Source organism: Sphingopyxis sp. BE235 (genome assembly GCF_031457175.1).
Classification (GTDB): domain Bacteria; phylum Pseudomonadota; class Alphaproteobacteria; order Sphingomonadales; family Sphingomonadaceae; genus Sphingopyxis.
The window spans coordinates 331,449-389,119 of record NZ_JAVDWC010000003.1 but is presented as its reverse complement, the minus strand read 5'-3'; the positions used below and the strand labels follow the sequence as shown (position 1 = coordinate 389,119).

The 57,671-nt window shown below is 66.6% G+C and carries 51 protein-coding genes (2 of these 51 cut by a window edge); 23 read left to right on the top strand and 28 right to left on the bottom strand.

Annotated elements, in window-relative coordinates; all coding sequences use genetic code 11:
• The 4 genes from J2X38_RS15500 to J2X38_RS15485 all read right to left on the bottom strand — a co-directional run.
• Positions 1–110, bottom strand: the 5' end (the start) of a protein-coding gene (locus tag J2X38_RS15500; protein ID WP_058537262.1) for a sugar MFS transporter. 1,120 nt of this gene lie to the left of the window's left edge; only the first 110 of its 1,230 coding nucleotides appear in the window; its start codon is at positions 108–110; its stop codon lies off the left edge, out of view.
• Between the two features lie 71 nt (positions 111–181).
• Entirely contained in the window at positions 182–2,545 is a 2,364-nt protein-coding gene (locus tag J2X38_RS15495; RefSeq protein WP_310255297.1) for a TonB-dependent receptor domain-containing protein, read from the bottom strand.
• Positions 2,539–5,514 (bottom strand): beta-phosphoglucomutase, encoded by a 2,976-nt coding sequence (pgmB, locus tag J2X38_RS15490; RefSeq protein ID WP_310255296.1) that lies wholly within the window; start codon positions 5,512–5,514, stop codon positions 2,539–2,541. The genes J2X38_RS15495 and pgmB overlap by 7 nt, the downstream gene beginning before the upstream one ends.
• A gap of 121 nt (positions 5,515–5,635) precedes the next feature.
• The gene (locus J2X38_RS15485) at positions 5,636–6,634 is read right to left on the bottom strand and encodes a substrate-binding domain-containing protein (RefSeq protein ID WP_405053462.1); all 999 of its coding nucleotides are present in this window, start codon (positions 6,632–6,634) and stop codon (positions 5,636–5,638) included.
• A gap of 181 nt (positions 6,635–6,815) precedes the next feature.
• On the opposite strand from J2X38_RS15485, the gene J2X38_RS15480 reads away from it, so the two are divergent.
• From J2X38_RS15480 to J2X38_RS15470, 3 genes are all read left to right on the top strand, one after another.
• On the top strand, positions 6,816–7,994 hold the full coding sequence (locus J2X38_RS15480; RefSeq protein ID WP_310255294.1) for a DNA glycosylase AlkZ-like family protein: 1,179 nt from the start codon (positions 6,816–6,818) through the stop codon (positions 7,992–7,994).
• A 93-nt stretch (positions 7,995–8,087) separates the two neighbouring features.
• On the top strand, positions 8,088–8,999 hold the full coding sequence (locus tag J2X38_RS15475; protein WP_310255293.1) for a LysR family transcriptional regulator: 912 nt from the start codon (positions 8,088–8,090) through the stop codon (positions 8,997–8,999).
• Between the two features lie 95 nt (positions 9,000–9,094).
• Complete coding sequence (locus J2X38_RS15470; RefSeq protein WP_056369035.1) at positions 9,095–10,339, top strand: acyl-CoA dehydrogenase family protein; 1,245 nt, start codon at positions 9,095–9,097, stop codon at positions 10,337–10,339.
• 57 nt (positions 10,340–10,396) lie between these two features.
• Here J2X38_RS15470 and J2X38_RS15465 read toward each other — a convergent pair whose 3' ends face one another.
• The gene (locus J2X38_RS15465) at positions 10,397–10,801 is read right to left on the bottom strand and encodes a helix-turn-helix domain-containing protein (protein WP_310255292.1); all 405 of its coding nucleotides are present in this window, start codon (positions 10,799–10,801) and stop codon (positions 10,397–10,399) included.
• Between the two features lie 68 nt (positions 10,802–10,869).
• Between J2X38_RS15465 and J2X38_RS15460 the strand changes: the two genes are divergently transcribed.
• Positions 10,870–12,630, top strand: a complete 1,761-nt coding sequence (locus tag J2X38_RS15460; RefSeq protein ID WP_310255291.1) for a chloride channel protein — start codon at positions 10,870–10,872, stop codon at positions 12,628–12,630.
• A gap of 42 nt (positions 12,631–12,672) precedes the next feature.
• Here J2X38_RS15460 and J2X38_RS15455 read toward each other — a convergent pair whose 3' ends face one another.
• From J2X38_RS15455 to J2X38_RS15435, 5 genes are all read right to left on the bottom strand, one after another.
• Entirely contained in the window at positions 12,673–14,031 is a 1,359-nt protein-coding gene (locus J2X38_RS15455) for a hypothetical protein (protein WP_310255290.1), read from the bottom strand.
• 12 nt (positions 14,032–14,043) lie between these two features.
• Positions 14,044–16,221 carry a polysaccharide biosynthesis tyrosine autokinase gene (locus J2X38_RS15450; RefSeq protein ID WP_310255289.1) on the bottom strand — a complete coding sequence of 726 codons (2,178 nt, stop codon included), beginning with the start codon at positions 16,219–16,221 and terminating at the stop codon, positions 14,044–14,046.
• 1 nt (position 16,222) lies between these two features.
• Positions 16,223–17,080, bottom strand: coding sequence for a UTP--glucose-1-phosphate uridylyltransferase GalU (gene galU, locus J2X38_RS15445; RefSeq protein WP_310255288.1), 858 nt, complete (start codon positions 17,078–17,080; stop codon positions 16,223–16,225).
• A 157-nt stretch (positions 17,081–17,237) separates the two neighbouring features.
• Positions 17,238–18,176, bottom strand: a complete 939-nt coding sequence (locus tag J2X38_RS15440; RefSeq protein ID WP_310255287.1) for a hypothetical protein — start codon at positions 18,174–18,176, stop codon at positions 17,238–17,240.
• 68 nt (positions 18,177–18,244) lie between these two features.
• Positions 18,245–19,516: an aldehyde dehydrogenase family protein gene (locus J2X38_RS15435; protein ID WP_310255286.1), complete on the bottom strand. Its 1,272-nt coding sequence runs from the start codon at positions 19,514–19,516 to the stop codon at positions 18,245–18,247.
• A 312-nt stretch (positions 19,517–19,828) separates the two neighbouring features.
• On the opposite strand from J2X38_RS15435, the gene J2X38_RS15430 reads away from it, so the two are divergent.
• Genes J2X38_RS15430 through J2X38_RS15420 form a run of 3 tightly spaced genes read left to right on the top strand, consistent with a single transcriptional unit; the run spans position 19,829 to position 23,419 of the window.
• Positions 19,829–21,181, top strand: a complete 1,353-nt coding sequence (locus J2X38_RS15430; protein WP_310255285.1) for a UDP-glucose/GDP-mannose dehydrogenase family protein — start codon at positions 19,829–19,831, stop codon at positions 21,179–21,181.
• Positions 21,178–22,191: an NAD-dependent epimerase/dehydratase family protein gene (locus J2X38_RS15425; protein WP_310255284.1), complete on the top strand. Its 1,014-nt coding sequence runs from the start codon at positions 21,178–21,180 to the stop codon at positions 22,189–22,191. Before J2X38_RS15430 ends, J2X38_RS15425 begins: the two co-directional genes overlap by 4 nt.
• Before the next feature lie 37 nt (positions 22,192–22,228).
• A complete protein-coding gene (locus J2X38_RS15420; RefSeq protein ID WP_310255283.1) occupies positions 22,229–23,419 on the top strand; it encodes a glycosyltransferase family 4 protein in 1,191 nt (396 codons plus the stop codon).
• Here the strand turns inward: J2X38_RS15420 and J2X38_RS15415 are convergent.
• Together J2X38_RS15415 and J2X38_RS15410 are read right to left on the bottom strand one after the other, a co-directional pair.
• The gene (locus tag J2X38_RS15415) at positions 23,416–23,688 is read right to left on the bottom strand and encodes a hypothetical protein (protein WP_310255282.1); all 273 of its coding nucleotides are present in this window, start codon (positions 23,686–23,688) and stop codon (positions 23,416–23,418) included. The two genes, J2X38_RS15420 and J2X38_RS15415, sit on opposite strands and share 4 nt — an antisense overlap.
• 15 nt (positions 23,689–23,703) lie before the next feature.
• The gene (locus tag J2X38_RS15410; protein ID WP_310255281.1) at positions 23,704–24,864 is read right to left on the bottom strand and encodes an acyltransferase; all 1,161 of its coding nucleotides are present in this window, start codon (positions 24,862–24,864) and stop codon (positions 23,704–23,706) included.
• A gap of 186 nt (positions 24,865–25,050) precedes the next feature.
• Here J2X38_RS15410 and J2X38_RS15405 point away from each other — a divergent pair, with 186 nt between their 5' ends.
• Genes J2X38_RS15405 through J2X38_RS15395 form a run of 3 tightly spaced genes read left to right on the top strand, consistent with a single transcriptional unit; the run spans position 25,051 to position 27,517 of the window.
• Positions 25,051–26,232 (top strand): glycosyltransferase, encoded by a 1,182-nt coding sequence (locus tag J2X38_RS15405; protein ID WP_310255280.1) that lies wholly within the window; start codon positions 25,051–25,053, stop codon positions 26,230–26,232.
• The gene (locus J2X38_RS15400) at positions 26,229–26,792 is read left to right on the top strand and encodes a polysaccharide biosynthesis/export family protein (RefSeq protein WP_058537279.1); all 564 of its coding nucleotides are present in this window, start codon (positions 26,229–26,231) and stop codon (positions 26,790–26,792) included. The genes J2X38_RS15405 and J2X38_RS15400 overlap by 4 nt, the downstream gene beginning before the upstream one ends.
• Entirely contained in the window at positions 26,792–27,517 is a 726-nt protein-coding gene (locus J2X38_RS15395; RefSeq protein WP_310255279.1) for a serine acetyltransferase, read from the top strand. The genes J2X38_RS15400 and J2X38_RS15395 overlap by 1 nt, the downstream gene beginning before the upstream one ends.
• Positions 27,518–27,524: 7 nt before the next feature.
• On the opposite strand, the gene J2X38_RS15390 is transcribed toward J2X38_RS15395, so the two are convergent.
• Genes J2X38_RS15390 through J2X38_RS15375 form a run of 4 tightly spaced genes read right to left on the bottom strand, consistent with a single transcriptional unit; the run spans position 27,525 to position 31,568 of the window.
• On the bottom strand, positions 27,525–28,823 hold the full coding sequence (locus J2X38_RS15390; protein WP_310255278.1) for an outer membrane beta-barrel protein: 1,299 nt from the start codon (positions 28,821–28,823) through the stop codon (positions 27,525–27,527).
• Complete coding sequence (locus J2X38_RS15385) at positions 28,820–29,737, bottom strand: endonuclease/exonuclease/phosphatase family protein (RefSeq protein WP_310255277.1); 918 nt, start codon at positions 29,735–29,737, stop codon at positions 28,820–28,822. Before J2X38_RS15385 ends, J2X38_RS15390 begins: the two co-directional genes overlap by 4 nt.
• Entirely contained in the window at positions 29,734–30,699 is a 966-nt protein-coding gene (locus J2X38_RS15380) for a glycosyltransferase family A protein (protein WP_310255276.1), read from the bottom strand. Before J2X38_RS15380 ends, J2X38_RS15385 begins: the two co-directional genes overlap by 4 nt.
• Positions 30,699–31,568 (bottom strand): glycosyltransferase family 2 protein, encoded by an 870-nt coding sequence (locus J2X38_RS15375; RefSeq protein ID WP_058537283.1) that lies wholly within the window; start codon positions 31,566–31,568, stop codon positions 30,699–30,701. The genes J2X38_RS15380 and J2X38_RS15375 overlap by 1 nt, the downstream gene beginning before the upstream one ends.
• 223 nt (positions 31,569–31,791) lie before the next feature.
• On the opposite strand from J2X38_RS15375, the gene J2X38_RS15370 reads away from it, so the two are divergent.
• The 3 genes from J2X38_RS15370 to J2X38_RS15360 are packed head-to-tail and all read left to right on the top strand — an operon-like array spanning position 31,792 to position 35,019.
• On the top strand, positions 31,792–32,553 hold the full coding sequence (locus J2X38_RS15370; protein WP_310255275.1) for a glycosyltransferase family 25 protein: 762 nt from the start codon (positions 31,792–31,794) through the stop codon (positions 32,551–32,553).
• Positions 32,543–34,024 carry a lipopolysaccharide biosynthesis protein gene (locus tag J2X38_RS15365; RefSeq protein WP_310255274.1) on the top strand — a complete coding sequence of 494 codons (1,482 nt, stop codon included), beginning with the start codon at positions 32,543–32,545 and terminating at the stop codon, positions 34,022–34,024. The genes J2X38_RS15370 and J2X38_RS15365 overlap by 11 nt, the downstream gene beginning before the upstream one ends.
• Entirely contained in the window at positions 34,021–35,019 is a 999-nt protein-coding gene (locus J2X38_RS15360) for a polysaccharide pyruvyl transferase family protein (RefSeq protein WP_310255273.1), read from the top strand. The genes J2X38_RS15365 and J2X38_RS15360 overlap by 4 nt, the downstream gene beginning before the upstream one ends.
• Before the next feature lie 21 nt (positions 35,020–35,040).
• On the opposite strand, the gene J2X38_RS15355 is transcribed toward J2X38_RS15360, so the two are convergent.
• From J2X38_RS15355 to J2X38_RS15310, 10 genes are all read right to left on the bottom strand, one after another.
• Positions 35,041–36,429: an exopolysaccharide biosynthesis polyprenyl glycosylphosphotransferase gene (locus J2X38_RS15355; RefSeq protein ID WP_310255272.1), complete on the bottom strand. Its 1,389-nt coding sequence runs from the start codon at positions 36,427–36,429 to the stop codon at positions 35,041–35,043.
• A 184-nt stretch (positions 36,430–36,613) separates the two neighbouring features.
• On the bottom strand, positions 36,614–37,432 hold the full coding sequence (locus J2X38_RS15350; protein ID WP_310255271.1) for a TorF family putative porin: 819 nt from the start codon (positions 37,430–37,432) through the stop codon (positions 36,614–36,616).
• 116 nt (positions 37,433–37,548) lie between these two features.
• Positions 37,549–37,893, bottom strand: coding sequence for a hypothetical protein (locus tag J2X38_RS15345; RefSeq protein WP_310255270.1), 345 nt, complete (start codon positions 37,891–37,893; stop codon positions 37,549–37,551).
• Positions 37,894–38,003: 110 nt separating this feature from the next.
• Positions 38,004–38,183, bottom strand: a complete 180-nt coding sequence (locus J2X38_RS15340; protein WP_310255269.1) for a hypothetical protein — start codon at positions 38,181–38,183, stop codon at positions 38,004–38,006.
• 63 nt (positions 38,184–38,246) lie between these two features.
• Positions 38,247–38,972 carry a response regulator transcription factor gene (locus J2X38_RS15335; protein WP_310255268.1) on the bottom strand — a complete coding sequence of 242 codons (726 nt, stop codon included), beginning with the start codon at positions 38,970–38,972 and terminating at the stop codon, positions 38,247–38,249.
• Positions 38,969–41,641, bottom strand: coding sequence for a sensor histidine kinase KdpD (locus tag J2X38_RS15330; protein WP_310255267.1), 2,673 nt, complete (start codon positions 41,639–41,641; stop codon positions 38,969–38,971). Before J2X38_RS15330 ends, J2X38_RS15335 begins: the two co-directional genes overlap by 4 nt.
• The gene (gene kdpC, locus J2X38_RS15325; RefSeq protein ID WP_310255266.1) at positions 41,638–42,228 is read right to left on the bottom strand and encodes a potassium-transporting ATPase subunit KdpC; all 591 of its coding nucleotides are present in this window, start codon (positions 42,226–42,228) and stop codon (positions 41,638–41,640) included. Before kdpC ends, J2X38_RS15330 begins: the two co-directional genes overlap by 4 nt.
• A gap of 10 nt (positions 42,229–42,238) precedes the next feature.
• Positions 42,239–44,275, bottom strand: coding sequence for a potassium-transporting ATPase subunit KdpB (kdpB, locus tag J2X38_RS15320; protein ID WP_310255265.1), 2,037 nt, complete (start codon positions 44,273–44,275; stop codon positions 42,239–42,241).
• A gap of 13 nt (positions 44,276–44,288) precedes the next feature.
• Positions 44,289–45,992 (bottom strand): potassium-transporting ATPase subunit KdpA, encoded by a 1,704-nt coding sequence (gene kdpA / locus J2X38_RS15315; protein ID WP_310255264.1) that lies wholly within the window; start codon positions 45,990–45,992, stop codon positions 44,289–44,291.
• A 13-nt stretch (positions 45,993–46,005) separates the two neighbouring features.
• Positions 46,006–46,095, bottom strand: a complete 90-nt coding sequence (locus J2X38_RS15310; protein WP_056347272.1) for a potassium-transporting ATPase subunit F — start codon at positions 46,093–46,095, stop codon at positions 46,006–46,008.
• A 387-nt stretch (positions 46,096–46,482) separates the two neighbouring features.
• Here J2X38_RS15310 and J2X38_RS15305 point away from each other — a divergent pair, with 387 nt between their 5' ends.
• From J2X38_RS15305 to lysA, 4 genes are read left to right on the top strand one after another with little or no spacing between them, the layout of a single operon-like run.
• Positions 46,483–46,749 carry a hypothetical protein gene (locus J2X38_RS15305; RefSeq protein WP_310255263.1) on the top strand — a complete coding sequence of 89 codons (267 nt, stop codon included), beginning with the start codon at positions 46,483–46,485 and terminating at the stop codon, positions 46,747–46,749.
• 11 nt (positions 46,750–46,760) lie between these two features.
• Complete coding sequence (locus tag J2X38_RS15300; protein WP_310255262.1) at positions 46,761–47,276, top strand: SAM-dependent methyltransferase; 516 nt, start codon at positions 46,761–46,763, stop codon at positions 47,274–47,276.
• On the top strand, positions 47,273–47,527 hold the full coding sequence (locus J2X38_RS15295; RefSeq protein ID WP_310255261.1) for a hypothetical protein: 255 nt from the start codon (positions 47,273–47,275) through the stop codon (positions 47,525–47,527). Before J2X38_RS15300 ends, J2X38_RS15295 begins: the two co-directional genes overlap by 4 nt.
• A 26-nt stretch (positions 47,528–47,553) precedes the next feature.
• Complete coding sequence (gene lysA, locus J2X38_RS15290) at positions 47,554–48,837, top strand: diaminopimelate decarboxylase (RefSeq protein WP_310255260.1); 1,284 nt, start codon at positions 47,554–47,556, stop codon at positions 48,835–48,837.
• Positions 48,838–48,840: 3 nt separating this feature from the next.
• Here lysA and J2X38_RS15285 read toward each other — a convergent pair whose 3' ends face one another.
• Positions 48,841–49,518: a UTRA domain-containing protein gene (locus J2X38_RS15285; RefSeq protein ID WP_310255259.1), complete on the bottom strand. Its 678-nt coding sequence runs from the start codon at positions 49,516–49,518 to the stop codon at positions 48,841–48,843.
• Positions 49,515–50,864 carry a formimidoylglutamate deiminase gene (locus J2X38_RS15280; RefSeq protein WP_310255258.1) on the bottom strand — a complete coding sequence of 450 codons (1,350 nt, stop codon included), beginning with the start codon at positions 50,862–50,864 and terminating at the stop codon, positions 49,515–49,517. Before J2X38_RS15280 ends, J2X38_RS15285 begins: the two co-directional genes overlap by 4 nt.
• A gap of 56 nt (positions 50,865–50,920) precedes the next feature.
• Between J2X38_RS15280 and hutI the strand changes: the two genes are divergently transcribed.
• From hutI to J2X38_RS15250, 6 genes are all read left to right on the top strand, one after another.
• Positions 50,921–52,105, top strand: coding sequence for an imidazolonepropionase (gene hutI / locus J2X38_RS15275; RefSeq protein WP_405053464.1), 1,185 nt, complete (start codon positions 50,921–50,923; stop codon positions 52,103–52,105).
• The gene (gene hutH, locus J2X38_RS15270; protein WP_310255256.1) at positions 52,102–53,622 is read left to right on the top strand and encodes a histidine ammonia-lyase; all 1,521 of its coding nucleotides are present in this window, start codon (positions 52,102–52,104) and stop codon (positions 53,620–53,622) included. Before hutI ends, hutH begins: the two co-directional genes overlap by 4 nt.
• Positions 53,622–54,425: an N-formylglutamate deformylase gene (gene hutG / locus J2X38_RS15265; RefSeq protein WP_310255255.1), complete on the top strand. Its 804-nt coding sequence runs from the start codon at positions 53,622–53,624 to the stop codon at positions 54,423–54,425. The genes hutH and hutG overlap by 1 nt, the downstream gene beginning before the upstream one ends.
• Positions 54,422–56,101, top strand: a complete 1,680-nt coding sequence (gene hutU / locus J2X38_RS15260) for a urocanate hydratase (protein ID WP_310255254.1) — start codon at positions 54,422–54,424, stop codon at positions 56,099–56,101. Before hutG ends, hutU begins: the two co-directional genes overlap by 4 nt.
• Before the next feature lie 75 nt (positions 56,102–56,176).
• The gene (locus J2X38_RS15255) at positions 56,177–57,340 is read left to right on the top strand and encodes an acyl-CoA dehydrogenase family protein (protein ID WP_310255253.1); all 1,164 of its coding nucleotides are present in this window, start codon (positions 56,177–56,179) and stop codon (positions 57,338–57,340) included.
• Between the two features lie 4 nt (positions 57,341–57,344).
• On the top strand, positions 57,345–57,671 hold the 5' portion of the coding sequence (locus tag J2X38_RS15250) for a MaoC family dehydratase N-terminal domain-containing protein (RefSeq protein WP_310255252.1). 510 nt of this gene lie beyond the right edge of the window; the window shows 327 of its 837 coding nt (coding positions 1–327); its start codon is at positions 57,345–57,347; its stop codon lies off the right edge, out of view.

The window sequence follows — 57,671 nt, the reverse complement described above, 5'->3', positions numbered from 1 at the left end:
ACATCGAAACTGGAAATCGACTGAAGGATCACGGTCCCGACGCTGTTGAGCAGCATCGCAAAGGCGACGTAAGTCAGGATCAGTGCTGCGATCAATCGAGTGCGCGCCATCAGCCGTCCTTAGCAGAAAAAAGGGGGGTGGCCGCGAAGAGGCCGCGGCCACCCAGGGAGGGATGATCCTTTTAGAATTTATAGGCGGCGCTGAAGCGGAACGACCGGCCGAGGATCGGGCGCGCGTTGACGACTTCGCCCCCCGCCTGCCCCAGCGTGCGCGGATCGCCTTCGGTCAGCCCGACCTTGTCGGTCAGATTGTCGGCGGTCACGGCGAACTGCAACGCCTCGTTGACGTCGACCGTCACCCCCGCATCGATCTTGAAATAATGCGGCAGCGACTGGGTGTTCGCGGTGTCGGAGAAGCGGTCGCCGACATAGCTGAAGGTCGAATAGAGCGAGACCTTGCTATTATCGCCGAATTCGATGTCGTACGACGGCGTCACGCGCCACTGCCACTTCGGCTGGCGTTGCACGCGATTGCCGCTGAGGTCGATCGTCCCGCCGCCCGCGAAGAAATCGCGGTATTTCGCATCGAGCCAGGTGCCCGAGAAGGCGATGGCGAAATTGTCGATCGGACGGATCTGCCCTTCGAGTTCGATCCCGGTGCTGCGCGCGCCGCCGATGTCGGCAACCGGCGCGCCATTCTGGATCACCGTCGTCACCAGCCCCTTGAACTTGGTATGGAACAGCGTGGCATAGAGCGACACGAGGTCGGTGCGGACCTTTACCCCGCCCTCGAAATTATCGACGCGCGGCGACACGAAAATCCCGTCGCGCAGATTGTCGAAGAAGGGGTTCGTGTTGCCGCGGTTGTAGCGGGCATAGACGCCGACCGACGACGAGACGTCATAGTTGAGTCCCGCGGTCCACGACCAGGCGCCCTTCTTGTACGCGATGTTGCGGAAGGTGCCGTTGAGCACCGCCGTGCCATTGTTATACAGCGTATTGGGGTTGTTATCGGTGTCGACCGAGCTGTTGTTCTCGATCGTGCCCGTCGCCTTGTAATTCTGGTAGCGCAGCCCGGCGTCGAAGCGCAGTTCGGGCGTGATCTGGAATTCGTCGACCGCATAAAAGGCATATTCGCGGCCGTCATAGGCGGCGTTGACGTTGAAGAACGACCCTTGGGTAAAGCCGTTGCTCGACGCTACCTGGCCGTTGGCGAGCGTCAGGTTGAGCAGACGGCCGTGATTTTCGGCGGTCAGCAGGTGGACGTTGCCGAGGTTCCACTGATCGTCCGACGAGAAGTCCGAATAATAGGCGCCAACGGTGAACTTGTTGTTGCCGCTTTCCCATTCGACCGCGAGGTCGTTGGTGAAATCCTCGATCTGCTTGCGCACGATCCACGTGCCTGCGCGGATCACCTGCTGCGTGCCGGCGACCGCCTGCCCGCCGTTGACATAGGTCAGGCTGCCCACCGTGCTGCCGAGCGAGGCGGCATAGGCGTTCGCCGTCGTCGCGGTGCTGGCGGGGACGAGGCCGGTCGTGTCGGCATCGCCCTTCAGATAGCTCGCGCGGTAGCGCAGCTGGAAACCCTCACCGATCTCGTAATCGAAATTGGTGCCGAGGTTGATCAGCTTTGCGCCGCGGCCGTCGGCAAGGTCCGCGCGCGTCCCGTCGGGAAGCGTGCTGAGCCGCGTTTCGGGACCCGCGAGCACGCCGGTGCCGGGATCGATATTGCCGAACTGGCGCACCTTGTTGCCGTCGCGGATCACCGGGATCGGCAGCAGCCATTGGCCGCGATCATTGAGGTAGCGCGCGAAGACGAGGATCGAACCCTTGTCGAGATCGTGGCGGATATTGCCGGTGATCTGGCCGCCCTTTTCGGCGGTGAAGCCCGGGCTGCGAATACCCTCGCCACTCGAATAATAGCCGCCGACCATGAAGCTGGTATTTTCGCCGAGCGGTCCCGACAGCAACATGTCGCCGCGCAGGTCGCCATAGTCGGTGATGCTCGCCTTCACGAGCCCCTCGAAATCGCGCCCGCCTTCCTTCTGGACGAAGTTGACGGTGAGGCCGGGCTGGCCGCTGCCGAACAGCGCGCCGGTGCCGCCGCGAACCGCCTCGACGCGCTCGATCGTCTCGTCGATGCGGATCAGCTGGGTGTTTTCGAGGAACGACAAGGTCGGGGGCGAGAAGAAGGGAACGCCCTGCACCATCAGCGTGACGAATTCGGCGTCGCCACCCGACGGATAGCCGCGCACGAAGATGTTGGCGCCATTCTGGCCGCCCGAGCTTTCGGCCGACACGCCGGGGATGACCTTGAACAGGTCGGCCGTGCTGTTCGGCGCGGCGCGATCGATCGCGTCCGAATTGATGCTGGTGATCGCGAACGCCGCATCCTGGCGGTTGACCCCGCCGCCGGCGGTGCCGGTGACGATGATCTCTTCATTGGCCGCAGCCGCGTCGTCGGGTTGAGGCGCTTCCTGGGCGAAAGCCGTGGCCGGCAGCGCGATCAGCGCAATCGACGATAGCAAATAGGTTCGTTTCAACATGGCATATCCTCCACTTTACCTGTTCTGATTGAAAGGCGTCCGCGCGCCGCCGCTTCCTGTTCTGCTGACAGGATCCGGCCGGGCGTCAGATCGCCTATGGCGGTGACGTTGATCTCGGCATCGGGCAGCGCCTCTTCCGACCCGATGCCAATGGCCACCATGCCCGCCGCATGGATGGCCGAAATTCCCGCTTGGGCGTCTTCGATCCCGACGCATTGGTTCGCGGCGAGGCCCATGCCGTCGGCGCAGGCCAGAAAGATGTCGGGCGCCGGCTTGCCGTGCGCGACCGCACCCGCGTCGGCGATAAAATCGAACTGGTCGGCAATGCCAAGCAGTCGCACGACGTCACCGGCGTTGCGGCTCGCCGACGCAAGGCCGATTTTCAGCCCGGCGCCGCGCAGCTCGGCGAACAGGCCGGTGACGCCCGCGAAGAGATTCGCGGGAGAATAATCGGCCAGCCGCGCACGATAGAGCGCATTCTTTTCCGCCAGCATCGCGTCGAACGCCCCGGCGTCGACCGCGGCGCCGGCCTGATCGAGGATCAGCCGCAGCGACCCCGCGCGGTCGACCCCTTTCAATCGCTCGTTCACCGTACGATCGAAAGCAAAGCCATATGTGTCGGCGAGCGCCTGCCACGCCTGATAATGATCCTCGGCGGTGTCGGTCAGCACGCCATCGAGGTCGAAGATCGCACCTTTCACCGTCGGCCGCGCCAGCGTCGAGGGGGCCGCGCCGACGCGCAGCGGGCGCCCATGATCGAGAATGTCGAGCGGCCCCCCCGACAACAGACGATAGGTGCAGCCCACAGCGTCGACCGCAAGCTCGATCACGCTGCCGCGCCATTGCAGGCGGAAGCGGTATCCTTTCCAGGCCGACGGAAGCGTTGGAGCGAAGGCCGGCACCGGTCCGTCGAGCCGCAATCCGCCCCACCCCTGCGCCAAGACCAGCCAGCTTCCCGCCAGCGCGGCCATATGGAGGCCGTGCGAGGTGTTGCCGTGGCGATCCTCGAGATCGACGAACGCGCATTCGCGCATGAAATCGAGCGCCGCCGCCTCTTCGCCGAGCCGTGCCGCGCTGATCGCGAAAGACACCGACGAGAGCGTCGAATCATGCGTCGTGACGCGGCCATAATAGTCGAGGTTGCGCCGCTGCCGCGACACCGGCATCGACACGAGGTCCATCGCCATCGCCTGGACGACATTGCCCTGCTTCGCCACCTGATGCCGGAACAGGATCATCGGATGATATCGCATCAGCAGCGGTCCGTCGTGACCGCGCGTTTTCAGCCCGGGCAATTCGGGGCGCCCCAGAAAGGCGTCGTCCTGCGGATTGATCCCGAGCATCGCGTCGACCGGCAGCCACATCGCGTCCGCCGCCTTGCGCCACGTCGCGATCTCGTCGTCGTCGAGACCGATCGCGCCCGCCAGCGCCGCGAGATCGTTCCGCGCACGCAGCCAGTCCGCCGTTTCGGCGGCATAGCCGAGGTGCCGGCGCGCGATCGCGTTGGTGTAGAAATCATTGTCGACGAGCGCCGAATATTCGTCGGGCCCGGTCACGCCATGGATGCAGAAGGCGCCGCCGCGCCGCGCATCGAACGCGCCGATCTCGATCCACATGCGCGCGGTTTCGAACAGCATTTCGGCCGCGCGCGCGCGAAATTCCTCATCGCCCGTCGCCGCGACATAGAGCGCGAGCGCATAGGCGATGTCGCCATTGATATGATATTGCGCCGATCCCGTCGGATAGTGCGACGAACATTCGTCACCCGCAATCGTCCGCCACGGATAGAGCGCGCCGCGCGCATGGCCGAGCGCCTTTGCATGCGCCCGCGCGCGGTCGAGCTTGCCGATGCGATAGGCGAGCAAGGTCCGCGCCTTGCCCGGCGCCTGCAGCGCGAGCACCGGCAGCATGAAGGTTTCGGCGTCCCAAAAATAATGGCCCTCATAGCCCTCGCCGGTCAGCCCCTTGGCGCCGATGCTATGGCCCGGATCGCGGCTCGCCGACTGATGGAGCTGGAACAGGTCGAACCGCAGCGCCGCGGTCATCGCCTCGTCGCCGTCGATCGCCAACGCAGCGCCGTCCCACAGCACGCGAACAGCATCGCGCTGCGCTTTGGCGATCGTGTCGAAATCGGCCTTCGTGCTGTCCAACGCGGCCAGATCGACCGAGCGGCCGCGCGCCGAAGCGAGGGCAACCACCCGGTCGATGGTCAGGGTGCCGCCAGCGACCAGCGCGCCGCGCACTTCATGCCCGATATCGACCGCCGCAACGTCGGCGGCGGGACAAGCGACATGCTGGCGATAGGCGAGTTCGACGGCATCCTGCGCGAACCGCGTGACCGTGGGCGGGTCGCCCGGCAGCGAAGGCATAGTGCGCCAAGCCGGCCGCAGCCGCGCCGAAATGCGCGGGTCGTCGGCTTCGGCGCCGCCCGTTCCCGCGCTTTCGATACCGTAGGTCAGCGACAGTTCGAACGCGCCGCCGAAATCGAGCGGCCGGATGCGGATGCGCGAGGCGACGGCGGCGGCGCCGGCGAGCGGGACGATGCGATCGGCCGCGATTTCGAGGGTTCGGCCATTTTCAAGCCGCCAGCGCGACGCGCGGCGCAGCTGGCCCGAAGCGAAATCAAGTGCGCTTTCGGTGTCGACGAGTTCGGCCGTACCGAAATCGACCGGCGCGCCATCGATATGGAGGCGCAGCAGCACCGGGCTGGGGCATGCGATCCGCGTATCGGTCGCGGTCGCGTAACCGGGAAAGCTTTCATGATAGGCGATCGGCCGGCGGACATAGGCGTCCGGAAGATAGGCGCAGGGCATCGCCGCGCATTCGTCGATCACCCCTTCGACGCCGACCAGCCCGTTGGCGAGCGCGAAGAGCGCATGCGCCTGCGCACCGGTCGCCGACGCACCGCGCCGGACGAGCCGCATCGCTTCGGGGGAATGTTCGATAGTCGCCACGCCGTCCTCACCCATGGCGAAGACTCCTCGGCCCTCGCTCTCGATCGTCGGTTTCCCTCAAAATGGTATCGATGTCAAGATATCGATACCATTTTGAGGGAAACCGACGGCGTATCGCAATGGAAGCGCGGTTATCCTAGCTTTCGCGGATGATCAGCGCGACGGGCATCGCGCGCGACGCAACGGCCTTCCCGGCCACTTTGTCGAGAACCTTTTGCGCCAGCAATTCGCCCCCGACGCCCCAGTCCTGTCGGATGCTCGTGAGGCGCGGCGAAAAAAGAGCCGCCCCCGGCGAATCGTCGAATCCGACGACCGACACATCGCCGGGAACCGCATGGCCCCGCGCCTGCAACGCCTCGATCGCGCCCATCGCAATCGCGTCGCTGCTCGCAAAGATGCCGTCGAAATCGAGGCTTTGCCCGTCCAGCAGCGGCGCCACCGCCTCGCGGCCGGCCGTGAGCGTGAAGGCGCAGGGAATATTGCCGGCGATGATCGCGTCCGAACTCGCGAGCCCCGCTTCGAACCCTCTCAGCCGATCCTCGGCCTCGCCATGTTCGGCATCGCCGAGGAACAGAAGGCGGCGGCATCCGCGGCCCAGCAGATATTCGGCCGCAAGGCGCCCGCCCTCGCGATTGTCGCTGCCGACGACGATCCGTTCGAGCGGCCCATGTTCAGCGCCCCACACGACATAGGGCAGCCCGGTCGCCTCGATCACGGCCGCGGCATCGTCATGCACCCCCTGCCCCAGCAGGATCACGCCGTCGGCCGAGGGCGGCGCCTGGGAAAAGAGGTCGATGGTGGTGAGCACCATATTCTGCCCGGCCGCGGTCAATTCTTGCAGGATGCCGCCAAGCAGCAGCAACGGATAGGGCTCGCTCATCAGACGCTCGTGCGAGGGCGTCATTTCGATCACGACCGCGATCGTCCGCGTGCGCTGTTGCCGCAGGTTGCGCGCCGACACATTGAGCCGGTAACCCATGCGCTCGGCGGTCTCGCGGATCAGCGTGCGCGTGCTGTCCTTCACCGTCGAATGGTCCGACAGCGCACGCGAAACGGTGATTTTCGCGACGCCCAGCTCGCGAGCCACATCCGCCATCGTCGGCCGCGCGCCGTCGTTGGGCTTTCCTTTACTCACCCGCAGCATCGCATGGTGACGGATGGCGAGAATCGATGCGCTGAGCCATAGCGCACCCCTAACGCCCGACGGCCGGCTTTCACAAGCCGCTTCGCAGTCGGGGCATCTGAGTCGGGTCGCCATCCCGGCTGTGCATCCATGACAGTTGACGCTCCCCGCAGCTGGCGCCAAGCCTCCGCAAGTGACGATCACCTTCTCTCTCAAGGAAGCGCGCCGGATCGCGCTCGCCGCGCAGGGTTTCGGCGTCCGTCGCCCCGAACAGCCGACGGCCCTCCATTTGCGCAAATCGCTGGGCCGCCTGGGGCTCTTCCAGATCGATAGCGTCAACGTTCTGGCGCGCGCGCACTATCTTCCCGCCTTCTCGCGGCTCGGCGGCTATGATCGGACTTTGCTCGAGCGCGATGCCTGGGCCCCCACCCGCCAGCGGCGCCTGTTCGAATATTGGGCGCATGAGGCCTCGCTGCTTCCGCTCGACCTTCATCCGCTGCTGCGTTGGCGGATGGCGCGCGCCGAGCGGGGCGAGATCGGCTATCAGGCCTTGAAGCGTTTTGCGACCGAGCACCGCCCCGAAGCACAGGCCGTGCTCGACCGGATCACCGCCGAAGGGCCGCTGGCGGCCGCCGATTTCGAGAATGGGTCGAGCAAAAGTGGCTGGTGGGAATGGAGCCACACCAAGCACGCCCTCGAATTTCTGTTCTGGTCGGGCAGCATCACCACCGCGACGCGCCGCGGCAGCTTTGCGCGGGTCTATGACCTGTCCGAGCGCGTGTTGCCCAAGGCGGTTCTCGACCTGCCCACCCCCGATGCCGCAAGCGCGCAGCGCGCATTGATCGAACGGAGCGCCCGCGCGCTCGGCGTCGCGACCGCTTCGGATTTGCGCGACTATTATCGCCTGAAGCCCGACGAAGCCGATCATGCGATCGCTGCCGAGGCTGAGGAGGGCACCCTCATCCCCGCGCGGATCGAAGGCTGGAGCCAGAAGGTCTGGATGCACCGCGACGCCCGCGTGCCCCGCCGCATCAACGGTGCGGCGCTGCTCGCCCCGTTCGACCCCCTGATCTGGGAGCGCAGCCGCACCGAACGTCTGTTCGGGTTCCGCTACCGCATCGAAATCTATGTCCCGCAGGACAAGCGCACCCACGGCTATTACGTCCTGCCCTTCCTGATGGACGACGCGCTGGTGGCCCGCGTCGATCTCAAGGCCGACCGTCAGGCCGGCGTCCTGCTCGCGCACCGGATCACCCTCGAACCGGGCGCTCCCGCCGAAACCCTCGAGCGTCTCGGGCTCGAACTCGACCGGATGGCGGCATGGCTGGGCCTGGAAGGCGTCCGGATAGGCATCACGGTCGCATCATCCTGAGCGGGAGGGCGGCCGCACCCGCGGGTTCACTTCCGCATCATTAGCGATTAGGCCGATAATCCGTCACACGCCGATTTCGCAGAGGAGGACGTCTTGCGGCAGCTCGCCAGATTCGATCTCAACCTGCTGCGGATATTCGACGCAATTTTCGTCAAGGGCGGCGTGTCGGCGGCGGCGCGCCACTTGAACCTGTCGCAGCCGGCGATCAGCCATGCCCTGACACGCCTGCGAGCACAGTTCGACGACCCGCTGTTCGTGCGGCAGGGCAATGGGCTGGTGCCAACCCCGGCGGCGCGTGCGATCGCGGGACCGGTGCGCGAGGCGTTGCGCGGGCTCGACGCCGCGCTCGATGCCGCCGCGTCGTTCGACCCCGCCGAGGCGACGCGCGAGTTCCGCATCGGGGTGCGCCTGTCGGGCGAGATGCCGCGCTTCTCCTCGCTCGTCGCGCGCGTGCGGCGCGAAGCCCCGCATGTCGCACTCGCCAGCGTGACCTTCCGCCGCCGCGATCTCGTCATGATGCTCGCGAGCGGAGACCTCGACCTTGCGCTCGATGTCGCGCTGCCCGCCGACGACCGGCTCCAACGCCATTATCTTGGCACCGAGCCGATCGTCGTCGTGGCGCGCAAGGGGCATCCGCGCGTCGACGGCGCGATCGATCTCGATACCTATCTCGCGCTCGAACATATCATCGCGACCTCGCGGCCCTACGGCCCGGGGATCGAGGACATCGCGCTCGGCCGCATGGGCCTCGCCCGGCGCGTCGCGGTGCGCTGCCAGCACGCGATCACCGCGTGGCAGATCGTCGCCACATCCGACATGCTGTTTTCGCTGCCGCGCTCGCACGCCGAAGTGCTGGGCGCGATGTGGCCGATGCAGCTCGTCGACCTGCCGCTGCCGGTCGAGCAAGGCGGAAGTTATCTTTACTGGCATCAGGCGGCGCAGGCCGATCCGGGGCTTGGCTGGCTGCGCACGATCATCGCCGACGAGCTCGCGCAGCCCGCATAGTCATTCGCCTTGCGAATATCCCATATTCGATCCTATCATTTTCCTTGATGACATGGCGCGGCTAGACTGCGGGCGAAACCCAGCGGAGGATTGCCATGACCGAGATCGAACTCGAAGCCGAACTCAACGACCTCAGAATGTCGAAGGAAGCGCAGCCGCTGTTCGACGCGGTCAAGCGCCATATCGCCGAGAATGTCGATCCGATCACCGAGGAATTCTTCCGCCTCGGCGAAGGCCGCGCCGATCGCTGGAGCTGGGCGCCGGGCCAGCTCGAACTGCTCGAAGGCGCGAAGGACAAGGCGAAGGCCGCGGGCCTGTGGAACTTCTTCCTCCCGCACGGCGACACCGGCACCCCGCTCAGCAACCTCGACTATGCCTATATCGCCGCCGAACTCGGCAAGTCGCCGCTCGCATCGGAATCATTGAACTGCTCGGCACCCGACACGGGCAATATGGAAGTGCTCGAAATGGTCGGCACGCCCGAGCAGAAGGAGCGCTGGCTGAAACCGCTGCTCAACGGCGAAATCCGTTCGGCCTATGTGATGACCGAGCCCGGCGTCGCCTCGTCGGACGCCAGCAACCTCGAAACGCGCGCGCGCCTCGAAGGCGATGAGTGGGTGATCAACGGCGAGAAATATTTCATCAGCGGTGCCGGCGATCCGCGCTGCAAGATATTGATCTGCATGGTGAACACCAACCCCGAAGCGGCGCGGAAGGCGCAGCATTCGCAGATTCTCGTGCCGATGGACACGCCCGGCGTGCAGGTGCTCGGCCCGATGCACGTCTTCGGCGCCGACCATGCGCCGCAGGGGCATATGCACATGCGCTTCGACAATGTCCGCGTGCCCAAGGACAATATCCTGCTCGGCGAGGGGCGCGGGTTCGAGATTTCGCAGATGCGCCTCGGGCCGGGTCGTATCCATCACTGCATGCGCACGATCGGCAAGGCCGAACGCGCGCTCGATCTGATGGTCAAGCGCGGCAATTCACGCACCGCCTTTGGCCGCCAGATCTCGCAGCTCGGCAAGAATCTGGAAGTGATCGCGCGCGCGCGGATCGAGATCGAGGCGATGCGCCTGATCGTGCTCAAGGCGGCGAAGGCGATGGACCTGCTCGGCAATCGCGAGGCGCGCGTCTGGGTCAGCATGGCGAAGGCGATGGTGCCCGAACGCACCTGCCAGATCATCGATCAGGCGATCCAGATCCACGGCGCGACGGGCATCTCGCAATGGACCCCGCTCGCCGACCTTTATGCCGACGTGCGTCACCTGCGCTTCGCCGACGGTCCCGACGAGGTTCATTATATGGTGGTCGGCCGCGACGAACTCGGGCGGCACTGACGAACAGACATTCGCCGGACGCCTGCCGATATCATTAATCGGCGGGCGTTCTCATGCTCATGTCAGTCGCGTGAGATGCTCGACGAGCAAGGGCTGGAGCCGGCGAATCTCTTCCCGGTGCACGGTGGACAGCTCGGACAATATTCCGGTTGCGTGCGCCGTGAGCCTGAGCAGCGCGCGCCGCCGATCCGACTGCGCGGCCTCGCGCCGAACCAGCCCGAGCGTTTCGAGCCGATCGATCAGTCCTGACGCCGTATGCGGCTTCACGATCAGGCGCTGCGCCACATATCCCACCGTCGTATCATCGGGATCGGCCGCGCGGATCGCCAGCAATGCCTGATGCTGCTGCGGCGTCAGCCCCGCGTCCGCTGCTTTCGCTTCGCTGAAAACCTGGAAGCGTCGTAGCGCAAACCGGAATTCGGCGAGCGCCGCATAGTCGGTGTCGGTCAAGTCGGAAACCATGAAATCCTCGGGTTGAATTATATCGTGTTGCGATATAATTGGCCATCCCCAATCGAATGAGGCATTGCGTGAACCTTCACCCTGCACGAGCGATCGCCGGCCATCAACTGGCCGACCACAGCGTCGATCGCCGAATGATCCTTCTATCCTGCATGGCGCCGGTCGTCGGGACGGGCGGCGCGTTCGGCGCATGGCTTTTGCTGAAGTCGATTGCGATCGCCACGAACGCCTTCTGGTTCGGCCGCCTTTCGGCGCAGGAAACCGAAATATCGGATTCGACGGTCGGCTTGGCGATCGTGCTGATTCCCGTGATCGGCAGTCTGATCATCGGCGTGATGGCGCGCTTCGGATCCGAAAAGATCCGGGGGCACGGCATTCCCGAAGCGATCGAGACGATCCTGTTCGGCGACAGCCGGCTGTCGCCGAAGGTCGCGGTCCTCAAACCGGTATCGGCGGCGATCTCGATCGGAAGCGGCGGGCCGTTCGGGGCAGAGGGGCCGATCATCATGACGGGCGGCGCCATCGGGTCGCTGTTTGCGCAATGCTTCCGGCTGAGCGCGGCGGAACGCAAGACGCTGCTGGTGGCCGGGGCGGCCGCCGGGATGACCGCCATTTTTGGCACGCCGATGGCGGCGATCCTGCTGGCGGTCGAGATTCTGCTGTTTGAATGGAAGCCGAGAAGCTTTGTACCGGTCGTCGTCAGCGTGCTTGTCGCCGCGGCATGGAGGCCCGAGCTGATCGGCGACGGCCCGATGTTTCCGGCCAGCTGGCCGCTGCCCGCGACCGGCTGGACCGTCGCAGCCGCCGCCGGAGTCGGCGTGGTCGTGGGATTGCAGGCGGCGCTCCTGTCCAGCCTCCTCTACCGGATCGAGGATCTGTTTCATCGCCTTCCCGTCCACTGGATGTGGTGGCCGGCGATCGGCGCGGTCGTCGTTGGCGTCGGCGGACTGATCGATGCGCGGGTTCTGGGCGCGGGCTATTCCAACATCCAGTCGCTCGTCGATGGCGCGATGGTCATGCGTGCCGCGATCATATTGCTGGTCGTCAAGGCGGCCGTCTGGCTCGTCGCGCTGGGTTCCGGAACATCGGGCGGGGTCCTTGCCCCGCTTCTCATCCTCGGCGGCGCCACGGGCTATATCGCGGGCTTCTGGCTGCCGGGCCCGGCCGGATTCTGGGCGATGATCGGCATGGCGGGGATCATGAGCGGCGCGATGCGCGCGCCGATTACCGGCGCATTGTTCGCGGCCGAACTGACCGGACGGTTCGACGCGCTTCCCGCCGTGATCGCGGCGTCGGGATTGGCTTATGCGGTCAGCGTCCTCTGCATGCGGCGTTCGATCCTCACCGAAAAGATCGCCCGCCGCGGCCGGCATATATTGCAGGAATATACGGTCGATCCGCTCGATTCGCAGCAGGCGCGCGAGCTCATGACGCCCGAACCGGCAACCTTGCCCGCGGATATGACGGTCGAGGCGGCGCTGCGCTTCTTCACCGAAAAGGCGATCCACCGCAGTTATCCGGTCGTTGACGCCGATGGACGGATGGTCGGGCTGGCATCGCGGTCGGACGCGCTGCGATGGAAGATCGGCGCATTCGACGAAGAGGTCACGCTTGCCGAAACCCTTTCCGACGCGTCCCAGACCGTCGCCTACCCCGAAACCCCCTGCGGCGCGATCGCCGACCTTATCGTCGAAACGGGCGTCGCGCGCGTGCCGATCGTCGATCCCGAAACGCACAAGGTCGTCGGCATCCTCTCGCGGCAGGATCTGCTGAAGGCCCGAAGAGCGCAGCGAACCTCCGAAACCCGGCGGACGAGGTTCGGCCGATAAAGGTCGCCCGACGTCGCTGATGTAGCGGCGGTTACGCTGCCTTTATGGGCCGGCCGGCAGCCGCCGCCGCGCCTCGGCGGCGCGCAGCGGCCAGGGTCGCGGCGCCGCGCGGGCGGCATGGATGGTGTAGCCGCAGAGCAGCCCATAGAGCGCCAGCCCCTCGACCTGCCAGAACGGCATCGTCGCCATGTTGAGCAGGAAGAAGGCGAAATGCGCCGCGAGCAGCTTGAAGCGCTCGCCGTGCGCCGAAGCCGCCGCGGCGAACATCACCGTCCACAGCGCGATCATCGCCGCCACGCCGAACCAGCCGAGTTCGTAGAGCGTCGCGATCAGCGTGTTGTGCGGATAGACTTTGAACACGCCCTCCCAGCTCTCCGGCCCGAGGCCGAACAGATGCTGGAGCGGCGTGCCCGCGGCCCAGGCATAGATATAGCTGCTCCAGATCAGCGGCCGGCCGGACATCACCTGCCGTTCGAGCAGGTCGAAGTCGCGCGGTGGTTTGATCAGCCCGGCGGGGTCCGCGAGGAAGGCGGCGAGGTCCGCGAAACTCGCGCTGTACGACAAGGCCGCGACCGAGACGAGCAGCACGCCCGCAACCATCGCGGTCACCGCCATCGATGCGCGCTGGTCGCGCCGCACGCTCAGCGTCAGCCCGCTCAGGAAGGCGGCCAGCGCAAGCGGTGCGAACGCGAGGATCGTCGTGCGATAACCCGCGAGCAGGATGCCGATCAATGTCGCGAGCAGGAAGGCCACGCGCACCGCACGCGGCGCCGATTTGGCAAAGCAACCGACCAGGAACCCCGTCATCATCGCGACCGAGAAGGCCGCCTCGTGATTATAGCCGCCGATCCAAACCAGCCCGTCGCCATCCTCCGACCCCTTGGGCAGGTTGAGCGCCAGCGACAGCGCCTGAAAGACGAGCAAGGGCAGGAACGAAACCATCGCCCAGCTCAGGAACCGCGCGTCGGGATCGCTGCGCAGCGCCTGGAACACCGCGATCATGATCACGATCATATAAGCATATTTGACTGCGACGTTGATCCCGCCGGCCGCATCGCCATTGAGCGCGGCGCTGAACAGCGCGAGCACGACCAGCGCGTAGACGGGCAGCAGCCATTTGAGCGCCAGATTGGCCGGCCGCACCACAAAGAGCAGCCCGAACCCGGTCACCCCGATCGACAGCAGGGCATTGCCCGAAAGCCCGCCCGCGAGCGGCTGGAACATATAGAGATGATAGGCGCCGGCGGTGTAGCGCATCCACAGCGCCACGACGACGAACGCGCCCGCGACGCTGCCCGCCCGCCGCGCCGCAATGACGAGCGCAACGAGCAGCACCGCCGTCACCGGCAGCAGGATGCCGAGCCCGAACGCCGGGCCGTAAGGTAACGCCTGCGCGGTCACGGCGCCGCCTGATCAATCCGCATAATAAGGACGGTATGCCTTCAGGAAGGTGCCGCCATCTTCATAGCCGGCCCGCTCCTGCTCGCCCACGTCGACCAGCGTCAGCACCGCGCCCAGCATCTCGGCGTGGACATCGTACAGCCGCCGCAGCGCGACCGACGCCGCCTTGGTCGGCGTCTTGCGCCAGCGCACGAGGAACACCACACCGTCGGCCATGCTCGCGATCACGCGCGCCTCGTCGACCGGCAGCACCGGCGGCGTATCGAGGATCACGAGGTCGTAACGCCCGCGCACTTCCTCGATCAGCTCGGCGAGCCGCGGACTCTCGGTCAGCCCGACACCCTTGGAATCGAGCCGCTGCGGCAACAGGAAGGCGCCCGACATGCTGTCCTTGACGATCGCCTGCTCCAGCGTCGCCTGCCCCGCCAGCACTTCGTCCAGTCCCAGCGTCACATTGTCGGCGAACTGCCGGCTGGACGCGCGCCGCCGTGCGTCGGCGTCGATCAGCAGCACCTTGCCGCCCGCCGCCGCGACCGCACGGGCCAGCCCCATCGCGGTCGTGGTCTTGCCTTCGCCCGGCACCGCCGAGGTGATCGCGACGACGCGGATCGGGCCCGCCGCCTCGGCGAACTGGATCGAGGTGCGGAGCGTGCGGAAGGCTTCGGCATAGGTCGATTGCGGCCGCTTGAGCAGGAGTTCCGCCGGCGGCGCCGGCGGGCCCAGCTTGCGATAGCCGGGCAGCGTGTTCGCGTCGGGGATCGACGCCAGCGTCGACAGCCCCAGCGACTCCTCGATCGCATCGCTCGTCTCGATGCCGCGTTCGAGCAGCTGGAGCAGGACAACGAGCAGCACGCCGATACCCAGCCCGCCGACCACGGCCATCGCCGCATAGATCAGCATGTTGGGCGAACTCGGCGCGCCGGGAACGCGCGCGCGGCTGACGATATAGGCATCGCTGCGCTCCAGCCCCGATTGCGCGACCGTCTGGCGATAGCGATCGAGGAACGCCTGATAGAGCGTCCGCGCCGATTCGGCGTTACGCTCCAGCTCGTTCAGCCGCACCGACGCCGCATTGTCGCTGGCGAGCTTGCCCTCGGACTGCGCCACCGAACCCGCGAGCGATCCCGCGCGCTGGTTGGCGATGCTCGCCTGGATCGCAACGTTGGAGACGATGCGCTGCACCTCGGCCGCGATTTGCTGATCGGCGACGCGGAGCTGGCTCTGCGCGCGGACGAGATCGGGATGCCGTGGGCCATAGCGTTTTTCCAGCGCCCCAACCTCGCGCGCCACCTCGGCGCGCTGGGCGCGCAGCTGGCTGACCACCGGTGAATCGAGCGAATCGCCAAGCTCCTCGCCGGTCCGGCCGCCGCTCAGCTGCGCGCGCGCGGCCGAAAGGCGCGCCTGCGCCGCGGCATTCTCGGCCTTGGCTTGGGCAAGCTGGGTCGACAGCCCCGACAGCTCTTGCTGCGTCACGCTGCTCGCTTCGGAGACCGCGAAAAGATTGTGCGCGGCGCGATAATCAGCGACTGCGCGCTCGGCACCGACCACTTGCGCGCGAAGATCCTGAAGCCGTTGCTCAAGAAACCCGCGCGCCCGATGCGTCGCCTCGGTCTTCGATCCGACTTGCCCCGATACATAATCGTCGACCAGCGCATTGGCGATCTGCGCCGACTGCACCGGCGTGGCGCCCTCGAACGAGACGCTGATCGCATAGGAGAGCCCGTCGCGCTTCACCGTCAGCCCGTTCAGCAGCGTACCGATCGCGCGCTGGCGCCCGATCAGGTCGGGCTGCGCCGTCGGCTGGCCCTGTCCGGCCGCCTCGTTGAACGCCGGGTCGCGTTCGAGCTTCAGCCGATCGACCACCCGCCCGATGAGTTCGGGCGAGCGCAAGACCTGCACCTCGGTGTCGACCGCCGCCGAATCGGGATCGGTCGTCGGGATCACCGAATCGACCTTGATCACCTGCTCGGCCGTCCGCTCAAGCGCGACCTGCGCGGTGGCGAGGTAGCGCGGTTCGGCAGCGAGATAGGCGGCCGCGGCGATGACGATCGCTGCGGCCATCGCCGCACATAAGATCATCCATCGCCGGCGCAGCACGCCGCCGACCCGGCGCAGGTCGATCAGTGCGCCGCGATCGACCTCAGGGTCCGCTTCCCGGCCGCGCGGTATGTGCCGTGACACTGCGTCCATATTATGCGGCAGCCAGGAACGCGCGCACCGCGGGCGCGATGTCGGGACGGGCGAGCGCCAGCGCGAGCGTCGCGGTCACAAAGCCGCTCTTGTCGCCGCAATCATAGCGTTTTCCCTGGAAGGTGACGCCGTGGAAAGGCTGCTGGCCAATCATCCGCGCCAGCGCATCGGTGAGCTGGATCTCGCCGCCCGCTCCTTCCTCCTGATTGCTGAGGATGTTCATCACCTCGGGCTGGAGGATGTATCGGCCGATGACAGCAAGCCGGGACGGTGCGACGTCCGGAGCCGGCTTTTCGACCAGTCCCCTGACTTCGGTAATCGCGCCGGCGCTCGTGCCCGGCGTGACGATGCCATATTTATGCGTATCCTCCGCCGCGACTTCCTCGGTGCAGATCAGATTGCCGCCGAGGTCGGCATAGGCCTCGACCATCTGCTTAAGGCAGCCGGGTTCGCCGACCATCAGATCGTCGGGCAGCAGCACCGCGAAGGGCTCGTCGCCAACCAGGCGGCGGGCGCACCACACGGCATGGCCCAGCCCGAGGGGCTCCTGCTGCCGCACGATGTTGATGTCGCCCGGCGGAGGACGGGTGCCGTCGAGCGCGGCGAGCGACTTGCCGCGCCGGGCCATCGCTTCCTCAAGCTCGAAGGCATGATCGAAATGATCCTCGATCAGGCTCTTGCCGCGGCTGGTCACGAAAATGAACTGCTCGATGCCCGCCTCGCGGGCCTCATCGACCGCATATTGGATGAGCGGCCGATCGACGACCGGCAGCATTTCCTTGGGCATCGACTTGGTCGCCGGAAGGAACCGGGTTCCAAGGCCGCCGATGGGGAACACGGCCTTGCGTATTTTTCGCATCTTTTCACCCTTTTCTGGTCGCTGGGTTCCCCCCCAATTAACCAGCATTGGATCGGCGGGCACGATCGCCGCGTGCTGCCGAGGAGCGACCTGCGCCTTTACGCTGCATTGCAGCAAGAGCCCGGCGTCGAAACGTGTCCAAAGTGCGCCAAGCCATTCAGAGCTTGGGCGGTGTCCCGGCAAAGGACACTCCGCCCGGCACCGATCCGCCGCCACGCGAGCGGACCAGCGGTGTGCCCGGCGGCACCTGGATATCGTGCGAACCGATGATGATTTTCGCCGGCCCGTGATGCACGTCGAAGATCGGCCAGCCCCGGTCGCTCTTTACCGTCAGATGCTCGATATGGATGACCACCGGCTCACTTGCGCCTTTCGCCGCCATGATCGTGAAATGGTTGGTGTCGCCGATCCCGCCGATCTTGACCGGATCGAGGCTGGTGAGCCGCGTCGCGCGGATGCTCGACCACAGCCGGAAGTTGCGCGCGTTGCGGCCGCTGATGCAATCGTCGAGCAAAGTCTCGGTCGACTTCAGGTCGAATCCGCCGTCGCTATTGTCCCACGCGGCGCACTGGCGAAACAGCATCCGCGCATTGCCCCGCTCGGTCGAAAAACCGTCGCCGTTCCAATATTGCCTGGCCTTGCGCTGCCATTGAAAGCCGCGCATCGAGCAGCGCTCGATCCGAAAGTCGTGCGCGGTGCCGTCGAAGGCGATGCCGACCGGCAGGTCGGTCGCGCCTGTAGTCAGTATGCCGCTCGCGCTGACATCCTCGATCACCCCGTCATGGCTGTCATACCGGATGCGGGCGAAGCTGCGTTCGAGATTGGTCGCGTTGGCCCCGCGCACGCGGAGCCCGACGCTGCCCGCCCCCGCCAGTTCGGGTGCCGCCTTGTTCTCGATCACCCGGTAGCCGCCCTCCACCCGGATATTGGCGATCTGCACATTGCGAACCGGCTCGCGAATCACGAACAGGCCGTTGCCGACATCGCGCGCGCGCACGCCGCGATAAACGGCGCCCGACTCCACGAAATAGACCGGCTCGCCCCCTGCATTGATCTGAACCGGCTTGGCGGCGAAGCGAGAGGATGGATCGTCCATGCGGCCGCGCTAATCGGCGCGCAGCGATCAAGGCCAGCGCGATGCGGCGCGGCGTGGCGCGTCCGGGGTCAGTGCAGCGCGGGCGCAGCTCCCCCCAAATCGTCGCCACCGTCGCGCGCGGATGCCCGCGCGAAGCCGGCCAAAGGCTGACGACAGACGTGCCTCGTCCGGCTGAGCCGGCGGAAGCCGGCTTCGCCATGGTCGATGTTGAGCGTCATGCCCGCATCGGCCTTCGCCGCGGACGGAATGCGCCCGTCGATCGCGATCGCCGCAGACAGCGTATGTTCGAGCACGTGGCGGCGCTCGGCAGCATCGCGGCCGAAATAAGTGATGGCGAGCGGCGGCGGGCGCCGGTGGATCGTGGCGATCGCATCCTCGATCCGCGCATAATTGCGCAGCGGCAGGATCGGCCCCCGAAACTCTTCCTGCATCACCAGCATGTCCTCGCTGGCGTGTCGAATGATGTGGATCGGCACTAGCGTCCCGCGCGGCTCCGCCGTTATCACCTCGCCTCCGCGCGCGCGCGCGTCATTCAATAGCCGCGTCAGCCGTTGCTGTTCGGCGTCGGGCAGCGCCGCTTCGTTCGCTCCGGGCTGCATCGCCGCGCGCCACAGCCAGGAAGCGATCGCCTCTTCCTGCTCTTCGGGCACGAGAAGATAGTCGGGCGCGAGCGGTGCGCGTCCGCCCTTGAGGCGCTTGCGTGCGATCACATTGTCGGCGGCCTTGGCAAAATCGGCCGAGCGCCCCAGGATGACCGGCGACTTGTCCGAACGCGCAAGCATCGCCGCATCGCCTTCCTGCGGTTCGCTGGTCACCAGCAGGTCGAACGCCTGCTGTGCAAAGTCACCGTCGGACGCCACCGCCAGTTCGAGCGGATCGAAAAAGTCGGGTGCGAGTTCGCCGATCAGCCGGCCCAGCTGCACCGAGGCCGCGTCGAATTTCAGCGTCACCCGGTTGCCCGCGGCGAGTGCACCCGCGAGGATGCCCGCCGTCCGGAGCAGCGGCAGCGACGCCGGCGCTGCTATGCCGATCACCCCGACCGGCTGATATTCCACATAGTCGCTATCCCCGCGCAGCCGCGCGAGCAGTCCGCCCCTGCTTTCGGCGCGCATCCAGCGCCCCACCCCGCCGATCGACGCCCGCAGCGCCGCCAGCGCCGGCACCACTTCGATAAGCCTGGCGGAGTCCGAATCCTGATTCGGCTGGTCGGCGGCGAGCGCGTTGCAGAGCGCGTCGGCGTTTTTTTCGATCATCAGCACCGCGCGCCGCAGCCGGTCGCGGCGAATGGCCAACGACACCGGCAAGTCGGCGAAAAATGCCCCACGTTGCGCTTCCAGCATCTCACCCTTCCCCGCATTTTATCCTGTCCAGCTTCTACTCCGACGCCGAGCCGTGGCAAGTTCAAGTCGAAGCGTTTCGTCGCATTGCAGCCAATTCGCCTGGCCGTCGTTTAGGCAAAGCCCCGAATTATCCGCTTCTAATATATCGCATTTTTTCACCCTGTCCCGTTCTGGGTCGGGATTTTGGGAACGATCATTTCGCCTTTCAATTGCCTCCGCTCAAAGCTGGCAAGTTGACCGTTAACCGTTGCGACGCGATTGTTCGCATGTGCAGCAAAAGGCCGACTTCATATAAAAAGGGAGCAACGCGTAATGCGTATCGTAATGATCGGGTCCGGCTATGTCGGTCTCGTTTCGGGCGCGTGTTTTGCCGATTTCGGCCATCATGTGACCTGCGTCGACAAGGACGCGAACAAGATCGCCCGTCTTCAGGCCGGCGGCATCCCCATCTATGAGCCCGGTCTCGACGACCTGGTCGCGCGCAACGTCGCCGCGGGCAATCTCGCCTTCACCACCGAGCTGTCCGAGGCGGTCGGCGCGGCCGATGTCGTGTTCATCGCGGTCGGCACCCCCAGCCGCCGCGGCGACGGCCATGCCGACCTCTCCTATGTCCATGACGCGGCGCGCGAGATCGCCGGAGCACTCTCCGGCTTCACCGTGATCGTCACCAAATCGACCGTGCCCGTCGGCACCGGCGACGAGGTCGAGCGCATCGTCCGCGAGTGCAACCCCGCCGCCGAATTCGCCGTCGCCTCCAACCCCGAATTCCTGCGCGAAGGCGCCGCGATCGAGGATTTCAAGCGCCCCGACCGCGTCGTGATCGGCATTGAGGACGAACGCGCGCGGGCGCCGATGAAAGAGGTTTATCGCCCGCTTTCGCTCAACAAGGCGCCGATCGTCTTCACCAGCCGTCGCACCAGCGAGCTGATCAAATATGCCGCCAACGCCTTCCTCGCGATGAAGATCACTTACATCAACGAAATGGCGGACCTGTGCGAACAGGTCGGTGCCGACGTCCAGGAGGTCGCCAGCGGCATCGGGCTCGACAACCGGATCGGGGCCAAATTCCTGAACGCCGGCCCCGGCTATGGCGGCTCCTGCTTCCCCAAGGACACGCTCGCGCTGATGAAGACGGCGCAGGATCATGATGCGCCGCTGCGGCTGATCGAGGCGACCGTCGCGGTGAACGATCAGCGCAAGCGCGCGATGGGCCGCAAGGTCATCGCCGCGATGGACGGACAGGTGCGCGGCCGCACCGTCGCGGTGCTCGGCCTGACCTTCAAACCCAATACCGACGACATGCGCGACGCGCCGTCGATCGCGATCATCCAGACGCTGCAGGATGCCGGCGCCAAGGTCCGCGCCTATGACCCCGAGGGCATGGACGCAGCCAAGGCGGTGCTGAGCGACGTCGAATATGCATCCTCCGCCTATGCCGCCGCCGAAGGCGCGGCGGCGACGGTGATCGTCACCGAATGGGACGCGTTCCGCGCGCTCGACCTTAAGCGCCTCAAGGCCGCTATGGCCGACCCGGTGCTCGTGGACCTCCGCAACATCTATCCGCCCGCGCGGGCCGAGGAAGCGGGCCTGCGCTACGTCGGCATCGGTCGGCCGGGCCAGCCCGCCGACGATGCCGCAGCCGCGAACGAAAGGCACGCCGCGTGACCGACGAGAGCCCCATCCTGGTAACCGGCGCCGCGGGCTTCATCGGCCATGCGGTGTCCGAACGGCTCCTCGCGCGCGGCGAACGCGTGCTCGGGCTCGACAATTTCACCGACTATTACGACGTCGCGCTCAAGAAGGCGCGCATCGCGCGGCTGACGGACAATTTCAACTTCCGGCTGATCGACGGCGACATCGCGAGCCCCGGGCTAATCAGCGAACTGGTCGAGGCGAACGGCATCCGCCGGATCGTCCATCTCGCCGCGCAGGCGGGCGTGCGCTACAGCCTCGAAAACCCCTTCGCTTATGAGCACAGCAACCTCAAAGGGCATCTCGCGGTGCTCGAGGCGGCGCGCCACGCGGGCAATATCGAACATCTTGTCTATGCCTCGTCGAGTTCGGTCTATGGCGACCGCCCGCTCGGCGGCACCGGCTTTCGCGAGGACGAGCCCTGCACCGCGCCGGTCTCGCTCTATGCCGCGACCAAGCGCAGCTGCGAGCTGATGAGCGAAAGCTATGCCAAGCTCTATCACCTGCCGCTCAGTGGGCTGCGCTTCTTCACCGTCTATGGCCCCTGGGGCCGGCCCGATATGGCCTATTATGGTTTCGCGCAGAAGATCCTGCTCGGCCAGCCGATCGAGGTCTACGGCGAAGGCCGGATGGCGCGCGATTTCACCTATATCGACGACATCGTCGACGGCGTGGTCGGTGTGCTCGACCGGCCGCCGGCGGGCGGTGAAAACCGGCTGCTCAACATCGGCGACTGCAATCCCGTCGGGCTGATGGACATGATCGCGGTGCTCGAACGCGCGCTCGGCCGGCCAGCGATCAAGCTGATGCGGCCGATGCAGCCGGGCGACGTGACCGCGACCTACGCCGACATCTCGGCGATCAACGCGCTCACCGGATACAGCCCCAAGGTCCCGCTTGCGCGGGGGATCGAGCGGTTCGTCGACTGGTATCTGGGCGAAATAGAAAATGGTGGAAGAGGGCCGATGGCAGCGGTGGCCTGAGCCGGGAAATCCGGCCGGGCGCTAATGGAGTTTAACAATGCTGCAACGGACAAGTCTGTCTTCCAGCGCCCCCGCGGGCGCGCCCGTCATCTGCGTGACCGGCCTTCGCGGCTTCCCGCATGTGATGGGCGGGATCGAAAGCCATTGCGAGGAGCTTCTCCCGCGCATCAAGGCGATCTGGCCCGATCACCGTTCGGTCGTGCTCGGCCGCGCACCCTATCTGCCCGAGCCGGTGGGCGAGCATCGCGGCGTCGAGATTATCGGCATCCCCTGCCCGCGCTCGCAAAATCTCGAGGCGGTGGTGTCGACCCTGCTCGCGGTCCTTTCCGCCCGCAAGCGCGGTGCCGGGCTGATCCATATCCATGCGATCGGCCCCGGCTTGCTCGCGCCGCTGGCCCGGATGCTCGGTTTGAAGGTGGTCGTGACGCACCATGGCACCGATTATCACCGCGCGAAATGGGGCCTCTTCGCACGCACCGCGCTGCGCGCCGGCGAATGGCTGGCGCTGAGCTTCGCCAACCGCGTCATCGCCGTTTCGCCCTCGCTCGCCGCGCAGCTGCGGCAGAGCTTTCCGAAACGCGCGCACGCGATCTCCTATATTCCCAACGGCACATCGGACCTGCCCGGCGATGCCGACCCGGCGCTCGTGCTCGAACGGTTGGGCCTCAAGGACGGCGACTTCCTCCTCGCCGTCGCCCGCCTCGTTCCCGAAAAAGGCCTGCACGACCTGATCGACGCCTATGAGCGGTCGAATTGCACCGCCAAGCTGGTGATCGCCGGCTCGGCCGATCACGAGAGCGAATATGCCCGCGAACTGCTCGCACGCGCCAGCGATCGCGTTATCTTTGCCGGCGTCCAGTCACGCGCGACGCTGAAGTGCCTCTACGAGCATTGCACGCTGTTCGTGATGCCTTCCTATCACGAGGGTCTTCCGATCGCGGCGCTCGAGGCGGCGAGCTGCGGCGCGCCGATGCTGCTGAGTGACATCTCGGCCAATCTCGACATCGGGCTCGACGCGCCGAATTATTTCCCGGTTGGCGATGTCGCGGCGCTCACCGAGCGGCTGAACGCCGATTGTGCCGATTTTCAGGTCGACCGCGACGCCGTACGCGCGCGCTTCAGCTGGGACAAGGCGGCGGAGGACACGCTCGACGTCTATCGCGCGACGCTCGCGCCGGGCCGCACGGCGCCGCGCACTTCGACCTATACCGACGCGGTGGAAGCTTAGGCGCCGAGCCGGGCGACGACTTTCGCCCGGTCCGCCGCATCGATCGGCCCACTGACTTCGACACCCGCACCGGTCCGCGTCGCCCGCGCGATCCGCGGGTGCCACGCATTTTCCCGCAGCTCCCAGCTGCGGATCCGCCAGCGCCCTGGCCCGTCGGAATCGATCGCCAGCGTCGGCCGTCCCGTCTTTTCGGATCCCGCGTCCTTTGCGGTGCATGCACTGCCGGCCGCCGCGGCCGCGATCGAAGTCAGAAGCGTTCGTCGATCCATTTCCATATCCTGTTGCTAGGGCGCGGCGATCTTTTCGGGAACGGTCTGAAGCGCGCGCGGCGTGCTGCCCCCGGCCACGCGCTTGATCATCGCCTTGCCCAGCCGCTGTCCGGGCAGCTCGACCAGCTTGTAAGTCACAAAGGCAAGCGCGTAGGTCACCGGCACCACGACCGCTCCGGTCAGCGCGAACCGCCCGGCGGCGCCGAGCCCGATACCAAACTGTCCAATCACCGCCGCCGCGACCGGCTGCAGGATCAGCAGATGGATCAGATAGGTGCCATAGGAAAGCTCGCCCAGCCAATAAAAGGGCCGGCTGCCGAGCAGGCGCGAAACCCAGCCGATCACACCGAGCGAATGCCAATGAACCAGCGCGAAAAATCCGACCACGAGCAGTTCGCGCACCGCGAAATGGAGCAGATCCTGATCGCCCCCGATCGGGATCGCGGCAAGCAGCATCGCCGCGCCAAGCCGCGACCATAGCCGCGCGCGGCTCTCCCCCGGACCGGTCGCGATCAGCATGCCGGCGAGGAAAAGCTGGAGCTTCAATGGCAGGAACGACGGCATCGGATAGTCGAGCCCCGCCGCTCCGGCGAGCAAGGCGATGGCCACACCGCCGCCCGCCGCGACCAGCGCCGCGGGCACCCAGCCGATCCGCCGTCCGAGCAGGATGAGGAAGGGAAAGAGCAGGTAGAACTGCATTTCGAGCCCGAGGCTCCAGTCGGGCAGCGGCGTGCGAAAGGCATATTCGGGCAGCAATCCGAACAGGAAGGTCAAGTGCATCACGATATTGGTGAGGCTCGCATCGGTATAGCGCTCGGCCGGCTGGAGCGCCTGGCCGAGGAAGCTGTCGATCGCGACGCGGTCGGCATAGATCGACGGCCCCGCGATCAGCGCCGCCGCGAGCGTTACATAAAAGAGCGGTGCCAGCCGGAAAAAGCGGCGCGTCCAGAAAGCCGCCCAGGTGCCGGGCGCATCCCAGTCTTCGCTGCCCGCGCGCAGCCGGTACTGGTACATCATCAGGAAGCCCGAGAGCAGGATGAACAGGTCCACCCCCAGATCCGGCTTGCCGATCAGCGGCAAGCGGAAACCGGTCAGGATCATCATATGCCCGATGAGCACCCAGAGGGCCGCGACGCCGCGCAGGCCGTCCAGACACTCGACTCGCCGAATGTCCATTAAATACCTCCGCAAAATCGTCCGTCGATGTTCGCTCTGATAGACGCCTCGCGGCGTGAAACCCCTTTAAATCGGCCAGTTGCCCCTGCGGGACGATGAAGCGGGCGGACCTGTGTGCACTGCAACAAATGCCCGTGGTAAGCGTTCTCCAGAGGCGAATTCCGCCCGAGACTCCAACGAGGAACCATGCTGCATCGAAAGCGGATTTTATTCGCGATCAACTCGCTCGCGGGGGGCGGCGCCGAGCGCGTTCTGGCCACTCTGCTGGCCGGATCGGTGCCCTGGCGCGCTCGCTACGACATCCATCTCGCGCTGCTCGACGACGAGCCGCGCGCCTATGACGTACCCGAATGGGTCGAGGTTCATCAGCTGGGTGCCCGGCATAAATTGCTGCCGAGCCTGACCCAGCTGCGCGCGCTCGTCGGACGCGTGTCGCCCGATGCGACGCTCAGCTTCCTGACGCGCGCCAATATCGCCAACGCCTGGGCGATGGCGGGGCGGCGCCGGCCGTGGCTGATCAGCGAGCGGGTCAACACCAGCGCCCATCTGGGCGATGCGCGCGCCGCCAAGGCGATGGTCCGCATCGTCTATCCGCGCGCCGCGCATGTCATCGCGGTGTCCGACGGCGTCGTCGACGATCTTGCCGCTAATTTCCGCGTCGAGCGCGCGCGCATGTCGGCGATCGCCAACCCGGTCGACCATCGGCGCATCGCCGAGCTTGCCGCCGAGCCGCCTGCCTTCGTGCCTGCCGATCCCTATATCGTCTCGGCCGGGCGGCTCATGCCGAACAAGAATTTTCCGCTCCTTCTGCGCGCCTATGCGCAGGCTTCGCCGCGCGAACGCCTCGTCATCCTCGGCGAAGGGCCCGAGCGCGGCGCGCTTCAAGCACTCGCCGCCTCGCTTGGAATCGCCGACCGGGTCGACATGCCCGGCTTCGTCGCCAACCCCTTCGCAGTGGTTGCGCGCGCGCAAGCTTACGCGATGCCCTCCAACGCCGAGGGCTTCCCCAACGGGCTGGTCGAGGCGATGGCGTGTGGCATCCCCGTCGTCGCGACGAATTGCGCGTCGGGTCCATCCGAAATTCTGGCCGGCCGGTCGCGCGATGCGATCGGCGGCCGGATCGATGTCGATTCCGGTGCGTTGGTGCCGACCGATGACGTGGAAGCCTTTGCCGCGGCATTGGTCGACGTGCTCGCCGAGCCGCGCCGCAGCGCCTGCGGCGCGAAGGCGCGCGAGCGCTCGCTGGCTTATGGCGTCGAGCAGGCGGCCGCAAATTACTGGGCGCGGATCGAGGCGGCGCTGCGCGCGCTGTCCGCCGCGTCCGAAATCGAAGACATATCAGCCTATCGTCCGGGAGTAAGTTCATGAAATGGCACATGCAGATCGCACTGGCGGGGGCGCTGATCGCTCTTGGCGGATGCGCCGGGCAAACCCCGCTCGCGGGCAGCGGCGCCGCGCCGCCTCCCGCCACCGCTTTCGTCCTTTCGCCGGGCGACAAGATCAAGGTCGCGACCTATGGCGAAGAGAAACTCACCGGCGATTTCGAGGTTTCGCCCGCCGGCACGATCGCCTTCCCACTGATCGGCGAGGTCAAGGCGGCGGGGCTCCAGACCGAAGAACTATCCAAAGCGATCGAGGCAAAGCTCGGCGACGGCTATCTGCTCGAACCGCAGGTTTCGGTCCAGGTCGCCAATTTCCGCCCCGTCTACATCCTCGGCGAAGTGAACAAGCCCGGCGAATATCCCTATACGCAGGGCCTCACCATCCGCGGCGCGGTCGCGAAGGCCGACGGCTTCACCTATCGCGCCAACGAAAAGCGCGTCTTCCTGAAGCGCGCGGGCGAAGCCGGCGAGCAGGAATATCCGATGAGCGCCGATTTCGCGGTGCTTCCCGGCGATACGATCCGCTTCGGCGAACGCTATTTCTGATGGATATGGCGACCGCATCGCTGACGCCCGTTCCGGCGTTCGAAGAACCCGTGTCCGACGAGACGGGAAAGCCGCATCTTCGCGGCTGTCCGGTGAGCTTCGCTAAGCTCAAGGCACTGCTCGCCGCCGATCTTTATCGCTATGCGGGACGCGTCAGCTTCGGCGCCTTCGCGAAGCATTATGCCTTCACCCCGGGCTATAAATATACGGTGCTGATGCGCACGACGGGCTGGCTCAAACTCAAGCCCGCCAAGGCGTTCGGCCTCTATCCCTTTGCCAAATGGCTGCTGCTGCGCGCGCGCTATAAATATGGCTTCGCGATCCCCGAATATATGGAGATCGGGCCCGGCCTGTTCCTCAATCGCTTCGGCGGTTTCTATTTTCACGGCGACACGGTGCTCGGCAGCAACGTCAACATCACCCACGGCGTCGTGCTCGGCTATATGAACCGCGGCCACCGGCGCGGTGCGCCGGTGATCGGCGATCGCACCTTTCTGGGGTCGGGCGCCAAGGTAATCGGCGGCATTCATGTCGGCGCCGAGGCCGCGATCGGCGCCAACGCCGTGGTGACCAAGGACGTGCCCGAGCGCGGCGTCGTCGGCGGCATCCCCGCGAAGCTGCTCTCCGATCAGGGGTCCGACGGCTATATCAACCGCCTCGCGCCGCCCGAACTGCTCGCAGCGTGCGAGGGTGCGCTTTACGGATCTCGGACAAAGCCCGGCTGACCGGGCCTTACAGGCCCGAGAAGGTCAGCCCCACCGAAACGCGATTGTCCGTGAATTCGCGGCCCGCCGTCGCGCCCCAGCTCGACTGGGTGCGCCGCTGGACGTCGAAGCGCAGCGCCATCCGCTTGCTCACCAGATACGACGCGCTGCCGCGCCAGGTCCAGCGGTCGTCCTTGCGGTCGATATTGTTGAAGTCGCGCTTCTCGAGTTCGCCGCCCGCGCTGATGATCAGGTTGCGCAGCAGCTCGTAATCGGCGCGCAGCGTCATATTGGTCGCGAGATAGCCCGTCGCGCCATTGACGCCGGTTTCCTTGATGCCGCGGTCGACCGTGCCGGTGATCGTCACCAGCGGGGTGAGGAAATAGGCCAGCTCGCCGCGCACGAGGAGGCCCGAGACGTCCTCGAACTCGACCGGCCGGTAATCCTGCTGGAAATAGCCGAGCCGCAGCGCCCCGCGCGCCTTGCGGCCCAGTTCGAAACTCGCGCCGCCGGCAAGCTCGAAACCCTTGGAATCGCGCGCCGCCACCGGCCCGATGCGCTCGCGATAATCGCGCTTGTTGAGCGAGCCCGCGACGAACAGCGCGATACTCGGGCTCAGTGCATATTCGCCGACCGCCGTGCCGGTGTAAGTCGTGTGGTCGCGAAAATCCTGGTCGATCGGATCGCCGAGCGGCGTCACGCTGTTGCTGTAATTGCGGTTCTCGACATCGACCACGCCGCGCACGCGCAGCCGGTTGAAGACATGCGTATAGGTCGCGGTCGCTCCGCTCAGCGTGAAGCGGACCGGCCGCGACGCCTGCGTCGGACTATCGGGCGAGACGCGTTCCTGGCTGTAGCGCCCGTTGCGCAGCGTCAGGTTCAGCGTGTCCGACTTGCTGATCGTATAGAGCGCGCCCGCATTCACCGAATATTGCGTGGCGTTCTCGCTTGCCCGGTCGGCGTAGCGCAAGAGGTCGAGCTCGCCATCGAGTGACAGCTTGAGCGTCGGCGAGGGCCGCACCAGCGAGACGCGCGGGCGAATGCGCAGATAGGCGTCGCCGATCCGGTCGTCCTCCTGCGCATAGAGATTGTCGTCATAGCCCGCGCCGATCGCCATGCGCGGCATCAGTTCGAGGACGCCGAGCTGGATCGGCTCGGGCGTATAATCGGGCCGGCGGCGTTCGAGCACGCCGATATTGCGGTCGCGCCCGAAGCTGTTCTCGCTCGAAACCGATCCCAGCCCGTCGGTCGCATCCGATTGCTGGGCGAGCGCAGGCACCGCGAAACCGCAGCTGCCGAGCAGCGCAAAGGTGATCGCGCGCTTCATCGGCGGGCCAGCGTTACGAGCAGCGGCAGATGGTCTGATCCGGTGGCGGGAAACCGCCGCGCCGACACCAGTCCCCAGTCGGGTCCGGCATAAAGCTGGTCGATCGGCAGCACGGGAAAGGCGCGCGGCCAGCTAGGCAGCGCGCGCGTCATGCGGGTGAGCGGAGCGAAGGCGCGGTCCTGCTCACGCATCGCCGCGGCCCAGGGGGTCAGGTTCATGTCGCCTCCAACGATCAAGGACCCGCGTTCGATCCGTGCCAATGCACGCGCTACATCGCGCCTGCGCACCGTCTGATCGCGCGATGTCGGGCGGGGATAGTGGAGCGTCACCACGGTGAACGGATCGCCGCCGGGCTCCGCTACCCGCGCCCAGAGCATCGCGGGACCGAATTTGCGCCCCCCCGGATCCTTCAGGAAATAATCGCTGTCCACGATCGGCCAGCGCGAGAAGATCGCGAGGTCGCAGCCCGGCGGGCATTTGGTGGAAAAAGCGAAATGCTGATCCAGCGCCGCTAGCATCGGGCGGAAACTGCCATCCACCTCCTGCAGCATCACGACATCGGGCTTGGCGTCGATGATCGCCTGCGCGGTATCGGCGGGGTCGCGATTGCTCTGCCATACATTGTGGGTGAGCAGCCGGATCCGGGTCGTGCTCTTTTGCGCGGCCGGAATCGCGCGCGTCAGTTCGGGCATCACGCCAATCGCGACCGGCGTGAGGCCAACCAGGGCTGCGACGACAGCCCTGCGCAGGCGCGGCCGGGCGAGCAGCAATCCTACCAGCACCGCCACGCCAAATAGCGGCAGGAACGACGCCAGCACATCGAGCATCGGTAGCAACCCGCCAGCGAGCGACAGCCACGCGGCGAGGCTCGCCCCGCCGGCCAGCAGGGTGCCAAAGATGCGTACCAGCTTCACGCGCGGGCGCGCAGCCGGTTGCGCAGGGCATAGCTCGATTGCCGGACCGATGCGGGGATCAGCTTCGCCGCAAGCAGCAGCGCCGCGGTGCCCGCCCCCTCGGGCAGATACAGATCGCCGACCCGGATCGCCGTGCGGCCCGGATATTTCATCGCATAACGGGCGTAATGCGCGATTTCCTGATTCACGAGCCGCCGCAGCAACGCCGTCTCGCGCGCGCCTGCCCCGGCAAGCATCCCGCGCGCGGTCTCGACCAGGCATGGCACGTCGAGCGTCGTCGTCGACTTGCTCACTTTGTTGTCGCTGTCGCGGTGAAAGACCGCAGTGACGCGCGGATCATAACGCAGCGCCCCTTTGCCGAGCACCCGCAACCACAGGTCCTTGTCGCCGCCGCGCACCGCGCGCCCTTCGGGAAACAGCCCCGCCTCGAACAGCGTATCGCGCCGGATCGCGATCGCGCCGGTCCACATCGGACATTCGCGCACCGTCAGCCACGCCGCAAGAAAGCCCGCGAGGTCGAGGCTTTGCGGCTGCTCCAGCTCCGGCGCGATCCGCTGTGGCTGCGAGCGATCCTCGAACACATGGTCGAACCGCGTCGCCGCCGCACGCACGCTCGGATCAGCGCTTATGCCTTCGGCGAGCGCCGCGAGATGATCGGGCTGCCACAGGTCGTCGGCATCGAGAAAGGCGATCCAGTCGCCGCGCGCCGCACGGATCCCGATGTTGCGCCCGGCATAGCCGCCCGGCCCCGGCGTCGAGAGGTCGAGCAGCTGGATCCGCGCGTCGCCGATCGCGGCGACGATCTCGCGCCCGCTGTCGGTCGAACGATTGTCGACCACCAATATTTCGTGCGGCGGAAACGTTTGGGCAAATACGCTTTCGATCGCGGCGCGCACGTGCGCGGCCTTATTATAGAGCGGCATCACCACGGAAAATCGTGGAGCGTCATGGGGAGGAGTCATCAGTCGCGTGCTGCCTTTCGTCCCCCCGCCAGATTGAGATATTCGCTCACCGCCACCCCGGCGAGTTCCAATGTCAGCCACATCACGGCCAGCCGGCGCCGGAACGACAATTCGCGTGAGATCGCCGCGCGGCGCAGCCGCCGGATTGTATCGACCGCCGTAATCCCGAGCACATGGGCAAGGCGCGGGCGCCGCCGGGTGCGATCCCAGCGCCCACCGCTCAATCGCTGCCGCTTGCGCACCAGCTCGGCGCGGCTCGCGCGCACCGGATGGCGCACCACCATCGCCGGCACATAGACAAGCGGATGACCGCTTTCGCGAATGCGCAGCGCCATCTGGCGGTCGCCGCCCGATTTGAGCGCCGCGTCGAACCCGCCGAGCGCCTTCAGCAACGCCGTCTCGCTCGCCCAATTGGCGGTCGCGCAATTGCCGCGCGCGGCGTGCGCCTGCGGAAAGCTGAACAGCCGCTCGTAATCGCCGAACACCTCGCGCTCCTGCGCGATTTCGTCGAACAGCTCGATCTTGCCGGCGAGCACGCCGAACCCTGGATTCGCTGCCGCCGCGCGCAGCACTTGCTCGAGCCAGTCGGGCGCGGGTTCGCAATCGGCGTCGGTAAACGCGATGATCGGCGCGCGGACGCGCCCGATCGCGAGGTTGCGCGCCGCATAAGAGCCCGGGCGGCGCTCTTCGAGCAGCTCGACACCCAGATAGCTGCGCGCAATCTCGCGCGTTGCGTCACTCGATCCGTTGTCGACGACGATGACCTGATAGGCCGCGCGTGGGAGCGTCTGGCGCGCGAGCGCGGCGAGACAACGGCCCAGCACGGCTTCGCCGTTCCATACGGGTATGACGACTGCGACTTGAAACATAGATACGCCTGTCCAGTGCCCCCGCGACGGTCCAATCGGCTGCCGACGGCATGCCGGTCAACAATATGCTGCACCTGCGAAGACGAGTTGCCCCGTTGACCGGACGACCGGAGCGCCGGTGCCTTCGCTCTCAAATAATTGCCCGCTACCAAGGATCGCGTCGGCCCGTCGTTGGTTCTGAACCGCGCAGCCATGCGCAACCGCAAGCAAAAAGGCGATCCAAGTGGGTGATTCCCTACCCGAATCGGGCAAAACCACCGAAGTCCTGGTGGTGTCCCTCGAATCAGCCTCGGCGCGCCGCGCGGCCTTTGCCGCGCGCGCGGCAGGCACCTCGCTTGCGTGGCGTTTCTTCGATGCCTGCACCGGCCCGGCGCCGGGGATGACGATCGACGAGCCTGCGATCCGCAGCAACAAGGGCCGGCCAATGAGCAAGGGCGAGATCGGCTGCTACGCCAGCCATTTCTCGATCTGGCAGGACATGGTCGCGCGCGGCGTGCGGCAGGCGATCGTCCTCGAGGATGATACGGTGGTCGACTGGGCCTATCTCGAACCGCTCGCACGCACCGATCTTCACGCCGAGGGCATCGACTATCTGCGCCTCTACGCCAAACGGCCGACGTGGCAGCGCGTCGTGCGGCGCGACTTCCTCCAGCATTCGCGCGCGATCGTCGAGCTGGTCGGCCTCGCCTATGGCACGCAGGGCTATGCGATCACGCTCGAAGGGGCGCGGCGCCTCGCCAATCATTGCCGCATCGTCCGCCGCCCGATCGATGACGAAATGGATCGGTCGTGGGCGCACGGCCTGCCCAATCTCGCGCTCTATCCCGCGCCGATCCTCGAAGCCGCGATCGTGTCGGACATTGGAAATTCGCGCTTCGGCCCCAAGGCCGATCCGCTCTATCATTCGATAAGGCAAAAGGCCTGGCGCGCTCTCGAACGCGCACGCATGCGGATGCTGAAAGCGAGACGCCTGCTTGAGCGCTGACCTCCCCGCCCGCTTCGACGACGGGTTACGCGCGCGCAGTCGCAGCTCGATCGGCTGGACGATCACGCGTTTCCTGTCGGACCAGATCTTCTCGTTCGTCGTCTTCGTGATCCTCGCGCGCCTGCTGACGCGCGCGGATATCGGCGCCTTTGCAGTGATGGCGGTGACCGCCGAAGCCTTCCGCATCATCGCCACCGCCGGCCTTGTGCAGACGATCGCCCGCAAGCGCGAGATCACCCCGGCCTTTCTCGACACCATCTATCGCTCGCAGCAGGCCTTCTCCTTTCTCTCCGCCCTCTTGATCATGGCGCTCGCGCAGCCGATCGCGAACTGGATGGGCGCGCCCGATATCGCGCTGCCGCTCGCGGTTATGAGCCTCGCGCTGCCGATCTCCTCCTTCGGCGCCACGCATATGGCGCTGCGCCTGCGCGAGTTCGGGCATCGCACCACCGCGCTGCGCTCGGTGGTCGGCGGGCTGATCGGCGGCACCTGCGCGGTCGCCGCGGCCTTTGCCGGGCTCGGCCTCTGGAGCCTCGTCATCCAGCGCCTCGTGACCGAGATCGTCGGGGTCGTGCTCTCGCGCGCCTCCTATGACTGGAAACCGGGCTGGCAATTCGACTGGGTTATCCTGCGCGGCAACATCATGCTCAACGCCAGCCTGATTTATGTCCAGCTCGCTTTTCTCGCTACGGTGCGCGTGCAGGAGATGGCGATCGGCGCCGGGATCGGGCTCGCCGCGGTGGGCGTCTATCGCACCGCTTGGCGCACCGTCGAGCTGATCGGCCGCGGCGCGATCCAGCCCTTCACGCAGGTCGCGGTGCAGACGCTCGCGCGGGTCAAGGACGACCCCGCCGAACTGCGCAAAGCCTATCGCTGGATGATTGCGCGCGCGTCGGCGCTCTCCTTTCCCGCGCTCGTCGGTTTCGGCGCGCTCGCGCCGATCGCGATCCCCACCGTGTTCGGCGCCAAATGGGCCGAAGCCGGCCAGCTCGCGCAAATATTCGCCTTCATGGCGGTGCCCTTCACGCTCAACTTCTTCGCCTCGCCCTCGCTCAGCGTCCTCGGCGCGTCGCGCAGCCTGATTTCGCTCTCGACGACGCAGCTGGTCCTCGGCGTGATCCTGACGCTCGCGGCGCTCCCTTACGGGCTTTTCGCGGTCGCCGTCTCTTACGTCGGGCGCGCCTATCTCACCTTGCCATTGCAGATCTGGCTGCTCCGCCGCGCCTCGGGCATCCGTCCGGTCGACAGTTTGCGCGCGGTCGGCGCGCCGCTCATCGCCTCATCGGTGATGGGCGTCGCGCTCGCGATCGCGATGCGGCTGCTCGATACGCATCTGGCGGGCTGGCAATCGCTGCTGCTGCTCACCGCGATCGGCGCGCTCTTCTACGCAATTGCGCTGCTCGCCATCTCCGGCGCGTGGCGCGGCCGTTTCCTGTTCCTGTTCAAACGCTTCAGAAAGAGCCCGATATGACCAAGAAGACCGCCGACCAGCTCGTCGGCGAACTCGCCCAGCGTTTCACGCGCACGCTCGATGCCGTCATCCCCGCGGGCCCGCTCGCGCTGGTCGACTTCCCCGACCACTCCAATGTCGGCGATTCGGCGATCTGGCTCGGCGAAATGGCGTATCTGCGCAAGTCCGGCCGCCTTCCCGCCTATTATTCGGCGATCGCCGATTTCGACGACGCGGCGTGCCGCGCGGCGATCGGTGACGGGCCGATCCTGATCCACGGCGGCGGCAATATGGGGACGCTCTGGCCCAAACATGAAGCGTTCCGGCTTCACCTTCTCCGCACGCACCGCGGCCACCCGATCGTCCAGATGCCGCAGTCGCTCCACTATGCCGATCCCGCCGCCGCGGCCGAAATGGCCGAGGCGATCCGCGCGCACGGGCAATTCACCCTGCTCGTCCGCGATGCGCGCTCGCTCGCCTTTGCCGAGCAGCATTTCGATTGCGATATCCGGCTTTGCCCCGATGCCGCGCTGATGCTCGGCCGCCAGCGGCGCGACCCCGCCACCGCGCCGGTCTTCGCGCTGCTGCGCACCGACCATGAACGCGCCCCCGGCGATGCCGCGTTGCCCGCGGGCGTCGTTGCCGACGACTGGCTCGAAGAGGATGCCGGCCAGAAACGCCGCCTGCGCCTGTCGCTGGGACTCGGCCGCCTCCTCACCCGCGATCCAATGGTGCAGCGCGCCGCGCGGCAGCAGCGTCTGGCCGACTGGCGCTTCCAGCGCGGCCTTGCGATGCTGTCCACCGGCGAGCTGGTCGTCACCGACCGGCTGCACGCGCACATTCTCTCGCTGCTGCTCGACATCCCGCACGTGCTGCTCGACAACAGCTATGGCAAGGTCGCGGGCTTCGCCGATCAATGGACGGGCGATTATGCGGGGCTGATGCGCGCGACAAATCGCGCCGAAGCTTTCGACACCGCGCTGGCCTGCCGCGCCCCGCAAATCGTGGACGGCTGAGCGCCGTCCACGGGGCGCCGCTCAATAGGCGTTGCGGTGTACCAGCACCTGCGCGGTGCGCGCGAGGATCGAAACGTCGCGCAGCAGCGACCAGCCGTGCTGATATTCCAGATCGGATTCGAGCCGGTCCAGAATATCGCGCCGGGTATTGGTCGCGCCGCGAAAGCCGCGGATCTGGGCGAGCCCGGTAATTCCGGGCTTCAGCGCGTGACGGTGCCAATATTGCCGGTCGACCCGCCAGAACAGCTCGTTCCCGGCGGTCGAGCCCAGCGCATGCGGGCGCGGCCCGACGAGGCTCATCTCGCCCGACAGCACGTTGATCAGCTGTGGCAGCTCGTCGATGCTCGTCGCGCGGATGAAGCGTCCGACGCGCGTGATCCGGTCGTCGTCGCGGCTCGCCGAGCGCGCGCCGTTCGCGTCGGTCGTCTCGGCGCGCATGCTGCGGAATTTCAGGATGCGGAAGATGCGGTTGCCGCGCCCCATCCGCTCCTGACGGAAAAAGACCGGGCCCGGCGAATCGAGCTTGATCGCCAGCGCCACAATCAACAGCAGCGGCGACAGCAGGATCAGCGCCGGAATCGTCACCGCGAGGTCGAGCGCACGCTTCTTCACCCGGTTGGCGCGGTTGAGCGGCCCCCAGGACACAACCAGCGTCGTCACCCCGCCGCGCTGGCGCGTGGTGAGCGGCCCCAGCTCGGCAATCTCGGGCATCACGATCTCGCCGACGATGTTGACGCCTTTCAGCGCGCGGGCCCATTCGACCTTACGCCCGGGCGCGCAAACGATCGTCACCCGGTCGTAATCCTGCAGCACGGTGCCGAGGCGATCGAGCATATAGGGGTCGTCGAGATCGGTACGGAGCCCCGACTCGCGCGCGTCGATGATCTCGCGATCGAGGTAGGACGCGGGCAGGTTCGCATCATCGACAATGACCAGTTCGGCGGTCATATCGCCGAAAGCCCGGCGCACGATGCGGCAGATCAAAAGCCGCTGCGCCACCAATAGCGTCACCGCGGTCACCATGCCCATGCCGATCGCCAAACGCGGCACCTTGCCGGTGATCCGCAGCGAGAAAGCGACGAGCAGGAAGACGAACAGGGTCGTCGCGAACGACAGCAATGTCTGGCGAACGCTTTTGACCGGACGGGTCAGACAGCGCGGATTATAGGCCTGATTCTGAAAGGCGATCGCGAAATGGACGAACAGTGCGCCCAGCATCGCAGTCAACAATCCTTCCGAAATGATCCGGGGCTGCTCGATCATCAACGTCACGGCGAAGCCCACCGCGAGCGCCGCCGCGTCCAAGGCGATCAGTCCCAAACAGAGCCATATCTTGGCATCGCGCCGCGCCGCCTTCGCGAGCGGCGTTCGAATGGGTGCGCCTTGGAGCGCCAAGTCGATCTTGGTCATGGGATGGGGAGCTCCCTGGGGTTGGCTATATTGTTGCAATGCAACATGTCTTGGACGCCAGGGAATACAAGCGGGCCGCGCGGGCACGTGCCGGATACAGGATGATCCGTGTGGATACCAATAGGTACGCCGCAATGCGGACGAAACGGCCCGGGCGGCGCGAACCGCCCGGGCCGTGTCTTTATCAGAAGGCTGCGGTCAGGCTGGCCACCACCGCGGCGTCGGCAATCGAACCGGTCCCGTCACCGCCCTTGCTGAAATTGGGCTGCAGGCGCGCCGCTTCGGACTTGCTGATGTTCGTATCGATATAAGACACGCCCAGCGTCAGGTTGCGCCAGCTGGCGTCCATGCCGAGCGACCAGTCCCAGTAGCTCCCCGTCGGGGCGACGCTGGTGCCGTTGGGGCCGAGTCCGGGATTGCCGTCCGAATGGCCGATATGCGCCTTTGCGGTGAAGGGCGTGCCGGGAATCGCGACCGCGCCGTCGCCCCACAGATAGAGGTTATCGTCGCTCTGCCCGCGGCTGTTCGGCGCGTTCGAAACATTGGCGAGCGCATGTTGCTTGGGCGCATAGGCGGCCCCGGCGGTCAAAGTCGCCGGTCCGGCCGTTCCCGACAGCTTCACATAAGGCTCGGCGAAATCCGATTCATCGGCGCCGCCGGGATACATATACCAGACGAGCCCGACATCGAGCGCGGCCTTGTCGCTCAGCGGCAATTTATAACCGCCGATCAGGTCGAGTTCCATGTTCGCGCCGCCGAAAGTGCCCCAGCCGGCGAGGTTGGACGCCCAGACGCCCGCATAAAGGCCGCTTTGATGGGTCAGCGTCAGGCCGCCCTGAACGGCCATTTCCTCGTCGGACTGCGACACACCGCGGAAACGGTAATCGGACGCGATGGTCGCGGATCCCGTGATCGTGACGGATTTTGCTTCTTCATCTTGTGCGAAAGCGGCGGCCGGAGAAAGTCCCGCGAGAAGCGCGGCGGCTGAGATAATGGTCTTCATATTGTCCTCTTGAACTGGCCTCTTTCCGGAGTGGGGAGGCTGGCGAGGACGCCCAACTAGATCAGCGCGGCATTGGAAATCGAGAGTGGCGGGCGATCAATTGCATAGTGTTTTCGTTATGCGGCGGATCGACTGTGCATCGCCGGCTCGACGTCATTCCCCGGATCACGTTCGACGGAAAACGACGCATTGGAAGCGAGCGGAGGCACGCGTTTCCATCGCGCCGAAACCTCGACACTCTCCCAAAGGCCCGCGCCGAGAAACAGCAGGGCGCTTCCGGCGCTCGCGCAGAGGAAGGTCACCGCCGACAACAGGATCATCAGCGAATTCGCATCGCGCGGGCCGATCGTCTGGGCCATGTGATGGAGCCTCAGGGCAAGCAGCCAGCCGATACCGAGCAGAGCCGCGCCCGCGGCGCGCAGGCCGATATCGGCGGCGCGGTTTTCATGCCATTTCTTCATCGTGCAACCTCCAGCAGGGAGGCCGACCAATTACGCATCATCGCGTAGGAATTCGAGATCGGGGAATGGCGCGGCGCATTGAGATTGCGTATAATTTTGGCGAGCCGGGTTCAGCTCATCTTGTCGACAACAAAGGCGACCAGAGCCACTATGGCGCACATATAGATTGTGAGCGCCGAGGGCCCTTGCGCGCCCAGCCAGTCGATGACCCGGTCGTGCCGCGACGGCCGCGCGGCTCCCGGATGGTTCTTGAAATCGTCGCCTGTCATCGCGACTAGATAGGCGTTCACAACGTTTTAAATCGAGAGCAGGTCCATCCCAACTTCATATGATTGGCATAGAATCTGCGCGATTTAATGCTCCCGCCCGGCTTCCTCGCCGGGCGTATCGCTGACCGACCGCAGGCGATAGCCGATCCCGAGCTCGTTGCTGATGATCTGCGGCTGTTGCGGGTCGGTCTCCAGCTTCTGGCGCAGGGTGCGGACGAGGACGCGCAGATATTCGACATGATGGTCGACCTCGCGCGGCCAGACTTCGGCCATGATCTGGTTGTGCGTGATGACGCGTCCCGGGTGCCGCGCGAGCTGCGCCAGCACCGCATATTCCTTGGGCGTCAGATGGACCTCGCGGCCCGCCTTGGCGACGGTGCGGGCGATGAGGTCGATCGTCACATCGCCCGCGGTCACCGCCAGCATCCCGCCGTCGCGGGTCATGCGGTTGCGCAGCGCGACGCGCACGCGTGCCAGTAATTCGTCGGTGTCGAAGGGTTTAGTCAGATAGTCGTCGGCGCCCAGATCGAGCGCGGCAACCTTCTGGTCGGTCGCGTCGCGCGCCGAGACGACGATCAAGGTCGTGTCCGACTGTTGCTTGACGAGCGGCACGAGTTCCAGTCCGTCGCGATCGGGCAGCCCCAGATCGAGCAGCACGATATCGGGGCGCTCGTCGCGAAGCATTTCGAGCGCTTCGCGGGCGCTCTCGGCTTCGACGATCGCATATTCGGCGCGCGCCAGCGCGGCATGGATCAGGCGGCGGATGTGCAGCTCGTCGTCCACGACCAATACCTTGTGACGCACTTTCATGGTTGTTCCTTGTCGTCCAGATGCGTGATGATCAGCCGCTCGGGGATCCGAATGGTGAAGCAGGCGCCGTGCGGATCGTCATTGTTGCTCGCCTCGACCGACAGGCCCATCGCCTCGGCAAACCCCTTGACGATGGCGAGCCCGAGGCCGGTGCCGTGCTTCGCGCGATCGCTGCCTTCGAGACGGGTGAAAGTTTCGAAGACGCGCTTCTCGTTCCCGTGCGCGATCCCCGGCCCCTGATCGATGATCGACATCGATATGGCATCGGCTGCGCGCCGCGCGCGAATAGTGATCGGCGTGCCGGGGTCGGCATAGCGCCCGGCATTGTCGAGCAGATTGATCAGGCAGTGGTGGAGCAGCACCGGATCGACGCGCACCAGCGGGATATTGGGCGAAATATCGACCTTTACCTCATGCCCCAGCAGCGACGCCCGCGTATCGTGCGCCGCGCTGGCGGCGGCATCGAACAGGTCGGTCGCCTCGACCTTCATCGGCAGCGCCCCCGCCTCAACCCGCACCATGTCGAGCAGGTTCGACACAAAGCGGTTGAGCCGCAGCGCCTCGGTCTCGATCGTCTCGGCCAACAGCGCCGAGGGATTGCGCCGGATTTCCTGCGCGGCCGAGAGGATCGTCGTGAGCGGGGTCCGAAGGTCGTGGCTGACCGACGAGAGCAACGCCGAGCGCAGCCGGTCGCGTTCGTCGACCTGCCGCGTGCGAAGCGATTCTTCCTCCAGTTCCATGCGGTCGAGCGCGATCGACGCCTGATCGAGAAGGCTCATTAACAGCGGCACCTGATCCGAACGGACCGGCTCGCGCGCGTCGTCGCGCGTCATGCCGAGCACGCCGAGCACCCCGCGCGTCGTGCGCAAGGGATGGAACAGCCAGTCCGACGCGGTGAGAGTCGACGAGCCGCGCCCGGCCGGCTGTTCATTGTCCATCGCCCACTGCGCCGCCGCGCGCTCGATTTGCTCGAGCCGGTCTTCGGGCGGAACCGCGGCGCGCAGCATCGGGCCGTCGGCCGTCGGCAGCAGCAGCGCGGTGCGGACGTCGAGAAGCCGCCCCACCTCGGCGCAGATCGCGTGCATCAGCGTGTCCTGATCGGGCGCCGCGGTCAGCTGCCGCGAGAAGCTGGCGAGCGCCGCATTCTGGCGCGCGCTCGTCTGGGCCAGGTCGGCCTGCGCGCGCACCCGCGCGGCAAACTGGCTGGTCACCACGGCGACGCCGAGCAGCACGAGGATGCTGACGACATTTTCGGGATTGTTGACGGTCAGCGTGCCCGTCGGCGGCAGGAAGAAGAAATTATAGGCGAGGCTCGACGCAAGGCCCGCGAACAGCCCAGCGCGCAGCCCGAAGGTCGCCGCGGCGAACATCACCGGCACAAGATAGAGCAAGGCGATATTGCCAAGGTCGATCGCGACGAGGAGCAGGCGCGCGAGTATCGTTATCGCGGCGACCATCGCCAGCGACCAGATATAGTCGGCCGGGCGGCCCCAGCGTCCGGGGGCGACGATCCGGTTGCGCGGCCCGCCGGGCTTTGCGGCGGGCTCGCCGGGCAGCACATGGACCGCGACATCGTCGATCGTCCGCACGAGCTGGTCGACGACCGAGCCGTGGCGCAGCTCGAACCACCAGGGACGGCTCGACTTGCCGATGACGATCTGCGTCGCGCGCGCGTCGCCGGCAAAAGCGCGGAGCCCTTCGACGACACTCGCCGCGGGCACGGTCGCGGTCGAGGCGCCGAGCCGCGAGGCGAGCGCGAGCGTGTCAGCGAGCTGACGGCGGTCGTCGTCGGTCATGCTCTGGCTCCGCCGCGTCTCGATATAGACCGCGCTCCACGGCGCCCTGAGCGCGTCGGCGAGCCGCTTGCCCGCGCGGACAAGCTCGGCGGCGACGGGCAGCTCGCTGACCGCGACGACGATCCGTTCGCCGACCGCGAAGCTGCCCGCAAGCGCATGGCTGCGCAGATGCTCGAGCATCTGCGCGTCGACCGCCTGCGCCGCGCGGCGCAGCGCGAGTTCGCGCAGCGCGGTCAGGTTCGATTTCGAGAAGAAATGGGTAAGCGCGCGCGTCGCTTCCTGCGGGATATAGACCTTGCCGTCGCGCAGCCGCTCGATCAGCTCGTCGGGCGGAATGTCGACGACCTCGATCTCGGCATTTTCGAGGATCGAGTCGGGCACCGTTTCGCGGACGCGGACGCGGGTGAAGGAGGCGACGACGTCGTTGAGGCTCTCGACATGCTGGATATTGATTGTCGAATAGACGTCGATCCCCGCATCGAGCAGTTCCTCGACATCCTGATACCGCTTGGGGTGACGGCTGCCGGGCGCGTTGCTATGCGCAAGCTCGTCGACGAGCACGAGCGCGGGGCGGCGTTCGAGAATCGCGTCGATGTCCATTTCGCCCAGACTATGGCCCTGGTGGTCGACGTCGCGGCGCGGGATGATCTCGTGGCCGTGGACCAGCGCCTCGGTCTCGCGCCGGCCGTGCGTCTCGACCACTCCGATCACGACATCGACGCCCGCCTCGCGCCGTTGCCGTCCGTCGGTGAGCATCTCCCACGTCTTGCCGACACCGGGCGCCGCGCCGAGAAACACTTTCAGACGGCCGCGGCCTTCCTGCGCCGCCTGACGCAGGAAGGCTTCGGGAGATGGTCGATCATTTCCTGTCACGCGGCGGGTTTAGCCCCAAAAGCATCGAGCCGTCGATTGAGCTTGAACACATTGACGCGCGGCTCGCCAAGAAAGCCGAGCAGCGGCTGGTCGACGCTCTGTTCGACGAGCCCGCGAACCGCCGCCGCATCGAGCCCGCGCGCCTTTGCGACGCGGTCGACCTGATAGAGCGCGGCCTCCGGCGTGATATCGGGGTCGAGCCCCGAACCCGAGGCGGTCACCATGTCCGACGGCACGGCCTTGCCGGGTTCGGCGGTCTTCAATTTCCCGACATCGCCCTGCACCCGGTCGACGAGCGCCTGCGACGTCGGCCCGAGGTTCGAGCCCGACGAGGCGAGCCCGTCATAGCCGTCGCCCGCCGCCGAGGGGCGCGTGTTGAAATAGCGTTCCGACGCGAAGGCCTGGCCGACCACGGTCGAACCGATAACCCGGCCATTCTCCTCGACGAGGCTGCCGTTCGCCTGGTTCGGAAAGAGCGCCTGCCCGATGCCGGTGAGCGCCAGCGGGTAAGCGAGCCCGAGGAGCAGCGCGAAGAGCAGCGTCATGACGAGCGCCGGACGCAGCGAGGTGATGAAATCCTTGTTCATTGTCATATCCTCAGACGAGACCCAGGCCGCCGACCGCGAGGTCGATCAGCTTGATGCCGACAAAAGGTGCCACCAGGCCGCCAAGGCCATAGACGGCAAGATTGCGTGCGAGCAGCGGCCCCGCGCCCATCGGGCGATAGGTCACGCCCTTCAAGGCGAGCGGAACGAGCACCGGGATGATCAGCGCGTTGAAGATGATCGCCGACAGGATCGCGCTCTCGGGGCTGGTCAGCCCCATCACGTTGAGCACGCCCAATCCGGGATACAGCACGATGAACATCGCGGGGATGATCGCGAAATATTTGGCGACGTCGTTGGCGACCGAGAAGGTCGTGAGCGCGCCGCGCGTCATCAGCAGCTGCTTGCCGAGGCCGACGACCTCGATCAGCTTGGTCGGGTCGCTGTCGAGATCGACCATATTGCCCGCCTCGCGCGCCGCCTGCGTCCCGGTGTTCATCGCAACGCCGACGTCGGCCTGCGCGAGCGCCGGCGCGTCGTTGGTGCCGTCGCCGCACATCGCGACGAGACGTCCGCCCTGCTGTTCCTTGCGGATCAGCTCGAGCTTGTCCTCGGGCGTCGCCTGCGCGAGGAAATCGTCGACCCCCGCCTCGGCGGCGATCGCCGCCGCGGTGAGCGGATTGTCGCCGGTGATCATCACCGTGCGGATGCCCATCGCGCGCAGCTCGCCGAACCGTTCGCGGATACCCGCCTTGACGATATCCTTGAGGAAGATCGCGCCGAGGAGATGGCCATCCTTCGCCACTGCGAGCGGCGTGCCGCCGGCGCGCGCGATTTCGTCGGTGATGCGGCGCAGTTCGGTCGCGGCGGCGGTCGCCTCCGCACCCGGATTGGCCTTGAGCACCGAGTCCACCGCGCCCTTCTGGATCACGCTGCCCGCGAGCTTGATGCCCGAGATGCGGGTCTGCGCGGTGAAGGGAATGATCTCGGCCCCGGCAGGCAGATCGGTCATCGTCTGGCCGAACTTCTCGCGCGCCAGTGCGACGATCGAGCGGCCCTCGGGGGTTTCGTCGGCGAGGCTCGCCAGCAACGCGGCCTCCGAAAGCACCGTCATCGACTGGCCGCCGACCGGGCGGAACTCGGTCGCCTGACGGTCGCCGACGGTGATCGTGCCGGTCTTGTCGAGCAGCAGGACATCGACGTCGCCCGCCGCCTCGACCGCGCGCCCCGACTTGGCGAGCACGTTGAAGCGGACGAGGCGGTCCATGCCCGCGATACCGATGGCGGAGAGCAAAGCCGCGATCGTCGTCGGGATCAGCGTGATCAGCAGCGCCGCGAGGATCGCAACGGGAATGCTGCCGCCCGCATAGCTTGCAAAGCTGGGGATCGTGCCGACCGCGATCAGGAAGATGATCGTCAGCCCGACGAGCAGCAGGGTCAGCGCGATTTCGTTCGGCGTCTTCTGCCGCTCGGCGCCCTCGACAAGCGCGATCATCCGGTCGAGGAAGCCCTGTCCCGGACCCACCGTCACCTGGACGCGGATCTCGTCGGAGATGACGCGCGTGCCCGCAGTGACCGCCGAGCGGTCGCCGCCGGCCTCGCGGATCACGGGCGCGCTTTCGCCGGTGATCGCCGCTTCGTTGACCGACGCGACGCCGCCGACGACTTCGCCGTCGGACGGGATCAGGTCGCCCGTCTCGACGAGCACGATGTCGCCGACCCGTAGCGCGCTGGCGGGAACGCTTTCATACGCCTTCCCTTCGCCCTTCAGCTTCTTGGCGGTCAGTTCGGCCTTGGTGGCGCGCAGCGAGGCGGCTTGCGCCTTGCCGCGCCCTTCGGCGAGCGCTTCGGCGAAGGTGCCGAAAAGCACCGTCAGCCAGAGCCAGATCACCAGCTGCAGCTTGAAGCCCGTCGCGAGGCTGTCCTGACCGACGACGAGAAGCACCGTCAGCAAGGTCGCGACGACCGCGGTGGTGAACATCACCGGGTTACGGATCAGCTCCCTGGGGTTGAGTTTGCGGAAGGCGTCGCCGATCGCCGGAACGATCAGCTCTGCGGTGAACAGGGACTTGGTTTCGGACCGAGCCATGTGCTTAGGTTCCTTAAAAGAGCTGGCCGTTGATCATCGCGAGATGATCGGCGATGGGACCGAGCGCGAGGCTGGGCAGGAAGGTCAGGCCGCCGACGATCAGCACGATGCCGACAAGCAAGCCCGTCCACAGCGGCCCCGTCGTCGGGAAGCTGCCCGCCGACTCCGGCGTATATTTCTTCGCCGCCAGGCCGCCCGCGATGGCCAGCATGGGGATGATGATGAAGAAACGGCCGATCCACATCGCGGCGCCCAGCATGCCATTGTAGAAAGGCGTGTTGGCGGTGAGGCCCGCAAAGGCCGACCCGTTGTTCGCGACGGCGCTGGTGAAGGCGTAGAGGATTTCCGAGAAACCATGCGGCCCCTTGTTCAGCGGCCCCGCCAACCCCGCCTCGGTGACCGACGCGATCGCCGTGAAGCCGAGGATGATCAGCGGCAAGACCGCGATCGCGAGCACCGCGAGCTTGACCTCGCGCGCCTCGATCTTCTTGCCGACATATTCGGGGGTGCGCCCGACCATCAGCCCCGCGACGAAGATCGCGAGGATCGCGAAGAGCAGGAAGCCATAGATGCCCGCGCCGACGCCGCCGATCACGACTTCGCCGAGCTGCATGTTGAACAGCGGGATCATCCCGCCAAGCGCGGTAAAGCTGTCGTGCATGCCGTTGACCGCCCCGCACGAGGCGGCGGTGGTGACGACCGCGAACAGCGCCGTCTGCGCGATGCCGAAGCGGACCTCCTTGCCTTCCATATTGCCGCCCATGGCGCCAAGGTTGTGGAGGATCGGATTGCCCGCAGCTTCCTGCCAATAGGTGATGGCGGTGCCCGCAACGAACAGCGTCATCATCGCGGCAAGGATCGCCCAGCCCTGGCGCTGATTTCCGACGGCCTTGCCGAAGGTCCAGGTGAGTCCGACGCCGATCGCGAAGATCGACAGCATCTGGACGAGGTTGGTGAGCGCGGTCGGATTTTCGAACGGATGCGCGCTGTTCGCGTTGAAGAAGCCGCCGCCGTTGGTGCCGAGCAGCTTGATCGCTTCCTGCGAAGCAACCGGACCCAATGCCAGCGTCTGCTTGACCCCCTCGAGCGTCGTCACGTCGACCGATCCCGCCAGCGTCTGCGGCACGCCGCTCGCGATATAGAAGATCGCGATGGCGACGCAGAGCGGGAGCAGCAGATAGAGCGTCACGCGCGTCATGTCGGCCCAGAAATTGCCGAGCGTCTTCGCGCTGCGGCGCGCAAAGCCGCGGAACAGTGCGAAAGCGAGCGCGATGCCCGTCGCCGCCGAGAGGAAATTGTGAATGGTGAGGCCAAGCATCTGGCTGAGGTTCGACATCGTCGATTCGCCGCCATAGCTTTGCCAGTTGGTGTTGGCGGTGAAGCTGATCGTCGTGTTGAACGCGAGATGCTCGCTGACCCCGTCATAACCGAGCGGATTGAGCGGCAGCACGCCCTGCAGGCGCAGGATCGCATAGGTGAAGAGCGCGAGCGCCGCGTTGAAGATCAGCATGTGGACCGCGTAACGGCGCCAGCCCTGCTCTTCGGTCGGGTCGATCCCCGACAGGCGGTAAAAGCCGGCCTCGACCGGGCCGAGTATGCGATGGAGCGGCGTCCGCCGCCCTTCGTAGAGCGCGAAGAGCCATTGGCCCATCGGCTTGCAGAGCAGGAGCAGGATTGCGACGAACGCGATGATGAGAAACCATCCCTGAAAGGTCATGGGTTCGCCTCCCTTAGAAGCGTTCGGGCCGTGCGAGCACGGCGACGAGATAGAAAAGAAGGCCGAGCGCGGTGGCGCCCGCGAGCCAGAGGTCGAGAGTCATGGACATCATTCCTTATGCGTCGTCGCACAGGCGCGCGTAGCCGAGGCTCGCGGCGAGCAGGGCGAGGATGATGCCGACCCAGATTAGATCCTGCATGGGTTTGCTCCAGCAAGGCGTCGGCCACGGGAGGTGGCACGAGTCGTCTGCGGACTCCCAAATAGGTGAGGCACGCGTTTGATTGCGAGAGACCCAAAGTGCGGCTCGCATAGTATTTTCATATGATTTTGCCGATTTTCGGGCAGGCGAGTGCGCGCCGCGAAAACAAATGAAAATACAATGGCCCGCGCCATTCCTCGATCTCGAATCCCTATGCGCAGCTCAATAGATTGCGGGCATCGAGTCCCGGTCTTCGGGGCATCGATTTGAGTAGCCAAGGAGCATCTCACCATGATTTCTGCGATTTCCGCGGAGCCCGACCCAGCCGGGTCGATATTATTCGTCGGCCGCGATGCGGCCGGACACTGGCTCGTTCAAGGCTGTAAAGGACAGCTCGAAGGCCGGTTCATTTCGCACACCGCCGCCTGGGCCTTTGCCCGCGCCGAGTGCCGCGGCCTCCCGGGGGCGCGGATCGTCGCCGCGCTGCGTCCGCTGATTCCCGCCGTTTCGTTCGAGCCTTTGCGGCCCGACGAATGCGCGATCGACCGCGCGGCTTGAGGAGGCTCGTCATGCATTATCCCTATATCGCCCCTGCCGGCATCGTCTGGATGGCACCCGCCACAAGCGGGTGGGGAGCGCTGGTGCAAGGCGCGCAAGACCGCGCCGAGAAGGATCGCCGCTGGCCCGCGATGCTGCGCAAGCTCAGGGGTCTGCGCAAGCGCGGGCGCCGCAGCATCCGCATCGTCGATGCCGATTGCGGCGCCGGCGAGCTGCTGATCCACGCCGTCCGGCGCGCGCGCGCGATGGGTTTCGTCGCGATCGAAGGCCGCGGCATCGACGCCGATCCGCGCCTGATCGCCAGCGCGCGCCGCGCCGCCGCGCGGCAGAGCGATCCGGCCATCGGCCTCGTCTTCGAACAGGGCGACCCGGACGACGCGATGCGCGAAGAGGCCGAATATCCGGCCGACCTGCTGCTCTGCCCGGCGTCCGATGCCGACACGCGCGAACGCGCGGCGCTCGCACGAACCGCCGCCGACACCGTCCTGTGGGACCGCAAGGCGAAACAGGAGCGCGGACGGTCATGACCCAGCGCGATCTCCTCTGGCGCACCGCCGGGACCGCCCTCATCGGCGCGGGCTATGTCCTGACGCGTCTCGCCACCGAGGCCGGCGCCGACCTTGTCGGCATCACCGGCCTGCTCGTCGCCGCAGCCGGCCTGCTTCTCGTGCTCGCAGGAAAGAAGGCCGTGCTCGCGCTGCGCGTCGAGCGGAGCCGCCACCGCGAACTGCCGGGCGCGATCCGCGCCTCGCGCCGGGCTCGTCGGGAAGAACCCTGACCCCTCACCATCCAAGGATTAGCTTCATGTCGTCTTTCCATTTGCTCGGCGGCGAAATGCATGCCGAGGCGGTTCCCCTCGCCTCGATCGCCGCAGCGGTCGGCACACCCGCCTATGTCTATTCGGCCGGCGCGCTGCGCCACGCGGCGCAGCGCTTCCGCGCCGCGCTCGGCAAGGTGCCGCGCAAGCAGCTGATGTTCGCGGTCAAGGCCAACCCGTCGCCCGCGGTGCTTCGCGTCCTCGCCGATCAGAATTTCGGCGCCGACATCGTATCGGGGGGCGAGCTCGATTGCGCGCTCGGCGCGGGGATTACCGCGAACCACATCGTCTATTCGGGGGTCGGCAAGACCGCGCCCGAACTCATCGCGGCGCTCGATGCCGGGATCGGACGCTTCAATCTGGAACTCGAGCGCGAGGGACAGCTGCTGTCGGCGCTCGCGTCGCAGCGCGGACGACGGGCGCCCGCCCTGCTGCGCATCAACCCCGACGTCGATGCCAGCACGCATGCCAAGATCACGACCGGCCGTCTCGACAGCAAATTCGGCATCCCGATCGACGACGCGCGGGCCATGTATGACCGGCTCGCGGCGCTTCCCGGCCTCGATCTCCACGGCCTCGCGGTTCATATCGGCAGCCAGATCATCGACCTCGCGCCGCTGGAAGCCGCCTATCGCAAGATCGGCGATCTCATCCGCGCGCTGCGCCAGAAGGGGCATCGCGTCTATCATGTCGACCTCGGCGGCGGGCTGGGCGTCTCCTATCGCCCCGGCCTGCCCGGCGCGGATGTCGAAGCCTATGGCGCGATGGTCGCCGAGGTCACGCGCGACTGGGACGCGACATTGCTGTTCGAGCCCGGGCGCTTCATCGCGGCCGAGGCGGGCATCCTCCTGACGCGCGTGTTGTGGGTGAAGCCAGGCTCCCGCCGCCCCTTTGTCGTCGTCGATGCGGCGATGAACGACCTCGCCCGTCCCGCGATGTATGACGCGTGGCACGAATTCGCCGCTGTCCGCCCGACGGGCGGGACCTTCGTCGCCAATATCGTCGGCCCGATCTGCGAAACCGGCGACACTTTTGCGCGAGAGCGCGAGATCGATAGGGTGCAGGAGGGCGACCTGGCCCTCTTCAAAGCCGCCGGCGCCTATGGTGCGTCGATGGCATCGACCTACAACTGCCGCGCGATCGCGCCCGAAGTGCTGGTCGATGACAATCGATACGCAACGGTCAGCGAGCGCATGGCCGCGCATCAGGTCCGACGGCAGCGGCTCGCCCCGTGGATGGACGACGGCGCCCCCTCAACCCGCGCCGCGTAACGGTCACGGGGCGGCGTTGAATTCCGCCACCAGGTCGAAGCGATCGCCGCGAAACAGCTGCCGCACATGCGTCACGACGCGCCCCGCGCGCCACGTCGTGCGGTCAAGCTCGAGGCAGGCGGCGCCCACACCGGTCGTCAATAGCGCCGCCTCCTTGCGCGTCGGGTTCACAGCGCGGATCACATGGCGCGCCTGGGTCCACGGGATATGGCCGAGCAGCCACGTTCCCGGCGCCACCCTGGCAAAGTCCGCGTCCGCCGCCTCGGGCACCTCGCCGAGCGCGATGAAGCGGCGCTCGAGCGCAAAGGCTTCGCCTGCCGCCATATGCACGCCCTCGATGCGCAGCGCCGGTCCCGCAAGGTCGTCGCCCGCGTCGGCGGTTTCGAGCGACGCCAGCTCCCAGCGATAGACCTCGCCGCGCGCTGCGATCAGTTCGGCAAGGTCGGGCACGGTCATCACCGCCGAATGAACCGGCGGATGCGCGACGAACGTCCCCGCCTTGCGGCGGCGTTCGACGAGCCCCGACGCCGCAAGTTCGCCGAGCGCCTTGCTCACCGTCGCGCGCGCGCAGCCGTAGCGTGCCGCGAGTTCCTGTTCGGTCGGTACGCGGTCGCCGGGACGCCATTCGCCCGACTGGATCGAGGCGGCGATTTCTTCGCGGATGCGCCGTGCGGGGTTCACGCGAGCAGCCGCGCGACGCACGCGCGATAGGCGGCGCCAATGACATCGGCGTCGACATGGCGTCCGTTCGCGACGCGCTTGACCCCGGCGCGCCAGACGCTGTCGATCGCGCCCGCGCGTGCAGCGAAGATCCAGCGGTCGAGCAGCGTCGCATCGTCAGTTCCGGCAAAGGCAGGGTGATCGAGGTCGAGCGAGACGATGTCGGCGGCGTGGCCGACGGCCAGCCCCGCCGATACACCCAGCGCCTGCGCTCCGCCCTGCATCGCGCGTGCAAACAGATTCGCGCCGACGAAGGGCGCGGCCTCGTCCGCCAGCAACGCCCGCGCCCGCTGCGCCAAACGCTGCGAATATTCGAGCGCGCGGAGCTCCTGCGCCGCGTCGACGAGAATATTGCTGTCGGTGCCGATCCCGAAGCGACCGCCCGCGGCGAGGTAACCGACCGCGGGGAAAATGCCGTCGCCCAGATTGCCCTCGGTGATCGGGCACAGCCCCGCGACCGCGCCGCTCGCGGCGAGCCGCTGGACTTCTTTCGCGTCGAGGTGGGTCGAATGGATCAGGCACCAGCGTTCGTCGACATTGGCGTTGTCGAGCAGCCATTCGACCGGTCTTGCGCCGCTCCACGCGACGCAGTCGGCAACCTCCTTCACCTGTTCGGCGGCGTGGATATGCACCGGACCCGTCGACGAGAGCGCCAGCAGCGCCGCGAGTTCGTCAGGCGTCACCGCGCGCAGCGAATGCGGCGCAACGCCGATATTGGCGTCGCCCGAGAGCTTGGGCAGCGATGCGTCGAGCAGCGCCGCAAAGCCGTCGACGTCGTTGAGGAAGCGCCGCTGCCCCGGGCTCGGCGCAGCGGCACCAAAATTGCCGTGCGCATAGAAAACCGGGAGCAGCGTCAAACCGATGCCGGTCGCCGCAGTCGCCTGCGCAATCGCACCCGCCATCTCGGCGCGATCGGCATAGGCCGCGCCTGCCGGGTCATGGTGCAGATAGTGAAACTCGCCGACGCGGGTGAAACCCGTTTCGAGCATCTCGGCATAGGCCTGCGCGGTGATCGCCGCGACATCCTCGGGCGTCAGCCGGTCGAGGAAGCGGTACATGATTTCGCGCCAGCTCCAGAAATTATCGTCGGGGCGGCTGCGGCGTTCCGAAAGCCCCGCCATCCCGCGCTGGAATCCGTGGCTGTGGACGTTGCAAAGCCCCGGCAAGCCGACGCGGTGACGATCATCGCCCTCTGCCGCGTCGACCCCGGCCTCGACCGCCGAAATCCGGCCGTCGGCGATGCGCAGGCGCACGTCCTTTTTCCATTCGCTGCCGAGCCACGCGCGTTCGAACCAGAGAGAAGTCATCTTTCGTCCTCATATTATGTCTAGACATAATGACGCATCCGGACAACAATGTCTATATGGAGCAGCTCTGGACGAACGCCCGACTCGCAACGATGGCCGATGACGCGCTCGGCCTGATCGACGATGGCGTCGTGGCGGCGAAGGACGGCCGGATCGTCTATGCCGGCCCCGCCGAGGGCGCCCCGGCAACCGCGCAGAAGGTCGCCGACTGCGAGGGCCGGCTGATCACCCCCGGCCTGATCGATTGCCACACGCACCTCGTCCACGGCGGCAACCGCGCGAACGAATGGGCGATGCGGCTGGCGGGCGCGACCTATGAAGAAATCGCGCGCGCGGGCGGCGGCATCGTCTCGACGATGCGCGCGACGCGCGAGGCGAGCAAGGCCGAGCTGGTCGCGAGCGCCCTCCCTCGTCTCGACGCGCTGATCGCCGAGGGCGTCACGACGATCGAGATCAAGTCGGGTTACGGCCTCTCGACCGACGACGAACTCAAGATGCTGCGCGCCGCGCGTGCACTTGCTGAGCACCGCAACATCCGCGTCGAGCCGACCTTCCTCGGCGCGCACGCGCTGCCCCCCGAATATAAGGGCGACAGCGACGCCTATATCGACCTCGTCTGTAATGAGATGATCCCCGCCGCCGCGCCGCTCGCGACCGCGGTCGATGCCTTTTGCGAAGGCATCGGTTTCTCGCCCGCGCAATGCGAGCGCGTGATCGAAACCGCGAAGGCGCACGGTCTCGCGGTCAAGCTTCACGCCGAACAATTGTCGGCGCTCCACGGCAGCGCGCTCGCCGCGCTGCACGGCGCGCTCTCGGCCGATCATCTCGAACATGCGACCGACGACGATGTCCGCGCGATGGCCGCGGCGGGCACCGTTGCGGTGCTGCTTCCCGGCGCCTATTATTTCATGCGCGAAACCAAATTGCCGCCGGTCGAGGCGATGCGCCGCCACGGCACGCGCATCGCGCTCGCGACCGACAACAACCCCGGCACCTCGCCGACCACCTCGCTGCTGCTGATGCTCAACATGGGCGCGACTTTGTTCGGGCTGACGGTGGTCGAAGCGCTGCGCGGCGTGACGGTGAACGCCGCCGCGGCGCTCGGCCTGTCCGCCGAGGTCGGCACACTCGAAGCGGGGAAGGCGTGCGACCTCGCGATCTGGGACGTCACCAACCCCGCCGAGCTCGTCTACCGCATCGGCTTCAACCCGCTTCACCAACGCATCAAGGACGGACAATGATCATCACCCCAGGCGCCATGACGCTCGCAGACTGGCGCGAAATCTATGAGGGCGCGAGCGCCGAACTGAGTGCCGATGCATGGAGTGCGATCGACGCGAGCGCCGCCGCGGTCGCGCGCATCGTCGCCAAGGGTGCGCCCGTCTATGGCATCAACACCGGCTTCGGAAAGCTCGCAAGCGTGCGCATTGTCGACGACGAGCTTTCGATCCTCCAGCGCAATATCGTGCTCAGCCACGCCGCGGGCACCGGCGCGCCGTCGCCCGCCCCGATCGTGCGGTTGATGATGGCATTGAAGCTCGCGAGCTTCGGCATGGGCGCGTCGGGCGTGAAGCGCGAGACCGTCGCAATGCTCGAAGCGATGCTCGCGAAGGGGCTGAATCCGGTCGTCCCGTCGCAGGGCTCGGTCGGCGCCAGCGGCGACCTCGCCCCGCTCTCGCATATGGCCGCCGCGATGATCGGCGTCGGCGCGATCGAGGTCGGCGGCAAGGTGGTTCCGGCAGCCGACGCGCTCGCAGAGGCCGGCCTCACCCCGCTCGATCTCGGCCCCAAGGAAGGTCTCGCGCTCCTCAACGGCACGCAATTCTCCACCGCCAACGCCCTCGCGGGCCTGTTCCGCGCCGAAACCGTCTTCCGCTCGGCGCTGATCACCGGCGCGCTTTCGACCGAAGCCGCCAAAGGCTCGGACGCGCCCTTCGATGCGCGCATCCATGCGCTGCGCGGCCATGCGGGCCAGCGCGAGGTCGGCGATACGCTGCGCAATCTGATGGCGGGATCGGCGATCCGCGCCTCGCACGCGGTCGACGATCCGCGCGTGCAGGACCCATACTGCCTCCGCTGCCAGCCGCAGGTGATGGGCGCCGTGCTCGACCTGCTGCGTCAGGCCGCGACGACGCTCGGCATCGAGGCAAACGGCGTCTCGGACAATCCGCTGATCTTCGCCGACACCGACGAGGCGCTGTCGGGGGGCAATTTCCACGCCGAGCCCGTCGCCTTCGCCGCCGACATGATCGCGATGGCCTTGTGCGAGATCGGATCGATTTCGGAGCGCCGCATCGCGATGCTCGTCGACCCCGCGCTCTCGGGTCTCCCCGCCTTCCTGACCCCGCGCCCCGGGCTCAACTCGGGCTTCATGATCCCGCAGGTCACCGCCGCCGCGCTGGTCAGCGAGAATAAGCAGCGCGCCTATCCCGCCAGCGTCGATTCGATCCCGACCTCGGCCAATCAGGAGGATCATGTTTCGATGGCCGCGCATGGCGCGCGCCGCCTGCTCGAAATGGCCGACAATGTCAGCGCGGTGATCGGCATCGAGCTGCTCGCCGCGTGTCAGGGCATCGACTTCCACAAGCCGCTGACATCGAGCGACGCGCTGGAGGCGGCGCACAAGCATCTGCGCGCCGAGGTTCCCACGCTCGAAGACGACCGGCATTTCCACCCCGACATGGAGGCCGCGACCGCGCTGGTCCGTTCGGGCAGCCTCGTCGCGGCGGTTCCCGCCGACCTGCCGGGCATCGGCTGATGGACTGGCTGCGCGTCCATCGCGGCGACGCGCCGCTCGTCATCGCCTTCCCGCATGGCGGCACCGACCTTGCGGGTCTCGACGAACAGTATGTCTCGCGCTGGCATGCGCAGATCGACACCGACTGGTGGATCGCCGAACTTTACGCCTTCGCCGCCGATCGGGGCGCGACGCTGGTCGCGACCGACATCTCACGCAGCGTGATCGACATGAACCGCGATCCGTCGGGCGCCTCGCTCTATCCGGGGCAGGCGACGACCGAGCTGTGCCCGACGACGACCTTCGACGGCGATCCGCTCTATCGCTTTGATGTACCGGACGAGGCCGAGATCTTGCAACGGCTGAACTCTTACCACCGGCCCTATCACGAGGCACTGGCCGAAGAACTCGACCGCCTGAAATCGGCGCACGGTAAAGTCGTCCTCTACGACGCGCATTCGATCCGTAGCCATGTCCCCCGCCTGTTCGACGGCGAGCTGCCGCAGTTCAGCATCGGCACCAACGGCGGTGCGACCTCAGCCCCCGAACTCGAAACCATCGTCGCGAATATCTGCGCCGCGAGCGGCAAGAGCCATGTCGTCAACGGCCGCTTCAAGGGCGGCTGGACGACGCGCCACTATGGCCGTTCCGACGACGGCATCCACGCGATCCAGATGGAGCTGGCGCAGCGCGGTTACATGGCCGAGCCCGCCGAAATCACGCATGCCAACTGGCCCTCCCCCATCGACCCCAATCCCGCGATCCGGCCCGTTCTGGAGCAAGTGATCGCCGCGACCCTCGATTTTGCGAAAGGAAAAGCATGACCACCCGCCCCCTAAACCAGAGGCTGGACAACAGCCGTGTGATCCGCCCGGCGACCGGGACCGAGATCAGCGCGAAGAGCTGGCTCACCGAAGCACCGATGCGGATGCTGATGAACAATCTCCACCCCGACGTCGCCGAGGCGCCGCACGAACTTGTCGTCTATGGCGGCATCGGCCGCGCCGCGCGCGATTGGGAAAGCTATGACCGGATCGTCGAGACGCTGAAGCGGCTCGAAGGCGACGAAACCCTGCTCATCCAGTCGGGCAAGCCCGTCGGCGTTTTCCGCACGCACGAGAATGCGCCGCGCGTGTTGCTCGCCAATTCGAACCTCGTCCCCGAATGGGCGAACTGGGACCATTTCCACGAGCTCGATAAAAAGGGCCTGATGATGTACGGCCAGATGACCGCGGGCAGCTGGATCTACATCGGCAGCCAGGGCATCGTTCAGGGCACTTACGAAACCTTCGTCGAAATGGGCCGCCAGCATTATGGCGGCAGCCTTGCCGGCCGCTGGCTGCTCACCGCCGGGCTCGGCGGCATGGGCGGCGCGCAGCCGCTCGCGGCGGTGATGGCGGGCGCCAGCTGCCTCGCGATCGAATGCCAGCCGAGCCGCATCGAGATGCGCCTGCGCACTGGCTACCTCGACAAGCAGGCCTCGAGCATCGACGAGGCGATCGCGATGATCGAGGCAGCCCACGCCGAGGGCAAGCCCGTATCGGTCGGCCTGCTCGGCAACGCCGCCGAAATCCTGCCCGAAATCGTCCGCCGCGGCATCCGCCCCGACCTGCTCACCGACCAGACGTCGGCGCACGACCCGGTCAACGGCTATCTCCCTGCGGGCTGGACCCTCGACGAGTGGTTTTCGAAGCGCGAGAGCGATCCGGCCGCGGTCGCCAAGGCCGCGAAGGCATCGATGGCGGTGCATGTGCAGGCGATGCTCGACCTGCAAGCCGCGGGCGTGCCGACCACCGACTATGGCAATAATATCCGCCAGGTGGCGAAGGACGAGGGCGTCGAGAATGCGTTCGACTTCCCGGGCTTCGTCCCCGCCTATGTCCGCCCGCTCTTCTGCCGCGGTATCGGCCCCTTCCGCTGGGTCGCGCTCTCGGGCGATCCCGAGGACATCTACAAGACCGACGCCAAGGTGAAGGAGCTGCTCCCCGACAACAAGCATCTCCACAACTGGCTCGACATGGCGCGCGAGAAGATCCGGTTTCAGGGCCTGCCCGCGCGCATCTGCTGGGTCGGGCTCGGCGACCGCCACCGGCTCGGCCTTGCTTTCAACGAGATGGTTGCGTCGGGCGAACTCAAAGCCCCCGTCGTTATCGGCCGCGACCATCTGGACTCGGGCTCGGTCGCCTCGCCCAACCGCGAGACCGAAGCGATGCGCGACGGGTCGGATGCAGTTTCGGACTGGCCGCTACTCAACGCCCTCCTCAACACCGCGTCGGGCGCGACGTGGGTGTCGCTCCACCACGGCGGCGGCGTCGGCATGGGCTATTCGCAGCATAGCGGCATGGTAATCGTCGCCGACGGCACCCCCGAAGCGGCGAAACGCCTCGAGCGCGTGCTGTGGAACGACCCGGGCACCGGCGTGATGCGCCACGCCGACGCGGGTTACGACATCGCGATCGACTGCGCGCGCGAGAAGGGTCTCGACCTGCCGGGCATCTAGCGCTTGTTTCAGTTGCACCGAAACAGCTTCGCATCCTAAGGCTCTCCCCGACGATCAGGGGAGAGCCAGACGCCGATGTCCGAAGCCCAGCCGCAGAGCCATCCCGAAATCCGCGACGCGGTGCGCCGCCTGTGCGCCGATTTTCCCGGCGAATATTGGCAAAGGCTCGACCGCGACCGCATCTATCCGACCGAGTTCGTCCGCACGCTCACCGAGGCGGGTTTCCTGTCGGTCCTGATCCCCGAAGCCTATGGCGGGTCGGGCCTCGGCCTCGGCGCGGCGACCGCAGTGCTCGAGGAAATCCATCGTTCGGGCTGCAACGGCGGCGCTTGCCACGCGCAGATGTACACGATGGGCACCTTGCTGAAACACGGGTCGGAGGCGCAGAAACAGGCCTATCTGCCCGCGATCGCCCGCGGCGAGCTCCGCCTGCAGGCGTTCGGGGTCACCGAGCCGACCGCGGGCACCGACACGACGCGCATCCGCACCTTCGCCAAGCGGGTCGGCGACAAATATATCGTCAACGGCCAGAAGATCTGGATCAGCCGCGCCGAACATTCGGACCTGATGGTCCTGCTCTGCCGCACCACGCCGCGCGAGGAATGCGCCAAGTCCTCCGACGGGATGAGCGTCCTCCTCGTCGACATGCGCGAGGCAGAGGGTAACGGCCTGACGATCCGCCCGGTGCGCACGATGCTCAACCATGCAACGACCGAGCTGTTCTTCGACGACCTCGAGGTCCCCGCCGCGAACCTCATCGGTGAGGAGGGCAACGGCTTTCGCTACATCCTCTCGGGCATGAACGCCGAACGCATCCTGATCGCCTCCGAATGCATCGGCGACGGGCGCTTCTTCATCGACCGCGCGACCGCCTATGCCAAGGACCGCGAGGTCTTCGGCCGCGCGATTGGCACCAATCAGGGCATCCAGTTCCCGATCGCGCGCGCTTATGTGCAGATCGCCGCCGCCGCCGAGATGGTCGACAAGGCCGCGCGCCTGTTCGACGCCGGGCAGGATGGCGGGACCGAGGCGAATATGGCCAAGATGCTGGCGTCCGAGGCGAGCTGGTATGCCGCCGACATGTGTGTGCAGACGCACGGCGGCTTCGGCTTTGCCGAGGAATATGACATCGAGCGCAAATTCCGCGAGACGCGGCTCTATCAGGTCGCGCCGATCAGCACGAATTTGATCCTGAGCCATGTCGCGACACACGCGCTCGGCCTGCCCAAGAGCTTCTGAGCCGGTGGACGATTATTCCGCCTGGGTCGGCCGCAGCGAAACGCGCGAGGATGTCGCGGCTGCGGCACCGCTCGCCGGCCTTGCCGCATTGCTCGACCATGACATTTCACCTTGGGCGCCCGGCACCGTGCCGCCGCTGGCCCATTGGCTCTATTTCCTGCCCACCGCGCGCCAGTCGGCGATCGGCGACGACGGTCACCCGCGCCGCGACGGCGCGGGCCTGCTCCCGCCCGTCCCGCTCCCGCGCCGCATGTGGGCGGGCAGCCGCATCGAGTTCCTCGCACCGATCGCGGTCGGTGCGGCGCTGACCCGCGTCACCACGATCGACGCG

Coding starts and splice junctions, on each gene's coding strand:
- J2X38_RS15495 (WP_310255297.1), bottom strand. CDS start 2,545: ATGTTGAAACGAACCTATTTGCTATCGTCGATTGCGCTGATCGCGCTG.
- J2X38_RS15435 (WP_310255286.1), bottom strand. CDS start 19,516: ATGCTGGAAGCGCAACGTGGGGCATTTTTCGCCGACTTGCCGGTGTCG.
- J2X38_RS15305 (WP_310255263.1), top strand. CDS start 46,483: ATGATTTCTGCGATTTCCGCGGAGCCCGACCCAGCCGGGTCGATATTA.
- J2X38_RS15420 (WP_310255283.1), top strand. CDS start 22,229: ATGCTGCAACGGACAAGTCTGTCTTCCAGCGCCCCCGCGGGCGCGCCC.
- J2X38_RS15300 (WP_310255262.1), top strand. CDS start 46,761: ATGCATTATCCCTATATCGCCCCTGCCGGCATCGTCTGGATGGCACCC.
- kdpB (WP_310255265.1), bottom strand. CDS start 44,275: ATGGCTCGGTCCGAAACCAAGTCCCTGTTCACCGCAGAGCTGATCGTT.
- J2X38_RS15405 (WP_310255280.1), top strand. CDS start 25,051: ATGCTGCATCGAAAGCGGATTTTATTCGCGATCAACTCGCTCGCGGGG.
- hutH (WP_310255256.1), top strand. CDS start 52,102: ATGATCATCACCCCAGGCGCCATGACGCTCGCAGACTGGCGCGAAATC.
- J2X38_RS15355 (WP_310255272.1), bottom strand. CDS start 36,429: ATGACCAAGATCGACTTGGCGCTCCAAGGCGCACCCATTCGAACGCCG.
- J2X38_RS15295 (WP_310255261.1), top strand. CDS start 47,273: ATGACCCAGCGCGATCTCCTCTGGCGCACCGCCGGGACCGCCCTCATC.
- J2X38_RS15375 (WP_058537283.1), bottom strand. CDS start 31,568: ATGTTTCAAGTCGCAGTCGTCATACCCGTATGGAACGGCGAAGCCGTG.
- galU (WP_310255288.1), bottom strand. CDS start 17,080: ATGCGAAAAATACGCAAGGCCGTGTTCCCCATCGGCGGCCTTGGAACC.
- pgmB (WP_310255296.1), bottom strand. CDS start 5,514: ATGGGTGAGGACGGCGTGGCGACTATCGAACATTCCCCCGAAGCGATG.
- J2X38_RS15310 (WP_056347272.1), bottom strand. CDS start 46,095: ATGACTCTCGACCTCTGGCTCGCGGGCGCCACCGCGCTCGGCCTTCTT.
- J2X38_RS15335 (WP_310255268.1), bottom strand. CDS start 38,972: ATGAAAGTGCGTCACAAGGTATTGGTCGTGGACGACGAGCTGCACATC.
- J2X38_RS15350 (WP_310255271.1), bottom strand. CDS start 37,432: ATGAAGACCATTATCTCAGCCGCCGCGCTTCTCGCGGGACTTTCTCCG.
- kdpA (WP_310255264.1), bottom strand. CDS start 45,992: ATGACCTTTCAGGGATGGTTTCTCATCATCGCGTTCGTCGCAATCCTG.
- J2X38_RS15430 (WP_310255285.1), top strand. CDS start 19,829: ATGCGTATCGTAATGATCGGGTCCGGCTATGTCGGTCTCGTTTCGGGC.
- J2X38_RS15280 (WP_310255258.1), bottom strand. CDS start 50,864: ATGACTTCTCTCTGGTTCGAACGCGCGTGGCTCGGCAGCGAATGGAAA.
- J2X38_RS15390 (WP_310255278.1), bottom strand. CDS start 28,823: ATGAAGCGCGCGATCACCTTTGCGCTGCTCGGCAGCTGCGGTTTCGCG.
- J2X38_RS15400 (WP_058537279.1), top strand. CDS start 26,229: ATGAAATGGCACATGCAGATCGCACTGGCGGGGGCGCTGATCGCTCTT.
- J2X38_RS15345 (WP_310255270.1), bottom strand. CDS start 37,893: ATGAAGAAATGGCATGAAAACCGCGCCGCCGATATCGGCCTGCGCGCC.
- J2X38_RS15395 (WP_310255279.1), top strand. CDS start 26,792: ATGGATATGGCGACCGCATCGCTGACGCCCGTTCCGGCGTTCGAAGAA.
- J2X38_RS15415 (WP_310255282.1), bottom strand. CDS start 23,688: ATGGATCGACGAACGCTTCTGACTTCGATCGCGGCCGCGGCGGCCGGC.
- hutG (WP_310255255.1), top strand. CDS start 53,622: ATGGACTGGCTGCGCGTCCATCGCGGCGACGCGCCGCTCGTCATCGCC.
- J2X38_RS15410 (WP_310255281.1), bottom strand. CDS start 24,864: ATGGACATTCGGCGAGTCGAGTGTCTGGACGGCCTGCGCGGCGTCGCG.
- hutU (WP_310255254.1), top strand. CDS start 54,422: ATGACCACCCGCCCCCTAAACCAGAGGCTGGACAACAGCCGTGTGATC.
- kdpC (WP_310255266.1), bottom strand. CDS start 42,228: ATGAACAAGGATTTCATCACCTCGCTGCGTCCGGCGCTCGTCATGACG.
- J2X38_RS15255 (WP_310255253.1), top strand. CDS start 56,177: ATGTCCGAAGCCCAGCCGCAGAGCCATCCCGAAATCCGCGACGCGGTG.
- J2X38_RS15450 (WP_310255289.1), bottom strand. CDS start 16,221: ATGGACGCAGTGTCACGGCACATACCGCGCGGCCGGGAAGCGGACCCT.
- J2X38_RS15470 (WP_056369035.1), top strand. CDS start 9,095: ATGACCGAGATCGAACTCGAAGCCGAACTCAACGACCTCAGAATGTCG.
- hutI (WP_405053464.1), top strand. CDS start 50,921: ATGGAGCAGCTCTGGACGAACGCCCGACTCGCAACGATGGCCGATGAC.
- J2X38_RS15465 (WP_310255292.1), bottom strand. CDS start 10,801: ATGGTTTCCGACTTGACCGACACCGACTATGCGGCGCTCGCCGAATTC.
- J2X38_RS15440 (WP_310255287.1), bottom strand. CDS start 18,176: ATGGACGATCCATCCTCTCGCTTCGCCGCCAAGCCGGTTCAGATCAAT.
- J2X38_RS15380 (WP_310255276.1), bottom strand. CDS start 30,699: ATGACTCCTCCCCATGACGCTCCACGATTTTCCGTGGTGATGCCGCTC.
- J2X38_RS15360 (WP_310255273.1), top strand. CDS start 34,021: ATGACCAAGAAGACCGCCGACCAGCTCGTCGGCGAACTCGCCCAGCGT.
- lysA (WP_310255260.1), top strand. CDS start 47,554: ATGTCGTCTTTCCATTTGCTCGGCGGCGAAATGCATGCCGAGGCGGTT.